At 72.6% G+C, this 57,671-nt stretch carries 45 protein-coding genes and 1 pseudogene (1 of these 46 cut by a window edge); 28 read left to right on the forward strand and 18 right to left on the reverse strand.

Annotated elements, in window-relative coordinates:
- The first annotated feature begins 215 nt into the window (after positions 1-215).
- Positions 216-1,220 carry a hypothetical protein gene (locus DVR05_RS26665; RefSeq protein ID WP_157982476.1) on the forward strand — a complete coding sequence of 335 codons (1,005 nt, stop codon included), beginning with the start codon at positions 216-218 and terminating at the stop codon, positions 1,218-1,220.
- A 103-nt stretch (positions 1,221-1,323) separates the two neighbouring features.
- Here DVR05_RS26665 and DVR05_RS18315 read toward each other — a convergent pair whose 3' ends face one another.
- Positions 1,324-2,622 carry a D-arabinono-1,4-lactone oxidase gene (locus tag DVR05_RS18315; protein WP_116247133.1) on the reverse strand — a complete coding sequence of 433 codons (1,299 nt, stop codon included), beginning with the start codon at positions 2,620-2,622 and terminating at the stop codon, positions 1,324-1,326.
- Positions 2,623-2,751: 129 nt separating this feature from the next.
- Between DVR05_RS18315 and DVR05_RS18320 the strand changes: the two genes are divergently transcribed.
- The 3 genes from DVR05_RS18320 (at position 2,752) to DVR05_RS18330 (ending at position 6,941) form a co-directional block, all read left to right on the forward strand.
- Positions 2,752-3,783: a ferrochelatase gene (locus DVR05_RS18320; protein WP_116247134.1), complete on the forward strand. Its 1,032-nt coding sequence runs from the start codon at positions 2,752-2,754 to the stop codon at positions 3,781-3,783.
- 262 nt (positions 3,784-4,045) lie between these two features.
- The gene (locus DVR05_RS18325; RefSeq protein WP_116247135.1) at positions 4,046-6,082 is read left to right on the forward strand and encodes a S9 family peptidase; all 2,037 of its coding nucleotides are present in this window, start codon (positions 4,046-4,048) and stop codon (positions 6,080-6,082) included.
- Between the two features lie 46 nt (positions 6,083-6,128).
- The gene (locus tag DVR05_RS18330; protein ID WP_116247136.1) at positions 6,129-6,941 is read left to right on the forward strand and encodes an inositol monophosphatase family protein; all 813 of its coding nucleotides are present in this window, start codon (positions 6,129-6,131) and stop codon (positions 6,939-6,941) included.
- Between the two features lie 137 nt (positions 6,942-7,078).
- On the opposite strand, the gene DVR05_RS27095 is transcribed toward DVR05_RS18330, so the two are convergent.
- Positions 7,079-7,243 (reverse strand): hypothetical protein, encoded by a 165-nt coding sequence (locus tag DVR05_RS27095; RefSeq protein WP_017598337.1) that lies wholly within the window; start codon positions 7,241-7,243, stop codon positions 7,079-7,081.
- Between the two features lie 613 nt (positions 7,244-7,856).
- Here DVR05_RS27095 and DVR05_RS18335 point away from each other — a divergent pair.
- The 3 genes from DVR05_RS18335 to DVR05_RS18345 all read left to right on the forward strand — a co-directional run bounded on the left by DVR05_RS18335 (position 7,857) and on the right by DVR05_RS18345 (position 10,507).
- On the forward strand, positions 7,857-8,510 hold the full coding sequence (locus tag DVR05_RS18335) for a response regulator transcription factor (protein ID WP_116247193.1): 654 nt from the start codon (positions 7,857-7,859) through the stop codon (positions 8,508-8,510).
- Positions 8,507-9,757, forward strand: coding sequence for a cell wall metabolism sensor histidine kinase WalK (locus tag DVR05_RS18340; RefSeq protein ID WP_116247137.1), 1,251 nt, complete (start codon positions 8,507-8,509; stop codon positions 9,755-9,757). Before DVR05_RS18335 ends, DVR05_RS18340 begins: the two co-directional genes overlap by 4 nt.
- 453 nt (positions 9,758-10,210) lie before the next feature.
- Positions 10,211-10,507: a DUF4193 domain-containing protein gene (locus DVR05_RS18345; protein ID WP_116247138.1), complete on the forward strand. Its 297-nt coding sequence runs from the start codon at positions 10,211-10,213 to the stop codon at positions 10,505-10,507.
- 247 nt (positions 10,508-10,754) lie between these two features.
- Here DVR05_RS18345 and DVR05_RS18350 read toward each other — a convergent pair whose 3' ends face one another.
- The gene (locus tag DVR05_RS18350) at positions 10,755-11,033 is read right to left on the reverse strand and encodes a DUF4235 domain-containing protein (RefSeq protein WP_116247139.1); all 279 of its coding nucleotides are present in this window, start codon (positions 11,031-11,033) and stop codon (positions 10,755-10,757) included.
- A gap of 182 nt (positions 11,034-11,215) precedes the next feature.
- Here DVR05_RS18350 and valS point away from each other — a divergent pair, with 182 nt between their 5' ends.
- The 4 genes from valS to DVR05_RS18370 all read left to right on the forward strand — a co-directional run bounded on the left by valS (position 11,216) and on the right by DVR05_RS18370 (position 16,184).
- Positions 11,216-13,795 carry a valine--tRNA ligase gene (valS, locus tag DVR05_RS18355; protein ID WP_116247140.1) on the forward strand — a complete coding sequence of 860 codons (2,580 nt, stop codon included), beginning with the start codon at positions 11,216-11,218 and terminating at the stop codon, positions 13,793-13,795.
- 215 nt (positions 13,796-14,010) lie between these two features.
- Positions 14,011-14,487, forward strand: coding sequence for a dUTP diphosphatase (dut, locus tag DVR05_RS18360; RefSeq protein ID WP_116247141.1), 477 nt, complete (start codon positions 14,011-14,013; stop codon positions 14,485-14,487).
- A gap of 56 nt (positions 14,488-14,543) precedes the next feature.
- Complete coding sequence (locus DVR05_RS18365; protein ID WP_116247142.1) at positions 14,544-15,395, forward strand: DUF3710 domain-containing protein; 852 nt, start codon at positions 14,544-14,546, stop codon at positions 15,393-15,395.
- Between the two features lie 48 nt (positions 15,396-15,443).
- Entirely contained in the window at positions 15,444-16,184 is a 741-nt protein-coding gene (locus tag DVR05_RS18370) for a PIG-L deacetylase family protein (protein WP_116247143.1), read from the forward strand.
- Between the two features lie 13 nt (positions 16,185-16,197).
- Here DVR05_RS18370 and DVR05_RS18375 read toward each other — a convergent pair whose 3' ends face one another.
- Together DVR05_RS18375 and DVR05_RS18380 are read right to left on the reverse strand one after the other, a co-directional pair.
- Positions 16,198-17,346 carry a serpin family protein gene (locus DVR05_RS18375; RefSeq protein WP_232832209.1) on the reverse strand — a complete coding sequence of 383 codons (1,149 nt, stop codon included), beginning with the start codon at positions 17,344-17,346 and terminating at the stop codon, positions 16,198-16,200.
- A 39-nt stretch (positions 17,347-17,385) separates the two neighbouring features.
- Positions 17,386-18,492: a serpin family protein gene (locus tag DVR05_RS18380; RefSeq protein WP_116247144.1), complete on the reverse strand. Its 1,107-nt coding sequence runs from the start codon at positions 18,490-18,492 to the stop codon at positions 17,386-17,388.
- A 253-nt stretch (positions 18,493-18,745) separates the two neighbouring features.
- Between DVR05_RS18380 and DVR05_RS18385 the strand changes: the two genes are divergently transcribed.
- Complete coding sequence (locus DVR05_RS18385; protein WP_116247145.1) at positions 18,746-19,540, forward strand: DUF3159 domain-containing protein; 795 nt, start codon at positions 18,746-18,748, stop codon at positions 19,538-19,540.
- Between the two features lie 18 nt (positions 19,541-19,558).
- Here the strand turns inward: DVR05_RS18385 and DVR05_RS18390 are convergent, their stop codons facing one another.
- Positions 19,559-20,251 (reverse strand): TrkA family potassium uptake protein, encoded by a 693-nt coding sequence (locus DVR05_RS18390; RefSeq protein ID WP_116247146.1) that lies wholly within the window; start codon positions 20,249-20,251, stop codon positions 19,559-19,561.
- A 1-nt stretch (position 20,252) separates the two neighbouring features.
- On the reverse strand, positions 20,253-20,927 hold the full coding sequence (locus DVR05_RS18395; protein WP_116247147.1) for a TrkA family potassium uptake protein: 675 nt from the start codon (positions 20,925-20,927) through the stop codon (positions 20,253-20,255).
- 223 nt (positions 20,928-21,150) lie between these two features.
- On the opposite strand from DVR05_RS18395, the gene DVR05_RS18400 reads away from it, so the two are divergent.
- The gene (locus DVR05_RS18400) at positions 21,151-22,440 is read left to right on the forward strand and encodes a class I SAM-dependent RNA methyltransferase (protein ID WP_116247148.1); all 1,290 of its coding nucleotides are present in this window, start codon (positions 21,151-21,153) and stop codon (positions 22,438-22,440) included.
- A 130-nt stretch (positions 22,441-22,570) separates the two neighbouring features.
- Here the strand turns inward: DVR05_RS18400 and DVR05_RS18405 are convergent, their stop codons facing one another.
- Together DVR05_RS18405 and DVR05_RS18410 are read right to left on the reverse strand one after the other, a co-directional pair.
- Entirely contained in the window at positions 22,571-24,568 is a 1,998-nt protein-coding gene (locus DVR05_RS18405) for a HEAT repeat domain-containing protein (RefSeq protein WP_116247149.1), read from the reverse strand.
- Between the two features lie 85 nt (positions 24,569-24,653).
- Entirely contained in the window at positions 24,654-25,562 is a 909-nt protein-coding gene (locus tag DVR05_RS18410) for a DMT family transporter (protein WP_116247150.1), read from the reverse strand.
- A 413-nt stretch (positions 25,563-25,975) separates the two neighbouring features.
- On the opposite strand from DVR05_RS18410, the pseudogene DVR05_RS27480 reads away from it, so the two are divergent.
- A pseudogene (locus DVR05_RS27480) lies at positions 25,976-26,311 on the forward strand (MFS transporter); the annotation flags it as partial.
- A 70-nt stretch (positions 26,312-26,381) separates the two neighbouring features.
- Positions 26,382-26,741, forward strand: a complete 360-nt coding sequence (locus DVR05_RS27485) for a hypothetical protein (protein WP_232832210.1) — start codon at positions 26,382-26,384, stop codon at positions 26,739-26,741.
- Here DVR05_RS27485 and DVR05_RS18420 read toward each other — a convergent pair.
- From DVR05_RS18420 to DVR05_RS18435, 4 genes are read right to left on the reverse strand one after another with little or no spacing between them, the layout of a single operon-like run.
- Positions 26,675-28,186 (reverse strand): hypothetical protein, encoded by a 1,512-nt coding sequence (locus DVR05_RS18420; RefSeq protein ID WP_116247151.1) that lies wholly within the window; start codon positions 28,184-28,186, stop codon positions 26,675-26,677. The genes DVR05_RS27485 and DVR05_RS18420 overlap by 67 nt on opposite strands.
- Positions 28,183-29,070 (reverse strand): ATP-binding cassette domain-containing protein, encoded by an 888-nt coding sequence (locus tag DVR05_RS18425; protein WP_116247152.1) that lies wholly within the window; start codon positions 29,068-29,070, stop codon positions 28,183-28,185. Before DVR05_RS18425 ends, DVR05_RS18420 begins: the two co-directional genes overlap by 4 nt.
- Positions 29,067-29,873, reverse strand: coding sequence for a zf-HC2 domain-containing protein (locus DVR05_RS18430; RefSeq protein WP_116247153.1), 807 nt, complete (start codon positions 29,871-29,873; stop codon positions 29,067-29,069). Before DVR05_RS18430 ends, DVR05_RS18425 begins: the two co-directional genes overlap by 4 nt.
- Positions 29,870-30,457 (reverse strand): RNA polymerase sigma factor, encoded by a 588-nt coding sequence (locus tag DVR05_RS18435; protein WP_116247154.1) that lies wholly within the window; start codon positions 30,455-30,457, stop codon positions 29,870-29,872. The genes DVR05_RS18430 and DVR05_RS18435 overlap by 4 nt, the downstream gene beginning before the upstream one ends.
- A gap of 206 nt (positions 30,458-30,663) precedes the next feature.
- Between DVR05_RS18435 and DVR05_RS18440 the strand changes: the two genes are divergently transcribed.
- From DVR05_RS18440 to DVR05_RS18455, 4 genes are all read left to right on the forward strand, one after another.
- Positions 30,664-31,599: an LLM class F420-dependent oxidoreductase gene (locus tag DVR05_RS18440; RefSeq protein WP_116247155.1), complete on the forward strand. Its 936-nt coding sequence runs from the start codon at positions 30,664-30,666 to the stop codon at positions 31,597-31,599.
- A gap of 384 nt (positions 31,600-31,983) precedes the next feature.
- Entirely contained in the window at positions 31,984-34,698 is a 2,715-nt protein-coding gene (gene acnA / locus DVR05_RS18445; RefSeq protein WP_116247156.1) for an aconitate hydratase AcnA, read from the forward strand.
- A gap of 305 nt (positions 34,699-35,003) precedes the next feature.
- Positions 35,004-37,241, forward strand: coding sequence for a serine/threonine-protein kinase (locus tag DVR05_RS18450; RefSeq protein ID WP_116247157.1), 2,238 nt, complete (start codon positions 35,004-35,006; stop codon positions 37,239-37,241).
- A gap of 180 nt (positions 37,242-37,421) precedes the next feature.
- Positions 37,422-38,102, forward strand: a complete 681-nt coding sequence (locus DVR05_RS18455) for a potassium channel family protein (RefSeq protein WP_232832211.1) — start codon at positions 37,422-37,424, stop codon at positions 38,100-38,102.
- A gap of 79 nt (positions 38,103-38,181) precedes the next feature.
- On the opposite strand, the gene DVR05_RS18460 is transcribed toward DVR05_RS18455, so the two are convergent.
- The gene (locus tag DVR05_RS18460) at positions 38,182-38,802 is read right to left on the reverse strand and encodes a uridine kinase (protein WP_116247196.1); all 621 of its coding nucleotides are present in this window, start codon (positions 38,800-38,802) and stop codon (positions 38,182-38,184) included.
- 109 nt (positions 38,803-38,911) lie between these two features.
- Here DVR05_RS18460 and DVR05_RS18465 point away from each other — a divergent pair, with 109 nt between their 5' ends.
- The 8 genes from DVR05_RS18465 to DVR05_RS18500 all read left to right on the forward strand — a co-directional run bounded on the left by DVR05_RS18465 (position 38,912) and on the right by DVR05_RS18500 (position 50,222).
- Positions 38,912-40,087 carry an ROK family transcriptional regulator gene (locus tag DVR05_RS18465; protein WP_116247158.1) on the forward strand — a complete coding sequence of 392 codons (1,176 nt, stop codon included), beginning with the start codon at positions 38,912-38,914 and terminating at the stop codon, positions 40,085-40,087.
- A 371-nt stretch (positions 40,088-40,458) separates the two neighbouring features.
- Complete coding sequence (locus DVR05_RS18470) at positions 40,459-41,604, forward strand: sugar ABC transporter substrate-binding protein (protein WP_232832212.1); 1,146 nt, start codon at positions 40,459-40,461, stop codon at positions 41,602-41,604.
- Between the two features lie 85 nt (positions 41,605-41,689).
- On the forward strand, positions 41,690-42,487 hold the full coding sequence (locus tag DVR05_RS18475) for an ATP-binding cassette domain-containing protein (RefSeq protein WP_116247159.1): 798 nt from the start codon (positions 41,690-41,692) through the stop codon (positions 42,485-42,487).
- Complete coding sequence (locus DVR05_RS18480; RefSeq protein ID WP_116247160.1) at positions 42,487-43,767, forward strand: sugar ABC transporter permease; 1,281 nt, start codon at positions 42,487-42,489, stop codon at positions 43,765-43,767. The genes DVR05_RS18475 and DVR05_RS18480 overlap by 1 nt, the downstream gene beginning before the upstream one ends.
- A 550-nt stretch (positions 43,768-44,317) precedes the next feature.
- A complete protein-coding gene (locus tag DVR05_RS18485) occupies positions 44,318-45,559 on the forward strand; it encodes a styrene monooxygenase/indole monooxygenase family protein (protein ID WP_116247161.1) in 1,242 nt (413 codons plus the stop codon).
- A gap of 63 nt (positions 45,560-45,622) precedes the next feature.
- A complete protein-coding gene (locus DVR05_RS18490) occupies positions 45,623-46,393 on the forward strand; it encodes a sulfite exporter TauE/SafE family protein (RefSeq protein ID WP_116247162.1) in 771 nt (256 codons plus the stop codon).
- Positions 46,394-46,669: 276 nt separating this feature from the next.
- The gene (dxs, locus tag DVR05_RS18495) at positions 46,670-48,604 is read left to right on the forward strand and encodes a 1-deoxy-D-xylulose-5-phosphate synthase (protein ID WP_116247163.1); all 1,935 of its coding nucleotides are present in this window, start codon (positions 46,670-46,672) and stop codon (positions 48,602-48,604) included.
- Between the two features lie 214 nt (positions 48,605-48,818).
- The gene (locus DVR05_RS18500) at positions 48,819-50,222 is read left to right on the forward strand and encodes an FAD-dependent oxidoreductase (RefSeq protein ID WP_116247164.1); all 1,404 of its coding nucleotides are present in this window, start codon (positions 48,819-48,821) and stop codon (positions 50,220-50,222) included.
- Between the two features lie 36 nt (positions 50,223-50,258).
- On the opposite strand, the gene DVR05_RS18505 is transcribed toward DVR05_RS18500, so the two are convergent.
- Positions 50,259-51,104, reverse strand: a complete 846-nt coding sequence (locus tag DVR05_RS18505; protein ID WP_198659239.1) for a neutral zinc metallopeptidase — start codon at positions 51,102-51,104, stop codon at positions 50,259-50,261.
- A 543-nt stretch (positions 51,105-51,647) separates the two neighbouring features.
- Positions 51,648-52,439, reverse strand: coding sequence for a TetR/AcrR family transcriptional regulator (locus DVR05_RS18510; protein ID WP_116247198.1), 792 nt, complete (start codon positions 52,437-52,439; stop codon positions 51,648-51,650).
- Positions 52,440-52,590: 151 nt separating this feature from the next.
- Between DVR05_RS18510 and DVR05_RS18515 the strand changes: the two genes are divergently transcribed.
- Positions 52,591-54,816, forward strand: coding sequence for an MMPL family transporter (locus DVR05_RS18515; protein WP_116247166.1), 2,226 nt, complete (start codon positions 52,591-52,593; stop codon positions 54,814-54,816).
- Between the two features lie 30 nt (positions 54,817-54,846).
- Here DVR05_RS18515 and DVR05_RS18520 read toward each other — a convergent pair whose 3' ends face one another.
- Together DVR05_RS18520 and DVR05_RS18525 are read right to left on the reverse strand one after the other, a co-directional pair.
- Complete coding sequence (locus tag DVR05_RS18520; protein ID WP_198659240.1) at positions 54,847-55,707, reverse strand: hypothetical protein; 861 nt, start codon at positions 55,705-55,707, stop codon at positions 54,847-54,849.
- Positions 55,708-55,858: 151 nt separating this feature from the next.
- A protein-coding gene (locus DVR05_RS18525; RefSeq protein WP_116247168.1) for a 3-hydroxyacyl-CoA dehydrogenase NAD-binding domain-containing protein crosses the window boundary here: on the reverse strand, positions 55,859-57,671 show its 3' portion. The gene runs 281 nt beyond the window's last position; 1,813 of the gene's 2,094 nt are visible here — the last part of the coding sequence; the start codon falls outside the window, past its right edge; its stop codon occupies positions 55,859-55,861.

The raw sequence follows: 57,671 nt of genomic DNA on the forward strand, positions 1-57,671 counted from the left end.
CATGTGTCATCGGTGCGCAACTCGACACGCCGATGTCTACTGGTAAGTGACCCTTCTTGATTCTTGGCGTTATCAGGCACTCGGCGCGCTTAGCCTGAGTTCTTCACTTATGGGCGGTTTGTGGCGGATTGCAAGGTTTGGTCCGCTGTCCGCCCCGCGATCACCATCGAGTTCCCGCCGCGCCCCCGCGCGGCCAGAGAAGGGGGGATGACCGGATGGGTCGGACCGAACACCACGAGTCGCACGACGAGGGGGAGGAGGGCGGCGTTCCGCGGGTGTCGGAGAAGGGAACGGCGAGGAAGCGGATCGACCTGAGCGTGTCCCAGGTCGCCGGGGCCGGTGCCGCGACCCTCACCGCGGCCACCGCGGCCTCCTACCTGAACGTGTACGGCACCGTCATCGGCGCCGCGGTCATCGCCGTCCTGAGCACGGTCGCCAGCCCCCTGCTCCAGCACTGGTTCTCCCGGAGCGGCGAACAGGCCAGGCAGCTGGCGGAGAAGGCGGTCTCCGCCACGGCGAAGGGCACCCCAGCCGACGGCCGGTCCGGCCCCGACGCCACCCGCACGACGGCGCTGCCCCGCCTCATGGCGGAGGACGGCGGACCGCACACGGGTGATCTCGGCGCGACCCGCGCGATGGCGGCGCCCCCGTCGGCCGAGGAGGGGGAGGACGCGGCCGGGAACCGCCCGGCACGGCTCGGCTGGCGTGCCGTCCTCATCCCGGCCATCGTGGTGTTCACCCTGGTCATGCTGGTGATCCTGGCGTTCGAACTGCTCACCGGGCGGTCCATGACCGCGTGGATGCACGGCTACGACGAACCCACCGCCCCCTCGATCCTCGGCGGCGGGACGACCTCGGCCCCGCCCGCGCAGGAGGAGGAGCCCGAGACCCCCGAGACCCCCGAGACCCCCGAGACCTCCGTGGACGTGCCCGAGGGCACCGGCGGGAGCACGGAGGGGAGCACCGGCGCCCCGGAGGAGACCGGGACCACGGAGGGGACCGACGGGACCGGGGAGACCGGGGACGGTCAGACCCCCGTCACCCCCACGCCCGATCCCGGTGACACCGGAGACGGAGGCGCCGGCGAGGGAGGGGAGACCACCGAACCCACCCCGCCCGCGGAGGGCGACGGCGGTGGCGCCCCGGAGGGGACCGCCCCGGACGGGGAGGCGCCCACCGCCGACGACTCCCTGAGCGCGGACACCCGGAACGGAACCTGACCCGGCCCCTCCCCGCCTGTTCTCGGAGCAGCCGCCTCAGGGGGGCGTCGTTCCGGCGCCCGAACCCGGTCCGGAGCGCGGCGCAGGACCCGAGAGGCGCCACCTAGCCGAAGACCCGGTCCAGGTAGGCGTTGCCGAACCGTCGGTGCGGGTCCACCCGGTCGCGCACGGCCAGCGCCTCGCCCAGCCTCGGGTACACCTTCTCCAGGTAGGCGCGGTCACGGGTGTGCATCTTGCCCCAGTGCGGACGGCCGCCCACGGACGTGAACACCGCCTCCAGATCGGCGAAGTAGGACTCGTACGGCATCCCCTGGTACATGTGCACCGCCACGTAGGCCGTCTCCCGTTCGTGGGCGGTGGAGAGCCACACGTCGTCGGCCGGGGCGAACCGCACCTCCACGGGGAAGCTCACCCGGTGGTCGCCCCGGTCGACGATCGACCGCGCCTCACGCAGCACGTCCACCACGTGTTCGGCCGGGATCGCGTACTCCATCTCCACGAAGCGCACGTCGCGCACCGACGCGAACACCTTGTACGAGGCGTCCGTGTAGGCACGCGCGGACAGGGCGCGCGAGCTGATCCGGTTCACCCCGGGCACCAGGGCGGGGAAGCGTCTGCACAGCCGGTTGACCCGGTCGAAGACCGTGTTGGACAGGAAGTCGTCGTCCAGCCAGGCCTTGAAGTCCGACAGCGGCCGAGCGGGACCCTCGGTGATGTTGTTGCGCTTGGTGTTGGTGTTGTTCGTGTGCGGGAACCAGAAGAACTCGAAGTGGTCGTTGTCCGCGCGCAGCTGCGGCAACCGCTCCAGGACCTCGTCCAGCGGCATCGGTTCCTCCCGGGCGTGCAGCAGGAACGCGGGGCGCACCGCCAGGGTCAGCGCGGTGACCACACCGAACGCGCCCAGCCCCACCCGAGCCGCGTGGAACAGCTCGGGCTCCCGGTCGGCCGAACACTCCACGACCGACCCGTCGGCCAGGACCATCTCCAACCCGACCACCTGGCTGGCCAGGCCGCCCGCGTCGCGTCCGGTCCCGTGCGTGCCGGTCTGCACGGCGCCCGCCACGGTCTGCACGGCGATGTCGCCCATGTTGGCCAGGGCCACCCCGTGCTCCGCCAGGGCGTCGTTCAGGTCGCACAGGGGCAGCCCCGCCTCGACCGTGACCGTTCCCGCGGCCGGGTCGACCGAGCGCACCGCGGTCAGTGAGGTGGGGGAGAGGAGGAGTCCGTCGGTGACGGCCACGTCGGTGAAGGAGTGACCGGACCCGACCATCCGGACCGGCAGGCCCTCCGCGGCGGCGGAGGACACGGCCGCGGCGACCTCCTCGGTACTGTTCGGGGCCGCCGTCCGCCGGGGGCGGGCCTGATGGGTGCCCGCCCATGTGGTCCACAACACGTCAGTCATGCGACGTGACATTACCCACCAGTCACTTGTGTGGCCAGAGGGGGCCCGGCGTGAAGCGGGCCGAAGAACACGGGACGTCGCGGCGGGGATGGTCCAGGGGCCGCCCCAAGGGCTGGTTTGATAGGTCCCATGAGGCCTTACGACGCGTTTTTGCTGATCTCCTTCGGTGGACCGGAGGGCGAGGACGAGGTCATCCCCTTCCTGGAGAACGTCACCCGCGGACGCAACATCCCCCGCGAGCGGTTGGCCGAGGTCGGTGAGCACTACTTCCTGTTCGGTGGCGTGAGCCCGATCAACCAGCAGTGCCGGGACCTGATCGCCGCGATCACCGACGACTTCGCCGCCAACGGGGTGGACCTGCCCGTCTACTGGGGCAACCGGTTCTGGGAACCGATGCTCACCGACACCCTCGCCACGATGCGGGACGACGGCGTGCGCCGGGTGCTGGCCCTGCCCACCTCCGCGTACTGCAACTGGTCCAGTCGCACCGCCTACCGCGAGGACATCGACCGGGCCAGGGCCGCGCTGGGCGACGACGCGCCCGAGGTCGACCTGATCCGCCCCTTCTACGACCACCCGGGCTTCGTCGAACCGCTGGTCGAACACACCGCCGCCGCCCTGGCCGCCCTCCCCGCCGACCAGCGCGCGGGCGCGCACCTGCTGTTCTCGGCGCACTCCATCCCCACCGCGATGGCCGAGGCCAGCGGCGGCCCGGGCCAGGAGTTCGGCCCCGAGGGGGCCTACGGCGCCCAGCTCGCCGAGGTGGCGCGGATGGTGGCGGAGCGGCTCGACGGCGACCACCCCTACGAGGTCGTCTACCAGAGCCGCAGCGGCCCGCCCAGCCAGCCCTGGCTGGAACCGGACGTCAACGACCGCATCGACGAGCTGGCCAAGGAGGGCACGCCCGCGGTCGTGGTCGTCCCGCACGGGTTCGTCTCCGACCACATGGAGGTCAAGTTCGACCTCGATGTGGAGGCCCGCGAGACCGCGCGGAAGCTGGGCATCGGCTACGAGCGCGCGCTCAGCCCCGGGACCCACCCGCGCTTCGTCTCCATGGTGACCGAACTCGTCCGCGAGTACACCGACCGGACCGGACCGGTGCGCCTGAGCGACCTGCCGAAGTGCGCCGAGGGCGACCAGCCCTGCTGCCGGCAGCGCTGACCCCGGGCGGGAGGAGGTCCACGGCTGTGCCTGTCGTGGGCCTCCGCCGCCCGTCGCCCCCCACCACCCTCGACCGACGCCCACGGCGCAGCCCTGCTCCTGGCTCGTTCCCCGCTCGCGGCTCGACTCGTCCCGCGGAACCCTGGCGGCACCCGAACCGAACCCCCTGGCGACCGGGTCCGACGGCGCCCCAGCCGTCGGCGGGGAGGCGCCCGATAGGGTCGGCTCCAGACCACAAGTCGACGGTTCAGGAGGATTCGCCTTGGTTCGTTCCTGGTACGAACTACCGGAATACGTCCGTCTCCGCCGGGTCAACGGGCTGCGCCTGTCCCCGGACGGCACCCGCCTCGTGGCGCCCGTCAGCGGGCTCGCCCCCGACGGCACGTCCTTCCACAGCGCCCTGTGGGAGATCGACGTCGCCCCCGAGTCCGAGGGCGGGAGCGCTCCCCGGCGGCTGACCCGCTCCGCCGAGGGCGAGAGCGCCGCCGACTTCCTCCCCGACGGATCCGTCCTGTTCACCTCCGGCCGCCCCGATCCCGACGCCGCCTCCGACGACACCCCCGGCGCCGCGCTGTGGCTGCTTCCCGCCGGGGGCGGCGAGGCCCGCCAGGTCGCCTCCCACCCCGGAGGCGTCTCCTCCTTCACCGTCGCGCGCGACTCCGGCCTGGTGGCCTTCACCTGCGACGTCCATCCCGGCAGCGAGACCGCCGAGGCCGACCGACAGGCGCGCAAGGCCCGCGAGGAGGCGGGGGTCACCGCGATCCTCCACGAGGCCCTGCCCATCCGCTACTGGGACGGCGACGTCGGTCCGGACCACCCCCGCTACCTGGTCGCCGAACCGCCCGCCGACGACGAGTCGGGCCTGGGCGAGCACCGGGACCTGACCCCCGACGCCGGAATGGCCCTGGTGGCCTCCTCCGGCGAACTCACCCCCGACGGGTCGGCGCTGATCACCGAGTGGCAGGTCCCCACCGGACGGGGCACCACACGCGCCGACGTCGTGTCCGTCGACACGGCCACCGGCCGGCGACGCACCCTGGCCAGCGCCCCCGACCGCGACTTCGGCGGCCCCCGGGTCTCCCCCGACGGCCGCCGGGCCCTCCTCACGTGCGGTTCGGCGGGCACCTACGACGGCGAGCCCCGCGACCTCACCCTCTGGCTGGTCGACCTCGACACCGGCGAGGGCCGCGACCTGCTGCCCGACCACGAGCTCTGGCCGCGCGACTACGCGTGGGCGGCCGACTCCCGGGCCGTCTTCCTCGTCGCCGACCAGAACGGCCGCAGACCGGTCTTCCGCGTCGACCTGGACACCGGCGCGCTGACCCGCCTCACGGGCGACCACGGCGCCTACAGCGCGCTCAACCCCTCGCCCGACGGCCGCCACGTGTTCGCGCTGCGCGACGCCTGGGACGCCCCGCCCTCGCCCGTGCGCCTGGACGCCGCCGCCACCGACGGCGCGCCCACGCCGCTGCGCACGCCCGGCTCCGAGCTGACCATGCCCGGCACCCTGACCGAGGTCGAGACCACGGCCGACGACGGCGAGCGGATCCGCGCCTGGCTCGTGCTGCCGGAGGAGGCCTCGGCCGACTCACCCGCCCCGCTGATGCTCTGGGTGCACGGCGGCCCCTACATGAGCTTCAACGGCTGGTCCTGGCGCTGGAACCCGTGGCTGCTCGCCGCGCGCGGCTACGCCGTCCTGCTGCCGGACCCCGCGCTGTCCACCGGGTACGGACAGCGGATGCTGCGCCGCGCCTGGGGAACGTGGGGGCCGCGCACCCACGCCGACGTCATGGCCATCACCGACGCCGCCGAGGCGCGCGAGGACGTCGACGCCGGCCGCACCGCCATGATGGGCGGCTCCTTCGGCGGGTACATGGCCAACTGGATCGCCGGGCACACCGACCGGTTCCGGGCCATCGTCTCGCACGCCTCCCTGTGGGCGCTGGACGGCTTCAGCGGCACCACCGACCACCCGGCGGTGTGGGAGCGGGAGTTCGGGACCCCGCTCGCCCAACCCGAGCGCTACACGCTGAACTCGCCGCACCTGCACGCCGACCGGATCCGCACGCCCATGCTCGTCATCCACGGGGACAAGGACTACCGCGTCCCCATCGGGGAGGGCATGCGGTTGTGGCGCGACCTGCTCCTGCACGAGGTGGACGCCAAGTTCCTCTACTTCCCGGACGAGAACCACTGGATCCTCAAGCCCGGCAACGCCCGGATCTGGTACGAGACGATCTTCGCCTTCCTGGACCACCACGTCCACGGCAAGGAGTGGACCAGGCCGGAACTGCTCTAGCCAGCCGACCCGTACCACCCGCGACCCACGAACGGGGGACCCACACGTGAGTACCAGCCATCACCCGCCCGACCCCGAGGAGCTGCGCGCGCTCGCCGTGCACGTGGCGGCCGAGGCGGGAGAGCTCGCCGCCGAGGGGCAGAGGGGGGTCACCGTACTCGACACCAAGTCCAGCCCCACCGACGTCGTCACCAAGATGGACCGGGCCGCCGAGGAGCTCATCCGCACGCGCCTGCTCCAGGCCCGTCCCGACGACGCGATCCTGGGGGAGGAGGGCGGCGGCGAGAGCGGCACCAGCGGTGTGCGGTGGATCGTCGACCCGATCGACGGAACGGTCAACTACCTGTACGGGAGCCCCGACTGGGCGGTGGCGGTCGCGGCGGAGGTCGACGGCCGGGTCGTGGCGGCGGCCGTGAACGTGCCCTCGCGCGGGGAGATGTTCGAGGCGGTCCTCGGGGGCGGCGCGCGCCTCGACGGGGTGGTCCTGCGCGCCCCGGACGCGGTTCCGCTCGACCGGGCCCTGGTGGCCACCGGCTTCGGGTACTTCCCCGAGCGCCGGGCGCAGCAGGCCAGGGTCCTGTTGGAGGTGCTTCCCCGGGTCCGCGACATCCGGCGCCGCGGCTCGGCGGCCGTGGATCTGACCGGCCTGGCGACCGGCCGCTGCGACGCCTACTACGAGCGCGGCCTCCACCCCTGGGACTGGGCCGCGCCCGGCCTGGTCGCCAGTGAGGCGGGCGTGCGCGTCGGCGGAGCCGGCGGCGGGCCGCCCAGCGGCGACCTGGTGATCGCGGCGCGTCCCGAGCTGTACGAGGCCCTCGACCGTCTGCTGGCGCCGCTGGGGGCCGACACGGACGGCTGAGGGGCCCGGAGCCGGGGGCGCGTCGGTCCCACGGCGCCGGGGCGGCGCACGAGGGGCGGGGCGGACCCGTGGTCCACCCCGCCCCGAGTGCTCGGCGCCTGACCCGGGGGATCCGGTTCAGGGCCGTCGGTCCCGCGTCAGCAGCGGGTGTCGATGCCGTTGCGAGCCGCGATTCGGTACAGGTCCTCCAGCTCCGACGCGTGTGTGTCGGCGAGGAAGTCGTCCCCGGCGGCCTGAGCCGAGCGGAGCGACCGGGAGGTCTCGTTGATCCGGACCTTGATCTCTGCGAGGAACTCGCCCATGACACCTCTTTCAGGGGTCGGCACCAGGGCATACGGATGCCCTGGTGGAAAGCGGTCAGCGCACGACAGCGTGTCCGCGCGATGCGGTGGCGCCACCTCGGTGTGGCGTGGTGCCCGTCGCGGTCCGGCGCCGGGGCCGGTGTCCACGCGTGCGTCTACTACCCCTACCGCATGGTGCGCCAAACCAAACCACCACCCCCGCTTTCGCGCTCCCGGGGATCGTCCCCGCGAGCGCGGTCCGGCGGCGGCCCCGGGTGGGTGTCGCATGACACATTTCCCCTGTGGGCCCGCGGCTTACTTGTTTCTTATTCTTGATGTGTCAGATTCGAGATGTGCGGGGTTGGGCCGCCGCCGACGGTTGGGGGATTCGTCGGCGGCGGCTCCCCGTGCGAAGCAGGGAAGCAATGTCCCCGGCCCAGCGCCCGTGTCCCCACGGGGCGAGGAGGGCGGACCCCCGCGGCGGAGTCCGCGGCGGGTTTACCGCCTCCTTACCCCGGGTGTGGGAGAACGGATGACGCGGCCGGGGCCACGAACGCCGCTGCCGGTGTGTTGGGGGATGCGCCGGCAGCGGCCCCTCTTCTTTTCCCACGCAACAGAGGTCGAGAAGGTCAACGTGCGCGTACTCGTGGTCGAAGACGAACGGGTCCTGGCCGACACCGTGGCGGTCGGGCTCCGACGCGAGTCGATGGCGGTCGACGTGGTCTACGACGGCGACACCGCCCTGGAGTACGTCGCGGTCAACGACTACGACGTGGTCGTCCTCGACCGCGACCTGCCCGGGACCCACGGCGACGACGTCGCCCGCTCGCTGGTCGGCGACAGCTACACCGGACGCATCCTCATGCTCACCGCCTCCGACGGCGTGCAGGACAAGGTGGACGGGCTGACCCTCGGCGCCGACGACTACCTGGCCAAGCCCTTCGCCTTCGCCGAGCTCGTCGCCCGCGTGCACGCCCTGGGCCGCCGCGCGGTTCCGCCGCTGCCCCCCGTCCTGGAACGGCACGGCATCACGCTCGACCCCGCCAACCACCGGGTCTACCGCGACGGCCGCGAACTGCCGCTCACGCCCAAGGAGTTCGCCGTCCTCCACGTGCTCATGCGCGCCCGGGGCACCGTGGTCAGCGCCGAGGGGCTGCTGGAGAAGGCCTGGGACGAGAACGCCGACCCGTTCACCAACGTCGTCAGGGTCACGGTCATGACCCTGCGCAAGAAGCTCGGTGACCCACCGGTCATCCAGACCGTCCCCGGCGCGGGGTACCGGCTGTGAGACCGGCGGAGCGGCCGGAGCCGGGGCAGGTCGAGCCCACCCGTCCGGGCGACACCGGTACGTGGCGCAGGCTCAACGCCGTCGCCCCCTCCGGGGAGGGGGCGGAGCGCTCCGCCGCCGCCGAGCGGGTGCACCGCTTCACGGACAACCTCAGCCTGCGCTCGCGGCTCACCCTCATCTACGGGATGCTGTTCTTCGCCGCGGGCTCGGTGCTGGTCCTGGTCAACTACCTCATCGTCACCGTCCTGCTCAACGCCCTCCTGGCCGAGGACGGCGCCCCGGAGCTGGCCACGCAGAGCTACCACATCGAGGAGGTGCTCACCCACGTCACGCGGTTCTCCCTGCTCGCCCTGTTCCTGGTGGGGCTGCTCGCGGTCGGGTTGGGGTACGCGGTGGCCGGGCGGGCGCTCTCTCCGCTCCAGAAGATCACCCGCATCGCCCGGCGGCTGTCCGAACGCTCACTGCACGAACGGATCGCCCTCTCCGGCCCCGACGACGAGATCCGCGAACTCGCCGACACCTTCGACGGCATGCTGGAGCGGCTCGACCGCGCCTTCGACGGCCAGCGCCGGTTCGTCGCCAACGCCTCGCACGAGCTGCGCACCCCCCTGGCGATCAACCGGACACTCCTGGAGGTGGCGCTCAGCGCACCGGACGTCTCCGCCGACCTCAAGACCGTCGGGCAGACCCTGCTGGAGACCAACGCACGGCACGAACGCCTCATCGACGGCCTCCTCTTCCTGGCCAAGAGCGACCGGGAGCTGGAGTCGCGCACCCGCGTCGACCTCGGCGAGGTCGCCGAGACGGTGCTCAGCCAGCTGGCGGGCGACCTGTCCGAGTCCGGCCTCCAGCTGCGTCTGGACCTGCGCCCCGCGCTGGTGGAGGGCGACCCCGTCCTCCTGGAGCGGCTCGTGGGCAACCTGGTGGAGAACGCCCTCAAGTACAACGTCGCCGAGGGTGAGATCACCGTCCGCAGCGGCATGTACGAGGGTCGGCCCGCCGTCCAGGTGGAGAACTCGGGCAAGGTGATCCCCGCCTACGAGATCGAGGGCCTCTTCGAACCGTTCCGTCGCGGCTCCGGCGACCGCGTCGGGTCGGGGCGCAGCGCCGGTCTCGGACTGTCCATCGTCCGGTCCGTGGTGCGCGCGCACGACGGCGTCGTGACCGCCTGGCCGCGCGCGGGCGGCGGGCTCGTCGTCACCGTGTGCCTGCCGGTCCCTCCCGGTGAGGCGGACGACCGCCGCTGAGGCCCGTCCGCGAGCTGCGCACCGCCACGCTTCGTGGTATCTATACGTGTCCGAAGACACGCCCACCCATGTCACGAGCGTCGACTCCGGGTGGGTATGCTTCCCCGGGCGTGGACACGGAGGGAATCCCTCCTGACGTGGGCATGTCTTGGTTCTTGCCCACCTGTGGGGGAGTGTTCCGCGCTCGTCCGTGATGGGCGGAAGCAGGGTTTTCAGGTCTATCGGGAACCCCGACGCTGGGTAGTACACGGGAACGGGCCGGCGCGCGGTCGCTGTGGCCGCCTTCGGCCACGATCCCACGGAAGTGCTGCTGACCTGTGGACGGTGACCCGGGAGGGGGCACGGTTCGCCGGGGTCGGAGAAACTCATCGGCCGAACCGGGCACAACGAAGGTCTCTCAAGCGTTACACCCGCGCGACGAGGCACTGAACGAGGGGGATGGAGTTAGCACAGATGGCCACCGACTACGACAGCCCGCGCAAGACTGACGAGGAAATCAACGAGGACAGTCTCCAGGAGTTGCAGGCGCGGCGCGCGGACAAGAGCGCAGGGCCGATCGACGCCGACCCCGACGAGGTCGCCGAGGGGCTGGAGCTGCCCGGCGCGGACCTGTCCGGCGAGGAGCTCGCGGTCCGCGTCCTCCCACGCCAGGCCGACGAGTTCACCTGCGCGCGGTGCTTCCTGGTGCACCACCGCAGCCAGCTCGCCGAACAGCGCGACAAGCAGCTGATCTGCAAGGAATGCGTCTGATCGGACGGGGCGGGCCACCGTTCCCGTCCGCTGCGGCGCCGCCGTTCCCCGTCCCGGGGACCGCACGGCGGTGTTGACCGACGTGCACGGCGGTGGACGGCCGACCACACGCGTCACGCGTGCGGTGGGCCGTCCACCGCGTGCTTCTTCAGGGGTGCCCGCTCAGGGCCTCCGCCCGGCTTCGGCCCGCGCCCGTTCCGGATGCCCCGTTCGGCTTCGGGCCGTGTGACGAACCCCGAGGGTGCGGTCAGGCCTCGATCTCGTCACGGTCGGGCCGGACCAGCCCCTTGCGCGCGGTGCGCACGGCCAGCACCCGGGCGACCTCCACGCCGACACCGGCCACCACGGCCCACCCCAGCGCGCGGCCGAGGCCGACCTCGGGCGACTCCAGGTCCGTCGGGGGCTCCTCTCCGGTGGCGCGTGTCCAGGCGAAGGTCAGGGCTTTGCGGGTGACGTACTCCGCGGCGAACCCCGCCACGAATCCCAGCACCGCGGGGGCGAGTTCACCGCCGTCCTTCTTGGCCATATCGTCTCGTTCACCGTTTCCGTTGGGCTTCGACGGCGCACGACCGGCGCGCGCCGTATCCGTACGGGGATCCTTTCACGGACTCCCCCTGCGCGTATGATACCCCGGTGGGGTATTGACGCCATCGTGGGAGGCTCGGGAAAGCGGAACGATCACGGTCGTCGGCGGACTACCATTGCCCCATGACCAACCGCTCTCATTCCTTCCGCATGCCCGACAAGCCTTCGCTGGACGGTATCGAGGCGAAGTGGGTCGACGTATGGGATGAGTCCGGCGTCTACCACTTCGACCGCACCCGCAGCCGCGAGGACGTCTACTCCATCGACACCCCGCCGCCCACCGTCTCGGGTTCGCTGCACATCGGCCACGTGTTCTCCTACACGCACACCGACACCGTCGCCCGCTTCCAGCGGATGAACGGCAAGTCCGTCTTCTACCCGATGGGCTGGGACGACAACGGTCTGCCCACCGAGCGCCGCGTCCAGAACTACTACGGCGTGCGCTGCGACCCGTCGATCCCCTACGACCCGGACTTCCAACCGCCGGCCAAGCCCAACCCCAAGCGGCAGGTCCCCATCTCCCGCCGCAACTTCATCGAGCTGTGCGACCGGCTCACCGAAGAGGACGAGAAGGTCTTCGAGTCGATCTGGCGCCGCCTCGGGCTCAGCGTCGACTGGCGGTACACCTACGCCACCATCGACGACAACTCCCGAGCCGCCGCCCAGCGCGCCTTCCTGCGCAACCTGGCCCGCGGCGAGGCCTACATGGCCGAGGCGCCCACCCTGTGGGACGTCACCTTCCGCACCGCCGTCGCCCAGGCCGAGTTGGAGGACCGGGAGCGCCCCAGCGCCTACCACAAGATCGCCTTCCACAAGCCCGATGGCGAACCGGTCCACATCGAGACCACCCGTCCCGAGCTGCTCGCGGCCTGCGTCGCCCTGGTCGCCCACCCCGACGACGAGCGTTACCAGGACCTGTTCGGAACCACCGTGCGCACCCCGGTCTTCGGCGTCGAGGTTCCGGTTCGCCCGCACCGCCTCGCCGACCCCGAGAAGGGGTCCGGCATCGCGATGATCTGCACCTTCGGTGACATCACCGACGTCACCTGGTGGCGAGAGCTCCAGCTGGAGACCCGCCCCATCATCGGCTGGGACGGCCGCATCATGGCCGACCCGCCCAAGGGCCTGGACTCCCCCGAGGGGCGCGAGGCCTACGCCACGCTCGTCGGCGCCACCGTGCACACCGCGCGCGAGCGCATGGTCGAACTCCTGCGGGCCAGCGGCGACCTGATCGGCGAGCCCAGCCCGATCACCCACCCGGTGAAGTTCTACGAGAAGGGCGACAAGCCCCTGGAGATCGTCACCACCCGTCAGTGGTACATCCGCAACGGCGGCCGTGACGAGGACCTGCGCGAGCAGCTCATCCAGCGCGGACGCGAGCTCGTCTGGCACCCCGAGCACATGCGCTCGCGGTACGAGAACTGGGTCGGCGGCCTCAACGGCGACTGGCTGATCAGCCGCCAGCGCTTCTTCGGCGTGCCGTTCCCGGTCTGGTATCCGCTCGACGCCGAGGGCAACCCGCGCTACGACGAGCCGATCCTGCCGAGCGAGGACCAGCTTCCGGTCGACCCCAGCTCGCAGGCGCCCGAGGGCTACACCGAGGAGCAGCGCGGTCAGGCGGGCGGCTTCATCGGCGACCCCGACGTCATGGACACCTGGGCGACCTCCTCCCTGTCGCCGCAGATCGCCTCCGGCTGGGAACGCGACCCCGACCTGTTCGAGCGCGTCTTCCCGATGGACTTCCGCCCCCAGGGCCAGGACATCATCCGGACCTGGCTGTTCTCCACGGTCGTGCGCGCCCACTTCGAGCACGGCACCCTGCCCTGGAGCACCACCGGCATCTCCGGCTGGATCCTGGACCCGGACCGCAAGAAGATGTCCAAGTCCAAGGGCAACGTGGTCACCCCGATCGCCCTGCTGGAGAAGTACAGCTCCGACGCGGTCCGGTACTGGGCGGCCAGCGGCCGGCTGGGCACCGACACCGCGATGGACGAGGGTCAGATGAAGGTCGGCCGACGGCTGTCCATCAAGATCCTCAACGCCAGCAAGTTCGTCATGTCGGTCGCGGGCGAGGGCGCCACCACCGACCCGGCCGCGGTCACCGAGCCGCTGGACCGGGCGATGCTGGCCACCCTGGCGGACGTGGTGGAGGACGCCACCGCCGCCTTCACCGGCTACGACCACACCCGGGCCCTGGAGCGCACCGAGCGTTTCTTCTGGGACTTCTGTGACGACTACCTGGAGCTGGTCAAGGCCCGCGCCTACGACACCGAGTCGCCCGAGGGCGCCTCGGCGCGCGCCGCCCTGCTCATCGCCCTGGGAGCCCTGCACCGGTTGTTCGCGCCCTTCGTCCCCTTCGTCACCGAAGAGGTCTGGAGCTGGTGGCAGGAGGGGTCCGTGCACGCCCAGCCCTGGCCGGACGCCGCCGAGTACCGCGCCGCGGCCGCCGACGGCGACCCGGCCGTGCTCGCCGCCACCGCCGAGGTCCTGCGCGCGGTGCGCAAGGCCAAGTCCGAGGCCAAGCTGTCCATGCGCGCCGAGGTCGAGCGGGTCCGGGTGTCGGGCAAGCAGGCCGAGTCGGCCCGGGCCGCCAGCGGTGACCTCGCCGCCGCCGGACGTGCCTCGGGGATCGACTTCGAGGCCACCGACGAGGCCGAGCTCACCGTCGAGGTGACGCTGCCGGAGCCGACCGAGGACCGGTGAGCCGACTCTCCGGCGGCGCCCGAGGGTTCCTCGGGCGCCGCCGGAGTGCTGCGCGGGGAGGCGAGCCGCCGACGGGGAACGGACGTCAGGCGCCGCCGAAGGAGGCGGTGCGCCGCCCGGCGCCCGTTGAGGATGGCGGAGGGCGACGAAGAGGGGCACCGCGTCGGTGCCGTCGGACACCGGACCCGACTCTCGGGGCGATAGGCTCAACGGTTGTGAGTACCTCATCCCTGGACGGCGGTCGGACCCCGATCACGGTCCGCCGCCTGGACCCCGACCTTCCCCTGCCCGAGTACGCGCATCCCGGTGACGCGGGTGCCGACCTGTACACCGCCGTCGACGTCGATCTGGCGCCGGGGGAGCGGGCCACGGTCCCCACCGGCCTGGCGATCGCCCTGCCCGACGGGTTCGCCGCCTTCGTGCACCCGCGCTCGGGGTTGGCGGCGCGCTGCGGGGTGACGATCGTCAACGCGCCGGGCACCGTCGACGCGGGGTACCGCGGTGAGATCAGGGTGACACTCATCAACACCGACCGGGACACCCCCGTGCGGTTGTCCCGCGGCGACCGCATCGCGCAGCTGGTCGTCCAGCGCGTGGAACGGGTCGAGTTCGTCGAGGCGGACTCCCTGCCCGGGTCGGTGCGCGGTGCGGGCGGTTTCGGTTCGACCGGGGGCCACGCCGCGCTGCGGTGACGGTGCCCCGAAACCCCGGTGCGACCCGGGATCAACGGAAGCGGAGAGGTGAGGGCGTGTTTGGACGCCGCCGTAAGAAGCGGGACGACAAGGCCGGGAGAGGCCCGGAGACCGGGGCCGCCTCCCGGAGGACGGGCGCCGCGGGCGAGGTCTCCTTCGACAACGAGGTCGAGCCCGCCGCACCGGCCGAGCGGATCGTCAAGGACGCTGACCGGTACCGTGCCACCGGACCGTGGGACTCCACCGAGGAGGTCCCCGAGGCCCGGCGGATGGACCTGGGCAGCATCCGCGTGCCGATGGAACAGGGCACCGAGATCCAGGTGAACGTCGCCCAGGACGCTCAGGGCAAGCAGAAGATCATCGGAGTGACGCTGGTCCGGGGCAAGACCGCGCTCCAGGTGCAGCCCTTCGCCGCCCCCAAGTCCTCCGGGCTGTGGGACGAGATGCGCGCGGAGCTGCGCGAACAGGTCACCAGGCAGGGCGGCAAGGCCGAGGAGCACGACGGCACCTTCGGTCCCGAGCTCCAGGCGGTCATCCCGGTCAAGGGCAGGACCACCGAGGACGGCAGGCAGCTGGGCCAGCGCGTGCGGTTCATCGGCGTGGACGGCCCGCGCTGGGTGCTGCGCGGTGTGATCCGCGGCGAGGGCGCCGCCAAGCCCGAGATGATGGCCGAGGCCGAGCAGCTGTTCGCCAACATCGTGGTGGTCCGCGGAGACCAGCCGGTACCGCCCAGTGAGCTGCTGGAGATCACCGTGCCCAAGCAGCTCCAGGAACAGATGGCCGCCGCCGTCAAGGCGCGCGCGGCCCAGCAGCGGGCGGCCCGCAACGGCGACGCCGGGGGTTCCCCGAACGGCTCGGCGCCCGGCGGCCAGGCCGGACCGACGCGGGGCGACGCCACCGGCTCCTGAGGCCGCCTCGTGGTGTGCCGGGGAGGCGCGCGTTCTAGGGTGAGTGCCATGACGGACATGAACGAAAGCAGCGCCCCCCGGCCCCTCCCCGAGGACTGGAACCGTGCCCTGGCGGTGGTCGCCCACCCCGACGACCTGGAGTTCGGGGTGTCGTCGGCGCTCGCCCGCTGGACGAGTCAGGGCAAGAGCGTGGTCGAGCTCATGGTGACCCGGGGCGAGGCGGGCATCGACAGCCTCCCGCCGGAGGAGTGCGGGCCCCTGCGCATGGCCGAACAGCGCGCCTCGGCGGCCGCCGTGGGCGCCGAGACGGTGGAGTTCCTCGACTTCGCCGACGGCGCCCTGGAGTACGGCCTGCCACTGCGGCGTGCGCTCGCCCAGGCGATCCGGAGGCACCGCCCGGACGTCATCGTCTCCATCAACTTCCGCGAGGCATTCCCGGGCGGGACGTCCTTCAACCACGCCGACCACCGGGTGCTCGGCCCCGCCCTGCTGGACGCGGTGCGCGACGCCGCCAACCGGTGGGTGTTCACCGACCAGCTCGGCGACGGCGTCGAACCGTGGTCCGGGGTGCGGTTCGTGGCCTTCGGCGCCTCGCCGAGGCCGACGCACTACGTGGAGCTGGGCGAGGCCGACCTGGCGTCGGGGATCGCCTCCCTGAACGCGCACGAGGTCTACCTGGCCAACCTCGACGGCTTCGACCAGAAGTCCTTCCTGTCCACGGCCGCCGCCGAGGCGGGCGGCCGGGTGGGGACGGCGCTGGCCACCGAGTTCGAGGTCTTCGACGCCTGACCGGGGCCGCCGCTCAGGTCGCGGCGGGTCCGGGGTCCACGGGGTCGGCCACACGGCCCAGGAAGAGGATCGCCTCACCGCGCCGCAGGACGAACACGAACGGCCGGTCCACGGTGAACTCCACCGGCGGGGGCGGTGCGGGCGGGATGGCCGAGGCAGCCGCCACGGCCGTCGCGGCGGCTGCCTCGGCCCCGACCTCGTCCACCCTGATCACGGACCGGTGCAGGATCCGATCCAGCCGTACCGCCTGGTCACTCATCCCGGGCAGGTCGGGGCGGGAGCCGGTCAACTCGTCGAGGTCCAGCTCGCGGAGGGCGTCGAACACGTCGACGGTGTGCTCCAACCGGAACCGCGGCAGGGCGAGGTCGACGTGTCGGCGGACGGCACGGTCATCCAGCTCGGCCAGGGTGTCCGGGGTCAGGGCGGGCGGGTCCCCGGCGTCGTCGTCGGGCAGGAGCACGTCGAGGGTCAGATCCCCACCGCCCTCCAGACACACCATGCTCCACCCCGCGGCGCGGGCGTGCACTCGCTGCTCGCCCGAGCGCATCATCGGTACCTCCCGCTCTCCGTCGGGTGCGCGGAAGAGGCGGGGGCGCGTCGCCTCCGGCGCGAAGGGATCGAGCCAGCTCAGACGGACCCACAGCGTGGTGGTCAGCACCGCGAGGGTCTCCGGGGTGACCGACCCCGGAGGCAGGAGGTCGCGGACCAGCCCCCGGGTGGCGTCGGTGATCGCGGCGTTGATCGCGACCCGTGTCCCCTCGGGGTCGCGGGCGAAGTCGGCCGTGCCCACCGCCGAGCCGACCAGCCCGAGCAACCGGTCCTCGAACTCCGGCCGCAGCCGCATTCCCTCGGCCGTGTACAGGGTGGTGGTGGCCACGAGGTCCGCCGCGTCCCCCGCCCGCACGGCCGTGTCCAGGAGGTCCAGATGGGCGGCCACGGCGGTGTCGGCCTCGGGCGGTGCGGGGAACGCGTTGGCGGCCAGGAGCACGTGGCACAGCTGGTCGCGTGTCTGCTTCTCCGCCGCCAGGGCGAGGAGGGCCAGCGCGGTGCCGACAGACTGGGGCGACCACACGTGCGAGCGTCCCGGGGCCGTCATCGCCCAGTCCAACAGGGCGGCGAGGAACGCGTGGTCGCGGTGGGCGGTGGAGGGTGGAACGGTCACTCTCGTCCTTCACTGGTCGGGCGGGGCGGCCGGGGGCGGTCAGGTCGCGGCGGGTCCGGGGTCCACGGGGTCGGCCACACGGCCCAGGAAGAGGATCGCCTCACCGCGCCGCAGGACGAACACGAACGGCCGGTCCACGGTGAACGGAACCGGCTCGGGGGCGACCACCGTCGACATCAGCATCATCACGGCGGTGGCCGCGGCGCCCTCGGCCCCCCTCTCGTCGACCCGCAGCACCGACTGGTGCAGGATCCGGTCCACCTTGAGCGGGTCCGGGCTGATCCCGTCGAACCGGGCGCCGGCGGTGGCGAGTTCGGTGACGCCCAGTTCCGCCAGGGGGTCGAGGAGAGGGATGTCGGCCTCCACGGAGAAGCGCGGCAGGGCCAGCCTCACCTCGCGGAGGCGGCGCGCCCGGTACAGGTCGGCCAGCGCCGCCGCGTCCGGCCCCGGCGGTGCGGCCGCAGGGTCGTCGGGCAGCAGCACGTCCAGGGTCAGGCCGTGCTCACCCGTCAACCCGACCATCCGCCACCCGGACGCCTCGGCGTAGGGCATGTCCCTTCGGCAGTGCATCGTGGGGACCTCGCGGTCGTCGTCCGGGGCGTGGAAGGGGCGGGGGCGCGTGGCGCGCGTCTCGAAGGGCTCCGTCCACACCATCCGCACCCACAGGGCGTTGACCAGGAGCATCCGCACACCGGCCGAGACCGAACCCGGGGCCAGCAGCTCGGGGATCAAGCCCCGGGTCACCTCCGCCACGCGACCGTTGACCCGCTGGCGCACCGCCTCGGGGGCGCGGGCGAAGTCGGCCTCCTCCATCTCGGCGCCGGGACGTTCGCGTGCGCGGGCCATGAACTCCGGGCGTATCCGCAGGTCGGAGGGTACGTACAGGCCGTTGAGGGTGGCCAGGTCCAGGCCGGTCGCACTCGCCACGGCCTCGTCCAGGGCGTCCAGGTGGGCGGCCACCTCCGTGCCGAGCAACCGCTCCAACTCCTCCCGGGTCCGGCCCGCGGCGGCGGTGGCCAGCAGACCGAGCGCCGTCCCCACCGAGTGGGGCGACCACACGTGGGAGGCGTCCGGGGCGGCCAGGATCCGGTCCAGGACGGAGGCGAACTCCAGATGGTCGGTTCTCGGCGGGGCGGACAACCGCATGGGGGTCTCCTCACGACATGGGCGACGGCGCCAGCGTACGGACTCGGACCGTCGGCCGCCAGGTGTGACACCGGGCACACGCCAAGGGCGGGCGAACCGGGACGTGAGGGGGCATCGGGAGCGCCCCGTTCCGACCGGGGCCGCCGTTCGTCCGGGGGCGGAGGCGACAGGTGGACTACGCTGGACGGGTGGCGCCCGAACCGAGCGCGGGCGGCTCCGACCGGACACGACGAGCACCGACCCCGGGAGCGGGATGACTGAGCAGCAGCGGGCCTCCGAGGGAGGCGCCCGGGCGACCGGGAACGGCGACGGAGCCAACGTGCCCAGGGTCACCGAGGACACCGTCGAGGCGCTCGTGCGCTCGCAGCTGGCCAAGGCACTGGGCGGCAAGCGCGGCATGGTCGAGGCGGCCGTGCCCACCCTGACCTTCACCGTGTCCTACATCGTGCTGTCCGACCTGCGGCAGTCGATCATCGCGGGTGTGGTCGCCGCCCTGGTGCTGGGCGCGGTCCGGCTGTTCCAGCGCTCGTCCGTGCAGTACGTGGTCACGAGTCTGTTCGGGATCGGCGTCGCGGCGATCTTCGCCATGCGCAGCGGAGAGGCCGCCGACGCCTTCCTGCCGGGCATCATCTACAACGCCGTCTACGCGGTGGTGCTGACCCTGTCGGTGCTGGTGCGCTGGCCCGCGATCGGCCTGATGATCGGGCCGTTCATCGGCAACAGGGAGGACTTCACCTCCTGGCGGGCCAACCCGGCCGTGGTCCGGCTCGCCTCCAGACTCACGTGGCTGCTGGTGCTGCCCTGCGTCATCCGGGTGCTCGTGCAGTACCCGCTGTGGCTGCTGAACGACCTCGACGTGGCCGACACCTTCGCCCTGCTCGGCCTGTCCAAGGTCGCGATGGGCTGGCCGCTCCAGGTCGCCGCCTTCGCGGCCATGGTGTGGCTGCTCGCGCGCGGCCGCACACCCCTGGAGGACGCTCCGGCACGGTCCGGCGAGGGCGGGTCCGGGGACACGGCCGAGGGCGGTACGGGCGACGACGAGCGCTGAGCCGTACCGCGCGCGACGTCAGGCGTCGTCGCCGGAGTCCGCGCCCCCGACGCGGCCGAGCAGCTCCTCCAGCGGCCCCAGCGCCTCCGGTTCGGCCAGGAAGACCACGGTGTTGCCCACCGACAGCGTTCGCCCGGCGTCCGGCGGGCGCACCCCGCCGGGGCCGACGACCGCCACCAGGGCCACCCCCTCGGGGAGGTTGTCGCTGAGGGCGCTCTCGGGGCCGCCCACGAACGGACTCTCGGCGTGCAGCACCGACTCGGCGATCTCCGCGCCGGGCAGCGGCGGAAGCGCCCCCTCCTCGGCCAGCTCCTCGTCGGTGACGCCCTCGACCAGGTCGGCGATGAGCCGGGGCGGGGAGACCGCCAGGTCCACCCCCCAGGACTCGTTGAACAACCACTCGTTGTCGGGCTCGTTGATCCGGGCGATCGTCCGCTCCACCCCGAACTCGGTCTTGGCCAGCAACGACACCACGAGGTTGACCTTGTCGTCACTGCTGGCCGCGATCACCACGTCGGCGTCGCCCAGCCGGGCGTCCTCCAGGCTGGCCAGCTCGCAGGCGTCGGCGAGCAGCCACTCCACCTGGGGAAGGTCGTCGACGCCGATCGCCCGGGTGTCCCGGTCGATCAGCAGCACGTCGTGGCCGCTGGCGGCCAGTTCGGTGGCGATGGAGCGGCCCACGCTGCCCGCCCCCGCGATGGCGATCCGCATCTCACTCGTGTCCCGTCTCGTCGCCGGTGTCGAAGCGCAGCGCGTCCAGGTCGCGGCCGTGGGCGACCACGTGCAGGACGTCGCCCTCGGCCAGGATCTCGTCGGAGCGTGCGAGCAGGATGCCGCCGTCCCGGGTCAGGTACACGACCCGCACCGGGGCCCGCGACTCCAGATCGGCCACCCGCCGTCCGGCCCAGCCCCGGGGGAGCGTCATCTCGTTCATGGCCAGGGTGCCGGAGGCGTCGTGCCACTCGGGACCGGCCGCCAGCCGCTCGTCGCCGGGGACCATCCGGCGCAGGATGGTGTCGGCGGTCCACCGCACCGTCCCCACGGTCGGGATGCCCAGGCGCTGGTAGACCTCGGCGCGGCGCGGGTCGTAGATCCGCGCCACCACGTGCTCGACGCCGTAGGTCTCCCGCGCCACCCGGGCGGCGATGATGTTGGAGTTGTCACCGTTGCTGACGGCGGCGAACGCCCCGGCGTGGTCGATCCCCGCCGCGAGCAGGACCTCGCGGTCGTGTCCGACACCGCGGACGGCGTGCTTGGCCACCGCGCCGCGCAGCCGCCGGAACGCCTCGGGGTCCTGGTCGATCACCGCGACCGTGTGCCCCAGGTCCACCAGTGTGTGCGCGAGGGTGGAACCCACGCGTCCACACCCCATGATCACGATGTGCACCTCGCCCGTACTCCCGTCGAGATCGCCGTTCGACCCGGTGGACGCGCCGCGCCCACGGTCACACCTTGGCACAGATCGCCCCGACACGCGCGCCCGGACCGGCCCCCGGAACGCGAGGTCGGAGCCGTCGGCCCCCAGGGTCGGTTAGATTGGGTGCGGTTGGTGGCTGTGCGCGCAGGGTCACCCGCGACCCGAACCCCAGACACTCTCCGAGGACACCCTGATGACCCGAGTGGGTACCGAGCTCGAACTCACCGTCGACGACGTCGCGCACGGTGGCTGGTGCGTGGGGCGCCACCACGACCAGGTGGTGTTCGTCCGCCACGCCCTGCCCGGTGAGCGCGTCCGGGTACGCGTCACCGAACAGACCTCGCGGTTCCTGCGCGGCGAGGCCGTCGAGGTCCTGACCGCCTCCCCGGACCGGGTCGAGGCGCCGTGCCCGTTCGCCGGACCCGGCAGGTGCGGCGGCTGCGACTGGCAGCACGCCTCGCTGGAGGCCCAGCGCCGGATCAAGGCCGAGGTCGTCGCGGACCAGCTGCACCGCATCGCCGGGATCGACCGGGAGATCACGGTCGAGGAGCTGCCCGGACACCCCGACGGCCTGGGCTGGCGCACCCGTGTCCGGTTCGCCGTCGACCGGGACGGTCGCCCCGGGTTGCGCCGCCACCGCTCCCACGACATCGAGCCGGTGGACGAGTGCCTGATCGCCCACCCCGGTGTGACCGAACTGGGGGTGATCGACGCGGTCTGGAAGGACGTCCGGGACGTGGCGGCGGTGGCCTCCGCGACCTGCGCCGACCGGGCCGTCGTCGTGACACCGACCCGCTCGAAACTGGGCCCCCTGCCCGAACTCGGGACCTCCAGCGCCGTCCTGCGGCGGTTCAAGGGGGGCAGGGTCCAGTCGGTGCGCGGGCGTCGCGGGGTGCGGGAGACCGTGGCCGGACACGAGTACCGGGTCAGCGCGGGCGGCTTCTGGCAGGTGCACCCGGCGGCGGGGGAGGTGCTGACCGAGGCGGTCATGGACGCCCTGGCGCCCAAACCGGGCGAGACCGCTCTGGACCTGTACTGCGGCGCCGGGCTGTTCACCCGGCCGCTCGCCGAGGCCGTGGGCCCGCAGGGCCGGGCGATGGGCGTGGAGAACGGCGCCGAGGCCGTGCGCGACGCGCAGTACAACCTGCGGGACCTGGAGCAGGCCCGGATCGAGCGGGGCGACGTGGCCGCCCAGCTGCGGGAGTGGGCGGACGTGCGGGCGGACGTGGTCGTCCTGGACCCGCCGCGCACCGGAGCCGGTGCCGAGGTCGTGCGCCTGCTCGCGGGCACCCGGCCGCGCGCGGTCGCGTACGTGTCGTGCGACCCGGCCACGCTCGCGCGCGACCTGGCCGAGTTCGACCGCGCCGGGTACACGCTGGTCGACCTGCGCGCCTTCGACGCCTTTCCGATGACCCACCACGTGGAGTGCCTGGCGGTCCTGGAGCCGGTGCGCAAGGCGCGCCGCCACCGCGAGGCGGAGTAGCAGCAAGCCCCTCGCGGACACCTGCTCCGCCGCGCACCGTCGCGGAGCGGGCATAACGGGGCTCCCCGCTTCGCCGCCTGACGGCGCGGTGCCTCCACCGCCCGCGCTCGCGGTCGGCCCGACCGGGGCCTCAACCGGCCGGCACCTCGCCGTCGACGGCGGCGCACAGGTCCCGCACGGCCGCGCGGACGTCCTCGTCCTGGGTGAAACCGCGCCAGGCGCCATCGCTGCGCAGGCGCCGGTCGAGATCCGGGAGACGGCGCAGGAGATCGGCGGCCGGGCGGGCCACCGGGCCCATCCGGGTCAGGTACCGCACGGCCGAGAGGTGGACCGGGAGGTACCGGCCGCGCGGCAGCTCCTCGACGGCTCCGAGGAGCACGGGCAGGGCGCGCTCGGGGTCGCCGGTGATCCGCCACAGGGCGTGTGCCGCCTCCACCCGGGTCCAGTCCGACGGCGGCACCCCGGACACGGCGAGGGCCGCGCAGACGTCGGCGGCCTCGGCGGCCCGGGGACCGAGTTCGGCCAGGAGGCGCAGATCCGTGTGGGGATAGTCGCCGGACACGGCGGGGACCAGTGCCCGCAGCGCGGGTCCGGGGTCGCCGGTGACCCGCCAGTACGCCCAGGCGGTGTGCCTCCCGCCGTGGTCCTCGCCGGAGGCCCGGGCCAGCAGCGCTTCGGCGGCGTCGGCGGCCACCGGTCCGATGGCGGCCACGGCCGACGCCGCCTCCCGCACGGTCCACGCGTCGTCGTCGGCCAGCAGGTCGAGGAGCTCCGGAAGGGCCGGGGCGGCCTCCGCTCCCCAGGCCGCGAGTGTCGTGCACAGCATCCGGCGCGCGAGGGGGTCGGTGTGCGTGCGCATTCGCTCGCGTACGGCGGGCAGCAGTGTGTCGACGTGCTCGGGGAGCCGGACCAGCACCTCGGCGAGGGAGGGCAGGACGGCCATGTGGGGCGAGGCGGGGTAGTGGGCGAAGCCCAGGGCGAAGCCCGACCGCTCGGTGCGCAGTGCGTCGACGAGCCCGGGCAGGCAGCGCGGGTCGTTCAGTCGGGCCAGCGCCCACAGGGCCGCCTCGCCCACGGTCGGTCCCGTCCGTGTGCCCCGGGCGGCGCGGTCGTCGAGCAGAGCGGCGATCCGGTCGGCGTAGGGGGCGGCGGCCGTGCCCAGACAGGCCAGGAGCTCGGCGGCCTGGTACCGGACCTCCGGGGCCGGGTCGTCCAACCGCGCGGCGACTGCGGGCAGCAGGTCGGGCACCGGGGAGCGCCACTCCCCGAGGACGTCGGCGGCATGGTTCAGGCCGCCGACCCGCTGCTCCTCGTCGGGGTGGTCGGCGAGCAGCCCCAGCGCGTAGGCGGTGGACGGCGGGGGCAGCAGGCTCGCCGTCCAGCGCTGGAGACCGCGCGCACCGCAGCCGAGCGTGGTGTGCCGCCACATCCCGACGCTGGAATCCCGCAGCGCCGCCAGGACCTGCTCCAGTCTCCTAACGGGCAGATCGGGTTCCCCGGGCGTGAGCGCGTGGACGGCCGCCAGTCGGGGCTGGGGGGCCGGTGCGTCGAGCAACCCGTTCAACAGGTCCAGCACCCGCCCGCCGTGCCCACCGGCCGGTTCCCGGTGCGCCGCCGCACCCAGGGCGAGGATCAGGTCGAGGCGGGTGACGGGGTCGGTCTCCGCCTCCCAACAGCGCAGCAGCGGACCCAGCACGGCCTCGCCGGGGTCGGCGCACCCCCTGATCACCTCGGCCGCCGCCCGCCGGGCGCTCGGTTCCGGGTGCTGGAGCAGGGCCAGCACCTCCGGGAGGGCCTTCTCCCACGCCGCGGGCCAGGCGGGATCCAGGAACCCCTCCTCCACCGCGTGTGACTCCGACACCAACCGGGCGACGAGTTCCATCAGGGTGTCCCTCGCCGGAGCGTCCGGCTCGGATGCCAGGCGCACCACGAACGGCAGCGCGGCAGAGGCGGCGGGGCAGATCCACCCGCCCTGGTGGAACAGGTGGTTGAGCAGGTCGAACGCCGCGTCGTCGGCGTCGTCCGGGTCCGGTCCCGCGCACCGCCGCAGCAGGTCCGGCACGTCCTCCGCGGACCCGTGGTTGTGCTCCAGTTCCGACCACGCGACCGCGTCCCACGCCTCACCCATGCGCGCGAGCCTACCGACCCGGCACACCGCCACCGTGCCCGGCCACCCGTGGGGCCGGGGGAGCGCGTCCCCCGGCCCCGACGCCCTAGCGTCGCCGTTCGGGCGTCCGTAGGACCGCCAGACCCAGCGCCAGCACCGCCATCCCCGCCCAGGAGACCGCGGACAGGCGCTCACCGACCACGACCACGCCCAACAGGGCGGCGACGGCGGGCTCGGCCAGGGTCAGGGTCGTGGCCACCGACGCCGGGGTGTGCCGCAGCCCCGTCCCGAACAGCCGGTAGGCGACGAACACGGTGAGCACCGCCAGGTGCAGGGCGACCAGTGCTCCGCTGATCGTGGCCAGCCACGCGGTGTCGGCGGACAGCAGGACCGGGAGCGTGACCAGCCCGCCCCCGGCGAACAGCGCGCCCATCACCGCGCCGGACGCATGGCCCCGCCGGATCAGCGCCCCGGCGATGACCGCATACAGCGCGTAGGACGCCCCCGCGATCAGGGACAGGAGCACACCCGCGGCGTTCCCGTCACCGCCCGCGGCCCCGGCCCCGAACACCAGGACCGCGCATCCGGTGACGGCGGCCACGGTGGCCGCCGCCCAGCGGCGGGTGGGACGCACCCGCTCGGTCCACCAGACCAGCAGCCCGGAGAACACCGGCGCGCTGCCCAGCGTGATCACGGTCGCGACCGCGACCCCGGCCCGGTCGACCGCCGGGTAGAAGGACAACGGGTACCCGGCGACCGCCAGGGCGCCCAGGACGAGCACCCACCGGGTGCGGGTGTCGGCGGAGCGGACCAGGACCGGTGCCCCGCGTCCGGTCAGGAACAGCAGCAGACCGCCGAGGGTCAGCCCCGCCGCGCCGACGGCCGCGGCGTGGGCGCCGGGCGGGGCCAGGGAACTGGCGGTGCCGGTGGTGCCCCACAGGACGGCGGCGCCGAGGACGGGCAGGGGGCCGCGGGCCAGTCGGCACCGCGCGGGCAGGGTGGTGTGGTTCGACACAGTCGTGGACTCTCCGTCGTCGATGGATCGAGGGATCGGCGACGGGCGCACGACGGGAGGACGTCCCGGCCCTCGGGCGGGGACGCCGTGTGGATCAGACTCGGTCCGTGCGCCCGTTCAGGCGCACGGAGGGGGCAGCACGCGGTGCCAGTGGGTGTTCACGGGCGTCATCCTAACCCACCCCGTGCCGACCGGAATGTCCCGGGCAGCGGCGCCTGTCCGAACTCACCAGGGGCCCGGCCGCGGGTGAGTGGCCCGTAGCGGGGGCGTCACCGACGGGCAGTCTCCGGGCAACGGCGCCTTCCTAACGTCGGTGGCGTCCGCGCACCCCCGCGAGAGGAACCCCCGTGAACCGCGAAGCACGCGACTTCCTGCCGCCGCTGCTCCTGGGGGTCTGGGTGGCCCACCGGTTCATGGACAACCTCACCCCCGCGCGCACCCGGATCCGGGACCAGGTGCGCGCGCTGCGGGAACGCCACTTCTGGATCCTGTCGCTGCTCTACGTCGGCACCTTCGGGTCGTTCATCGGGTTCGGTTTCGCGTTCGGGGTCCTGCTCCAGAGCGAGTTCGGCCGGGAACCCCTGGAGGCCGCCTCGATCGCCTTCCTCGGCCCGGCCGTGGGCTCCCTGGTCCGTCCGTTCGGCGGGTGGCTCGCGGACCGGCTCGGCGGGGCCCGTGTCACGATCCTCGCCTTCCTCGGGATGGCCCTGGCCGGTGCCCTGGTCGTGCCGACCCTGGTCTGGTCCAGCGCGGGGCTGTTCACCGCCGTGTTCGCCGTACTGTTCGCCCTCACCGGGCTCTGCAACGGTTCGACGTACAATGATCCCCGCCGTCTACGCCGCCCGGGCCCAGGATCTGGTGGCCGCGGGCCGTTCCCCGCAACGGGCACGCGCCGAGACCAACCGGACGTCGGCGACCCTGCTCGGGCTGATCGGCGCGGTCGGCGCCCTGGGCGGGGTGGCCGTCAACCTCACCCTGCGGGAGTCCTTCGGACGGATGGACTCGGCCGTCCCGGCCTTCGCCCTCTTCTCCGCCTTCTACCTGCTGTGCGCCGCCGTCACCTGGGCCGCCTACCGGCGGCGCCCCGGGGAGCGGCTCGACGGGGGACGCCGTCACCCGCAGGTGGGCGCCGACTCCTCCGGGAGGTCGTACTCCGGCTCGAAGACGTATTCAGGGTAGTGCTCACGCCACTCGGCCTCGGTGGCCACCCCGGCCGCCTCGGCGGTGACCGGGAGGCCGAGCAGCGACGCGAGCTCGGTCGTCGGCGTCCCGGGCGCGTTGAGCTCCTCCCAGTGTCCGGCCAGGACCTCCGCGACGCGCTCGGCGGGTGTCTCCTCCAGGGCGCGCGCCACCTCCAGGTCTGCCGCCGAGGGGCCGAAGGAGGCGAGGTGGTAGCCGATGAACGGGTCCGGCTCACCGTCATCGGCGCCGACCGTCGCCAGCCAGTACGTGAGGGGGAGGCGGGCCTGCCCCGTGGCCCAGCACCACCCCTCGAAGTCCGAATGCAGTCCGAAGACCGTCCGGGCCGCCTGGTTGCGCAGGTCGGACCGGAAGAAGGGGTCGTCGGGGGAGGCGCCCGTGAACACGACGACGCCGCGCCCCGGGGGCAGGTTCAGCATCCGGGAGAAACCGGGACCGTCCTGCCAGACCACGGGGAACCGGTCCTGCGCCTGTTCGGGCAGGAACCCCAGGGGTTCGCTGAGCGTGGCGTGCCAGGTGTCCACCCACGGTTCGAACCCCGGCAGCGGACAGTACGTGATCGCCTCCCTGACCTCGCATCGCGTGGAGTCGCCGCCGTAGAGCGCGCTGTCGGGGAAACGGCGGTCCCAACCGTAGGTCGTGTTGGCGTACGCGGGGGTGGCCACCGCTCCGGCGAGGAGTACGGCGGCGGCCCCGAACGCGGCGCCCCGGGCCGCGCCCCGCCGTGGGCGTGCCGCCAGGGCCACCGCCACGAACACCCCCAGCACGAGCAGGACGTAGCCGAGGTAGTAGGCGGAGAGCACCGTGATCTGGGGCGACATGACCTGGAACGGATTCACGGCCCGGGTGGCCATGCTCTCCACCCGCGAGACCATCTGGGGGCCCACGGAGACCAGGGCCGTGTTCACGTACAGGTAGTAGGCGGGGGCGAGGATCACGGGGACGATCAGTTGGACGTACGAGCGGGTCCACCCGGCCACCGCGACCCCGGCGGCGGGGCCGACCAGGGCGAGGGCGAAGGGGGTGGCGCGGGCGTAGGGGCTGACCATCCCGGGCAGGCCGCCCCCCGCGGCCCAGTGGCAGACCGCGGTCATCGCCGCCTGGCACACCACGGTGACCAGAGCGGCGGCGGCCAGGAGGGACAGCAGCCGCCCCGTCCGCCCCAGGGGTGCGACGAACACCCCCGAGTAGCGGACCTCGCGCAGCGCGGGGAAGGTCGTCACCGCGAACATGGTGGCGGCGACGACCACCGCGACGGTCTCGGTCGTGTTGTGCACGTCCAGGGCGTGGGGCCAGGGGTAGTAGCCCAGGGTGACGTACACCAACGTCGTGCTGAGCCCCAGCCCCAGGTACAGGAGCGGGTTGGCCGCGAGCCGCACGGCGTTGAAGGCGGTCAGCCGGGTCGCGGCGGCGGCACGGCTCACCGGGCGTTCCGTTCCACACCGGTGAGCAGGAGGTAGGCGTCCTCCAGGGTGGGTTCGACCCCGACGCGCCCGCCCTCCGCCGCCGACGAACCGGTCTCCCCAGGAGTGAGCACGCGGTAGCGGCCGTCCGCCAGCCGCCAGGTGGTCACCCCCTCCCGGGGGCGCTCGCGCTGTACCCAGACCCTGCCCTTCGCCCGTTCCACCAGGTCGCCGGGGGTGCCGTCGAAGACCACCCGTCCCCGGTCCAGGCAGACGACGCGGCGGCACAGCGCCGCCACGTCCTCGATCTGGTGGGTGGACAGCACGACGGTGCTGCGGGTGGCCATCTCCGAGACCAGGCTGCGGAAGCGGATCCGCTGTTCGGGGTCCAGGCCGATGGTCGGCTCGTCCAGCAGCAGCAGTTCGGGGTCGCCGAGGAGGGCGCAGGCCAACCCCAGCCGTTGGCGCATCCCCCCGGACAGGCGGCGCACCCGGCTGTGGCGGCGGTCGTACAGGCCCACCCGGTCGAGGCTGCGACGCACCTCGTCGTGACGCTCACGGCGCCCGCCCATCTCCTTGAGCACCGCCACGTAGTCCACCAGGCCGAAGGCGGTGAAGTGGGGGTAGAACTCGGGGTTCTGCGGCAGGTAGCCCAGACGGCGCCGGATCTCGGTGCGTTCGGGCGCGCGCCGGGGGTCCCGCCCCAGGAGCCGCAGCTCACCCCGGCTGGCCTCCAGATCGGTGGCCAGGCACCGCAGCAGGGTGGTCTTCCCGGCGCCGTTGCGACCCAGCAGGCCGGTCACCCCCGGTCCCAGATCGAGGTCCACGGCGTCGAGCGCCGTGCGGGTGCCGTAGCTGCGCGTCACCCCGCGCGCATGGACGGCGGGAGCGTTCGGGTCGGTCACGTGGTCCTCACACGGAGACGGAGCAGGAGCATACCGGTCAGGGCGGCCAGTGCCGTCGCCCACCAGGGCTGGGTGTGCGGCGCGACCACGGACAGCGGGGTGGTGTGGTCGGCGGAACCGAGCACGGCCAGTGACACCAGCCACAGGAGCCCCACGGCGCCGCTGGCCAGGCTCAGGTGGACCCATCGGCACAGCACGAGCGAACCGGCGACCAGGGTCAGGGAGGGCAGGAGCCAGAACACCGCCGTCCACGGCGTGGTGGGGCTGGGCATCATCAGCGCGGCCAGGGTGCACAGGGCCACGGCGGGGACCAGCACCGCGCACGTGCGCAGGAACAGCAGCCGCTGCCCGGCCATCGGTGTGATCGAGGTCAGGGTGTGCGCCGGGTCCACACCGCGTCCGTAGGCGAGCGCGACCCCCGCCAACGGGACGACCGGCGCGGTGAGGAAGAACACCAGTGAGCCCTTCGGCAGCGCGTGCGCGGCGAACAGGGCGCAGACCAGGACGAACACCGTGGACACCAGCCACGCGCGGTACAGCCGGGGTGTGGCGGCCAGCAGTTTGACCGTTCCGTCGCGCAGACCGAGGGCGCGCAGCAGGCGTTCGACCGGGTGCGGCCGTGGCCGGTCGACGACGTCGCGCAGGTCGGCCCAGCTGCGGTCGATCCACTCCTGGTCGGCGGGGACGAGGGTGCGGCAGGGCGCGCAGTGCATCAGGTGGGCCTCCACGGACATCGCCGTGACGTCGTCGACGGCGTGGGACGCGTACGCGTGTACTTGGGCAGGGGTCAGGTGCCAGGTCATGTCAGGGCCTCCCGCAGACGCGCCTTGGCGCGCATCACCCGTGTCTTCACGGTTCCTTCGGGGATCTGGAGTATCTGCGCCGCCTCCCGGACGGTGAGCCCGTCCAGCACGGTGGCCTGGATGGCGGCGCGCAGTTCCGGGGAGAGCGAGTGCAGGGCGGCGCCCAGGGGGCCGTGCTCGATGTTGAGCAGGACCATGTCCTCAGCGGAGGCGTCGCCGATGGTCTCGTAGGGCTCGGGGGCGCTGTCGGCGATCCAGCGGTTGGCCCGTTTGCGCAGCTGGGAGATCAACTGGCGGATCGCGATGGTCCACAGCCACGCCCCGGCGTCGGTGTCGCCCGGGCGCGGGGTGAAGGATCCGGCGTTGCGCCACACCGCCAGGAAGGTCTCCTGGAGGGCGGCGTCGAGCTGGTCCGGGTCCGAGCAGCGGTAGCGCAGGCGGGCGCGCAGCCAGGGCGCGTGCCTGCGGTGCAGGATCTCCAGGGCGCCGGACTCCCCGGCGGCGACGGCGGCGAGCAACTCCGGGTCGGGGCTCTCGGGACCATAGGGGGGTACGCGGCGACGCGTGCGGCGGAACAGCTTCACGTGCGGGCTATCGGGGTGTCGACGGTGATCGGTTCACGGGGGCGGGGCGCCGGGCGGGCCCTTCCGACGGTACCGTCCCCGCGGGTGCTGGCCGGGATCGGCCACGTCACCCGGGCCCGGTCATGGCGGCCGGCGGGACGGGGAAGAACCCCCAACCGGCGCGCCGGTTGTCCGCGCGGCGGCGGCCGTGGGAGAAAATGGGGCGTATGCGCCTGAGGATCTTCCTTGAGCCCCAGCAGGGGGCCACCTACGAGGACCAGCTCGCCGTCGCCCGCGCGGCGGAGGAGCTGGGCTTCGACGCCGTCTATCGCTCCGACCACTATCTGCACATGGGGGACCACGTCAGCGGGCTGCCCGGGCCGACCGACGCCTGGATCACGCTGGCGGGGCTGGCGCGGGAGACCTCCCGTATCCGACTCGGCACGCTGATGACCGCCGCGACCTTCCGCTACCCGGGCCCGCTGGCCATCTCCGTGGCGCAGGTCGACCGGATGAGCGGGGGCCGGGTCGACTTCGGCTTCGGCGCGGGCTGGTACGAGGAGGAGCACGCGGCCTACGGGATCCCCTTCCCCGCCGCAGCCCGTGAGCGCTTCGACCGCTACGAGGAGCAGCTCGACATCGTCACCGGCCTGTGGTCCACCCCCGTGGGGGAGACCTTCCGGTACGAGGGCAAGTACTACCGTCTGGCGGAGGGCCCCGCCCTGCCCAAACCGGAGCAGGAGCCGTACCCGCCCGTACTGATCGGAGGGACCGGTCCCAAGCGCACCCCGCGCCTGGCCGCCAAGTTCGCCGACGAGTACAACGTGCCGTTCGCCTCGTTGGAGGACACCGCCGCGGCCTTCGAGCGCACCCGGACGGCGGTGCGCGCCTCCGGCCGGAGCGCCCCCATGATCTACTCGGCCGCGCAGGTGCTGTGCGTGGGCCGCGACGAGGCGGAGATCGCCCGGCGCGCCGAGCGGATCGGCCGTGAGGTCGACGAGCTGCGCCGCAACGGTCTGGCGGGCACACCGGACGAGCTCGTGGACCGCCTCGGCGCCTTCGGGGAGGCCGGGGCCGAGCGTGTCTACCTCCAGGTGCTGGACATGTCCGACCTGGACCACCTGGAGCTGGTGGCCAGCAAGGTCGTCCCGCAGCTCGACTGAGGGCGGACGGCGGCTTGTCGGGGGGCGGCCGCGAGGGCCGGGCCGCCGCCCGATAACTTGATATCGAGATACAAGTTGGATACCTTGACATCAAGATAACAGCGGGACTCCCCCCGGCCCGCTTCGGTTCGGGCGCGTGAACGTGACCGCTTGTCGGCGCCCGGCCCCGAACATCGTGGACGCCCGCGGTCAATGGACTGCCTGGTCGGCGGCGAGTGGTGTCGCCGCGGGTCAGCGTGGACCTGGGAGGCCGGTGGTGGCGGAGGGCAGCCCCGTGGCTCTCCAAGACCCCGGAATCCGGTGAGGGCGGCCTCAGTAGGCCCCGCGCCCGCTCATCGGGCAGGATGCCGGGGACATCAGTGGCGAGATCAGGAGGCAGACACCGTGTCCGCGAACAGCTTCGGCGCCCGTGACACGTTGCGTGTTGGCGACGAGTCGTACGAGATCTTCCGGTTGGACGCCGTCCAGGGCGCCAACCGGCTTCCCTACAGCCTGAAGGTGCTGCTGGAGAACCTCCTGCGCACCGAGGACGGTGCCAACGTCACCGCCGACCACATCCGCGCGCTGGGCGGGTGGGACGCCAAGGCCCAGCCCAGCCAGGAGATCCAGTTCACCCCCGCGCGGGTGATCATGCAGGACTTCACCGGCGTCCCCTGTGTCGTCGACCTCGCCACCATGCGCGAGGCCGTGCGCGACCTGGGCGGCGACCCGGACAAGATCAACCCGCTCGCCCCGGCCGAGCTGGTCATCGACCACTCCGTCGTGGTCGACCTCTTCGGCCGTCCGGACGCCTTCGAGCGCAACGTCGAGATCGAGTACGAGCGCAACTACGAGCGCTACAAGTTCCTGCGCTGGGGCCAGACCGCCTTCGACGAGTTCAAGGTCGTCCCGCCCGGCACCGGCATCGTGCACCAGGCCAACATCGAGCACCTGGCGCGCGTCACCATGAGCCGCAACGGCCAGGCCTACCCCGACACCTGCGTCGGCACCGACTCGCACACCACCATGCAGAACGGCCTGGGCATCCTGGGCTGGGGCGTCGGCGGCATCGAGGCCGAGGCCGCCATGCTCGGCCAGCCGATCTCCATGCTCATCCCGCGCGTGGTCGGCTTCAAGCTCTCCGGTCAGCTCAAGCCCGGCACCACCGCGACCGACCTGGTCCTGACCATCACCGAGAAGCTCCGCGAGCACGGTGTGGTCGGCAAGTTCGTCGAGTTCTACGGCGAGGGCGTGGCCTCGGTGCCGCTGGCCAACCGCGCCACCATCGGCAACATGAGCCCGGAGTTCGGTTCCACCGCCGCGATCTTCCCGATCGACGACGAGACCATCCGCTACATGCGCCTGACCGGCCGCTCCGAGCAGCAGGTCGCCCTGACCGAGGCCTACGCCAAGGCCAACGGCTTCTGGCACGACCCGTCCGTGGAGCCCGAGTACTCCGAGTACCTGGAGCTCGACCTGGCCGAGGTCGTCCCGTCCATCGCCGGCCCCAAGCGCCCGCAGGACCGCATCGCCCTGTCGGAGGCCAAGCCGACCTGGCGCCACGACGTCCACAACTACGTCTCCGACGACGAGGCGGGCGAGGAGTCCTTCCCGGCCTCCGACGCCCCGGCCACGAGCGCCAACGGCCGTCCGCACCGCCCGGTCAAGGTCACCCTGGCCGACGGCACGGAGACCGAGATCGACCACGGCGCCGTCGTCATCGCCGCGATCACCTCCTGCACCAACACCTCCAACCCCTCGGTCATGCTGGGCGCCGCCCTGCTGGCCAAGAAGGCGGTGGAGAAGGGCCTGTCCCGCAAGCCGTGGGTCAAGACCTCCATGGCCCCGGGCTCCAAGGTCGTCACCGACTACTACGAGCGCTCCGGCCTGACCCCGTACCTGGACAAGCTGGGCTTCAACCTGGTCGGCTACGGCTGCACCACCTGCATCGGCAACTCCGGCCCGCTGCCGGAGGAGATCTCCAAGGCGGTCCAGGACAACGACCTGGCGGTCACCGCGGTCCTGTCCGGCAACCGCAACTTCGAGGGCCGGATCAACCCGGACGTGAAGATGAACTACCTGGCCTCGCCGCCGCTGGTGGTCGCCTACGCCCTGGCCGGGTCCCTCGACGTGGACATCACCACCGAGCCGCTGGGCGTCGGCAAGGACGGCAAGCCGGTCTACCTGGCCGACATCTGGCCCTCCGCCGAGGAGATCCAGGAGGTCATGGACTCCGCGATCGCCTCGGACATGTACGAGAGCGCCTACTCGGACGTGTTCGCCGGTGACGAGCGCTGGCGCTCGCTGCCCACGCCGACCGGCAACACCTTCGAGTGGGAGGACGAGTCCACCTACGTCCGCAAGCCCCCGTACTTCGAGGGCATGGCCACCACTCCGGCGCCGGTCACCGACATCACCGGCGCCCGCGTCCTGGCCAAGCTGGGCGACTCGGTCACCACCGACCACATCTCCCCGGCCGGCGCCATCAAGCCGGGCACCCCGGCCGCCGAGTACCTCAAGTCCCACGGCGTGGAGCGCCGCGACTTCAACTCCTACGGTTCCCGCCGCGGCAACCACGAGGTGATGATCCGGGGCACGTTCGCCAACATCCGCCTGCGCAACCAGATCGCGCCGGGCACCGAGGGCGGCTACACCCGCGACTTCACCCAGCCCGAGGCGCCGGTCTCGTTCATCTACGACGCCGCGCAGAACTACGCGGCGCAGGACATCCCGCTGGTCGTCCTGGGCGGCAAGGAGTACGGCTCCGGCTCCTCGCGTGACTGGGCGGCCAAGGGCACCCGCCTGCTGGGCGTGCGCGCGGTCATCACCGAGTCCTACGAGCGCATCCACCGCTCCAACCTGATCGGCATGGGCGTCCTGCCGCTCCAGTTCCCGGAGGGCCAGTCCGCCGACTCCCTCGGCCTGACCGGCGAGGAGACCTTCTCCATCACCGGTGTGACCGAGCTCAACGAGGGCCGCATCCCGAGCACGGTGAAGGTCAGCACCGACACCGGCGTCGAGTTCGACGCCGTGGTGCGCATCGACACCCCGGGTGAGGCCGACTACTACCGCAACGGCGGCATCCTGCAGTACGTCCTGCGCCAGCTCATCGCGGAGTAGTCCCACGACCCCGCCCGCGCCCACACGGCGCGCCGCGCGGTTCACCGGGGGCCGCCACCGTCCGAACGACGGTGGCGGCCCCCGCCCTCGTACGGGGAGGGAGCCGGGGCGGATCGGTGCGCCCACCGCATACCCGACGCCCTCCTCCACCGGGTTCGGTACCCTGACCGACGACCTGGTCGAGCGGATCCGGCGCGGTGACCACCGCCGGTGAGCGAGCCGACGGTGACGTGGCTATAGTTCGCTGGGGCCCGTCGGGGGAGAGACCGGGGCCGTGTGACCACCAACCAAGGAACGGGGCGGATGTGAACGACCCCCAGCATCGGGCCGGGCCGGGAGCGGAACGGGACCCGGACGGACGCGTGGTCGGAGACTTCCGGCTGGTGCGCTCGTTGGGGCGCGGCGGGTTCGGCGAGGTGTTCCTGGGCGAGGCCCCGGACGGGACCCGCGCGGCGGTGAAGGTGCTGCACGCCAGTTGGGCCGGGGACGCCGAGATGCGCCGCCGCTTCACCGCGGAGGTGGAGCAGGCGCGGCGGGTGAGCGGTTTCTGCATCGCCGCGATCCTGGACGCCGACCCCGAGGCCGAGGAGCCGTGGATCGCCACGGAGTTCATCGACGGCCCCACCCTGCACGACGCGGTGGCCCAGGACGGCCCGAGGAGCGGTGCGGAGCTGCACCGCCTGGCGGTCTCCACGGCCACGGCGCTGGCGGCCATCCACGCCGCCGGAGTGGTGCACCGCGACCTGAAGCCGGAGAACATCATGCTGGCCCCGGACGGGCCCCGGGTGATCGACTTCGGGATCGCCAAGGCCGTGGAGTCCACGTCGGTCACGGCCAGCGGGGTGATCGGAACCATCGGGTACATGGCCCCCGAACAGCTGGAGGGGGCCCGGCTCACCTCCGCCGTGGACATCTTCGCGTGGGGGTCGGTGATGGTCTACGCGGCCACCGGGCGCGAGGCCTTCCCCGGTCCGACCCAGGCCGCCCGCATCGCCCGCATCCTCAGCGCCGAACCCGAGCTCGGCACGCTCCCCGGGGCGCTGCGCGACATCGTCCGCACCTGCCTGGACAAGGACGCCACCCGTCGCCCGGACGCCACCACCCTGCTCAACCGGCTGATCGCGGCGCCCCCCGACGGACCACGGACAGCGCCGCCTCCCCCGGTCGCCGGGACCGCGCCCGTCCAGGCGGACGCCCGCACCCGTGTGGAGCGGCCCGTCCCCGTCGACCCCACCCGTGTCGAACGCCCGGTGGAGGAGACCCGCGTCGAGACCGCCGGGGGGACCGACTCCACCCGGGTGCGACCGCCCGCGACGGTCGGCCCCACCCGCGCCTACACCCGGGTCGCCCCCGCCGCCCCGCCGCCCGGGACGGGACCGGCGACCGGGACGCCGTACCCGCCGTCCGCTCCCCTCCGCGACGGGGTGCCCCCCTACCACTTCGTCGGCGTCCGGTTCACCGACGCCCGATCCCTGGCCACCGCCATGCAGCAGAACTGGAACGCCGCCGTCCGGGTGTTCAGCGACCCCCAGGAGCGCGCGGCGCTGGGCGCGTGGATCATGGACGACCTCGGTGACACCTCGGTGGACCGGTCCCTGTTCCGCCGCCGGGTCGACGACGCCAATCTGGCCATCGCCTCCTTCATCGCCCAGCTGTGCCCCGAACTGCCCCCGGTCTTCCGAGGCCGCGGCGCCACCCCGGCCGAACTCGGCGACCTGTTCAACGACCCCCGGCCGCTGTTCACCGGTGCTCCGCTGGCCAACGAGATGGCGCTGCTGGCCCGACCCGAGGTCCTGCGTGTCATGGACGCCCACCGCACCGACGAACCCGGGCGGCTCCGCCAGCTCGCCGACCACCTGGAGGAGGCCGAGCGCGCGGGCATCGCCTTCCACCGCCAGCTCGTCGACCAGCTGGCCGGATGGAAGGCGTCCCGGGCCGAGGCCAACCCCGCGCTCATCCTCACCTTCCTGCTCCACCCGGAGCGGATGGTGCGCCCCGCCACCGGTGACGACAGCGAACTGTCGGCCTGGGTCGAGGTCCTGTGGACCCGGGTCGAGGGGAGCCCGCTCCCCCTCAACGCCGGGTGCGCGGCCGTGGTCTACGGCACCCTGCCGACGATGCGGGCCCTGGCGGCGCAGCGGCGCGACTGGGAGGGGCGTTTCCACGACGCACGAGCGAAGCACGACGCGTTGGCCGACAGGGTCGGGTTCCAGCTACGCCTGTACAACACCATGCGGTACTGCCGGTACGCCGCCTTCGGCTTTCCGATCGGGCTCGGGATCGCCTTCGTCGAGAGCCGGATCACCACCGACTTCATCATCCCGCTCTTCGTCATCAACCTCATGATCTGGGTCGGTCTCCTCGGCCTGATCGGCGCGGCGGTCTCCGGCAGCGTGCTGCGGGTGGCGTGCGGCGGCCCTCCGCACCGGGCGCGTCGGGCCTGGGAACTCCAACAGTCCGGCGCCCAACTGCCGCAGCTGTCCGCCGGGGTCGAACGCATCCGGGACGACCTGCGCAGAGCGCGGGAGATCTGCGGCGCCTGAGGCGCGTGGCCGACGCGCCCCCGCGCGCGGGGGCGCGGCACCGGTCCGCCCCGCCACGGGGCACGGATCCTCCCGCGGGCGGCCCGGAGTGTCGCACTGACGCGACCGGCCCTGCTACCGCATCATCGTGGTGCGGCGACGGGGCCAGCCGCGAGTGCAGGCACGGTGGGGGAGGGGCGTGTGCGCGACCGCGGTCCCAACCTCGGCCTGTTCCTGCTCTTCGTGGTGATGCTCCAGTTCGGGTACCCGATGACCCTGCAGGGACAGGGCTGGACCCTGCTGTACACGCTGCTCTACGTCGGGATGATCGGCTTCGGTCTGCTCGTCGTGCGGGATCAGCGCGACCGCGTGCTGCCGGTCCTGCTCGTCGGTGTGGCACTGGTGTTCTTCGCCCTGTGGGTCGCCCTCGACCCCCTGCGCAGCGTGGCGCTGCTCGGATTGTTGGCCACGCTCTTCGCCTTCCAGGTCGGTGTCGTCTACTCGCTGCTCAAGTTCGTCTACCGGCGCAGCCCGGCGCACAGCCTGAACGTGATCGTCGCCGCCATCAGCGTCTACCTCCTCATCGGGGGCGTGTTCGCGACGTGGTTCAGCGCGACCGAGATCCTCGTCCCCGGGAGTTTCACCGACAGCGCGCACCCCGACGAACCGATGACTTGGCAGGGTTTCGTGTACTTCTCCTACGTCACCCTGGCCACGTTGGGTTATGGGGACATCGTCGCCGTCTCCCCGTGGACGCGCTCCATGGCCGCCGCCGAGGCCGTGACCGGAACCCTCTTCCTGACCACCGTGATCGCCCGGCTCGTCGGCATGTACGTGGGGGTCACCCCCGGGGAGCACAAGGACGGCGGCGCCGCGGACTGATCCCGGGAGCCCGGTCGCCACGGTGTCGGCCCGGCCGCCGTCCCGCCGTCACGGGAACTCCGGTGCCCGACCGGCGCGGTCAGGGCGCGGTGGCGCCGCTCCCCGAGTTGTCCACCACCAGGTCGGCGTGCTCTCGGGGGCGGTGCGCGGCGTGGAACTCGTCCTCCTGCCGGGCCCACCGGTTCCGGTAGGGGGCGTACAGGGCGGCGTCCCCGCGCAGGTCCAGTCTCCGGGCCCGTTCGGTGTCGGTCGCTGCCACCCACACCAGCAGGTCGAGGTGCGCGCGCACCGGCGAGGCCCCGCATCCGCAGCCCTCGACGATGAGGGTGCCGCCGCCGTCCACCTCGGGCGGGAGCGCCGTCCAGTCCTCCGCGAAGCCGCCGCGCTCCCAGTCGTAGCGCCGCCAGGCCGCGCGCTCCCCGCGTGCGAGCGGCTCCAGGACCCATTCCCGCAGGAACGTGTGGGCGAGCGAGAGGCCGTCCCACCCCGGGTACAGGTCCTCCATGCTCAGCACCGCCGACGGCTCGCCCCGCAGGGCCAGCGCGGTGCTCAGCCGCTCCGCGACGGTGCTCTTGCCCGACCCCGAGCGCCCCTCGACCGCGACCACGCGCAGCGGCCCCCCACGGCTTCGGCCCAGCACGGCCTCGGCCAGGCGGTCGGCCCACCGGTCGTCGCCGGTCCGCACCTGTTCCACTGACACATCCCGCACCCTAGCCGCCGCCCCGTGTTCCCGGTTGCGTTCACTCCTTGTAGCATGCCTCACAGCAGCGCGGGGCGCTGACCGACCATCGACCACGAGGGGGAGCCGGGTGACCGACGCCACCGTGACGCCCGGATCCCAGTCCGCCCTGCGGCAGGCCAACGAACGGCGTGTCGTGGACGTCCTGCGCCGGGACGGCACGCGTACCCAGGCGGAACTGGCCCGGGCGACCGGCCTGTCCGCCGCGAGCGTGTCCAACATCGTGCGCGGGCTGCGCGCGGCGGGCACGGTCTCGGTCCGTGACACGGCCTCCAACGGCCGTCGCGCCAGGGCGGTCACCCTCCTGCGCCCGCCGGGCGCGGTCCTGGCGGTCGACTTCGCCGTGGACCGCGTCACGGTCGGGGTCGGGGACAGCGACGGGAACCTCCTGGCGCGCGAGGAGATCGGTTACGACGTCGCCGCCGACCCCGGGCGCGGGGTGCGTCGTGCCGCGTGGCTGGCCGAGACCACCCTCCAGCGGGCGCGGATCGACCTGCGGACGGTGTCCTCGGCCGTGGTCTCCGTGCCGGGTCCGATCGACCCGGGCACGGGGGAGGTGGGTCGGATCTCGTGTGTGCCCCGCTGGACGGGCTTCCGCCCGGCCGAGGCCCTCGGTGAGCGCCTCGGCGTCCCCGCGGTGGCGGAGAACGACGCCAACCTCGCCGCCCTGGCCGAACGGCGGATCGGCGCCGGTGAGGGCGCCGAACACCTCATCCACCTGGTCATCGGCGAGGGTGTCGGCGCGGGCATCGTCCTGTCCGGGGAGCTGTTCCGGGGCGCGGGCGGCACGGCGGGCGAGATCGGGCACATCGCTCTCGACCCGCGTGGCCCGGTGTGCCGCTGCGGTAACCGGGGCTGCCTGGAGACCTTCGTCGGGGCGCGCTACCTGCTGGACATGCTGCCGCAGAACTCCGAGGTCGCGCGGGGCCCGGGCGGGCCGAGGGTGGCCGACGTCGTCGCCGCGGCGCGCTCCGGGGACCTGGGCAGCAGACGTGTCATCGCGGAGGCGGGCACGGCGCTCGGACAGGGGCTGGCCATCGCCGCCAACCTGTTCAACCCCGACCGGGTGACCGTCGGCGGCGACCTGGCCGAGGCGGGGGAGCTGCTCCTCGATCCGATGACGCGCGCGATGGAGCTCGGCGCCCTGGGCGGGGCGCGGGAGGACCTGACCCTGGTGTCGGGTGCGCTCGGCCGGGACGCGGCCCTGTACGGGGCGCTGTGGACCGCGGCGCGCATCGCCCGCTGAACCGTCTTCGGGTCCTTGCGGCATCCGCTTCCCGTCTTCGGCGCGCCGACCGCGTCCGCCCGACCCGTCCCACCACCGTCCCCGCCGCCTTCACGCGGTGCCGGCGCCGCGTCTGGCATACGGTGAAGCACGAGGTCAGGGCCGCTTCCGCCGGGTGAACGCGGGAGCGTTCCGGATATCCTTCACATGACATCACACGCACCTGTCTCCGCTTTGACCTGGGCTTTTGCTGTCTTCAGCGGGTGAACACAGCACTCGTGATGTTTCAGTTATGTGTTCATCAGTTGACGACAAGCAGTCGGTGGGGTTTGACTTCACACCATCACTCGCGAGTTCCCACACCGATCCCCCGTCCAGAGAGGCACCCCGCGTTGAGTACACGACGCCCCTTCACCCGACGAGCGGCCACCCTGGCCCTCCCCGCGGCCGCCACGGCCCTCGCGCTCCTCGTCTCCGGCTGCGGCTCCCTCACCACCTCCGGTGACGAGGCCGAGCGGGAGATCCACAGCCTGGAGGAGGGCTTCCACGTCGGCCTCCTCCTGCCCGAGCTCCAGACGGCGCGCTACGAGGCCTTCGACCGGCCCTACTTCGAGGAGGCGCTCACCGAGCTGTGCCCCAACTGTGAGCTCTCCTACGCCAACGCCGACCAGGACGTCGACGAGCAGCAGACGCAGGCCCAGGCCATGCTCACCGACGGTGTCGACGTGCTCGTCCTGGGCGCGGTCGACTCCGAGGCCGCCGCGGGAACGATCAACGAGGCCCAGGCCCAGGGCGTGCCCGTGGTCGCCTACGACCGCCTCGCCCAGGGCGGCGCCGACATGTACGTCTCCTTCGACAACGTCCGCGTCGGCCAGGTCCAGGCCCAGGCCCTCCTGGAGGCCATCGAGCAGGACGGCACCTCCGGGGACGGGCAGATCGTCATGATCAACGGCTCGCCCACCGACCCCAACGCCGCCGACTTCAAGGCGGGCGCCCACGAGATCCTCGACGGCCAGATCGAGATCGGCCAGGAGTTCGACACCCCGGACTGGTCGCCCGACCAGGCCAACAGCCAGATGGAGGGCGCCATCACCGCCCTGGGCGTGGACGAGATCATCGGCGTCTACTCCGCCAACGACGGCATGGCCTCGGGTATCATCTCCGCCCTGCGCAGCGCGGGTGTGGAGACCGAGGACCTGCCCCCCGTCACCGGGCAGGACGCCGAGCTGCACGGGATCCAGCGCATCATCGCCGGTGAGCAGTACATGACGGTGTACAAGGCGATCCGCCCCGAGGCCGAGATCGCCGCGGCCATGGCCGTCTCCCTGGCCACCGGCGAGGAGCTCGACGCGGGCGAGTACACCCTCACCGAGGTCGAGGACGCCGACGGCGAGACCGTTCCGGCGATCCTGCTCGACCCGATCGCGGTCACCGAGGAGAACATCGGCGACACGGTCGTCTCCGACGGTTTCTACACCATCGAGGAGATCTGCACCGACGACTACGCCGACACCGAGTTCTGCGAAGAAGCCCTGTAGGCCCACCGGTGCGACGCCACGGGGCCCGGGGCGGGCCGATCGGGTCCGCCCCGCTCCCCGGGGCGAGGAAAGAGACACGAGCACGATGAGCACACCCGTCCTGGAACTGTCCGGGATCTCCAAGACCTTCGGGGCCGTGCGCGCCCTCAGCGAGGTCGACTTCCACGTCGGCGCCGGAGAGGTCGTCGCCCTGCTCGGCGACAACGGGGCCGGTAAGTCCACCCTGGTCAAGGTCATCGCCGGGGCCCACCCCGCCGACAGCGGCGGGACCATCGCGTGGGACGGGCAGCCGGTCACCATCGGTTCGCCCTCCGACGCCCAGCGGCTCGGCATCGCGACCATCTACCAGGACCTCGCCCTGTGCGACAACCTGGACATCGTCGGCAACCTGTTCCTCGGCAACGAACGGCTGCACTTCCCGGGCACCCTCGACGAGGTGGCCATGGAGAGCCGGGCCCGGGAACTCCTGGACTCCCTCTCGGTGCGCATCCCCGACCTGCGCGTCCCCGTCTCCGGCCTGTCCGGCGGCCAGCGCCAGATCATCGCCATCGCCCGCTCCCTGCTGGGCCAGCCCCGCGTCGTCATGCTCGACGAGCCGACCGCCGCGCTGGGCGTCGCGCAGACCGCGCAGGTCCTCGACCTCATCGAGCGCCTGCGCGACCAGGGCCTGGGAGTGGTGCTGATCAGCCACAACATGGCCGACGTGCGCGCGGTCGCCGACCGCGCCGTGGTGCTGCGGCTGGGCCGCAACGCCGGAGACTTCCCCATCGCGGAGACCAGCTACGAGGAGATCGTGGCCGCCATCACCGGCGCCGCGGACAACCCGGTCACCCGCCGCTCCGAACGCACCGGCGCCTCCGCCGTGGCCACGAAGGACCACTGATGACCCAGCAGACACACCTCACGCAAGAGGACACCGCCACCGAAGGGGTCTCCGCCGAGGCCGCGCGCGACCCCCGACTGCTCGTCACCGCGGCCTCGCCGCGCGGCTGGCTCCAAGTCCTCCGACGCAACATGCGCGGCGGTGAGCTCGGGCCGATCCCGGTCGTCGTCGGGCTGATCCTGATCGGCGTCGTCTTCCAGTCGATGAACGACCGGTTCCTGTCCCCGCAGAACCTGTCCAACCTCACCGTGCAGATCGCCGCCATCGGCCTGATGACCACCGGCGTGATCATGGTCCTGCTGCTGGGTGAGATCGACCTGTCCATCGGATCGGTGGCCGGTCTGGCCGCGGCCGTGCTGGCGGTGCTCGCCGTGCGGCACGGACTCCCGGAATGGCTGGCGATCTTCGCGGCCCTCGGCGTGGGCCTCGTGATCGGCCTCATCCACGGGGTGATCTTCGCCAAGGTCGGCGTGCCCGCCTTCGTCGTCACCCTCGCCGGTCTGCTCGGCTGGCAGGGCGTGCACCTGTACCTCATGGGCAACGACGGCACCATCAACACCAGCTCGACCGGTCCGATCGCGCTCCTGACCCAGACCTACTTCGTTCCGGTCGTCGGCTGGGCCGTCGTGCTGGTGGTCCTGGCCCTGTACCTGCTCTCCGTCCTGACCGTGGAGCGCAAGCGACGCGGGGCGGGTCTGCCCAACCGGGCGCCGGTCGAGATCCTGGCCCGGACCGCGCTGCTGGCGCTCCCGCTGGTGGGCGGGGTGTGGACGCTCAACCAGTACAAGGGCGTCCCCCTGGCCTTCCTCATCTTCGTCGGCTTCGTGGCGGTGCTCGACCTGGTCCTGCGCAAGACCCGCTACGGGCGCATGGTCTACGCGGTGGGCGGCAACGCCGAGGCGGCCCGCCGCGCGGGCATCAACGTGGACCTCATCCGCGTGTCGGTGTTCGGCATCGCCTCCATGCTGGCCGCGCTCGGCGGGATCATGCTGGCCTCGCGCAACTTCGCGGCGAGCGTGTCCACCGGCGGTGGCGCGGAGCTGATGATGGCCATCGCCGCGGCGGTGATCGGCGGCACCAGCCTCTTCGGCGGGCGCGGCAACGCCTACTCCGCCCTCCTCGGCGGGCTGGTCCTGGGCGCGATCACCTCCGGTCTGCTGCTGCTCCAGATGGACACCTCGGTCCGGTTCATGATCACCGCGGCGGTGCTGCTCGTCGCGGTCATCCTGGACGCGGTCTCCCGGCGCGGCCGCAAGACCCACGCCCGCGGCGGCGCCTAGCCTCCTCGGTCGGGCGCGCCCGCCGGCGCCCGACCGGCACATCCCTCGGGGGAGCCTCGTCTCCTCCCCTCCCAGGGGCGGCTCACTCCACTCCCGGCCGCCCCCGCCCCGGCCCGGCCGCTCCCGCCGGGCCGGGGCCCCGTCCTTCCCGTGTGAACTCCGTCTCCCCCTACGGGGGCGGTGAACGCCGAGCGGACGCGGCCTCACGCGTCGGGGGCCGACCCGTGAGGCCGCGGTGTCCGCCGTCCGCCGCGAACCGCGGTGCGCCGCCGCACGGACGCCGTGAACTGGGCGGACGGCCCACCGGCGCGAGTGGGCGAGACCACCCGCGCCGAACACCCCGTCGAAGCGTGGGGATCCCGCTCCGAAGGGGCGGGGTCCCGTTCCACGGGGCGGATCGGACCCCCGGGAAGCCGCTGCTAGGTTCGTCGCGATCGACCGCCCGCGTGCCGGGGCCCTCCGGCCGCGGGCGGCCTCCAGTCGTGCCCGGATCGTGCCCGCTTCCGCTTTCCGGAGCACCTGGTGGGGGCGCACACCAGGAAGGAAGAGCATGCGAAGGATCCTCATCGTCGGCGCCGGCCAGTCCGGTCTCCAGCTCGCCATCGGCCTGTTGGCGGAGGACTACGAGGTCACCCTGGTCAGTCCCGGCGGCCCGGAGGAACTGCGTGCCGGACCCGTGCTGTCCACCCAGTGCCTGTTCGGCCCCGCCCTGCGCCGAGAGCGCCGGCACGGGCTCTCCCTCTGGCACGACCGAGCCCCCCTCGTCGAGGGCGTCGGCGTCCGCGTGGCGGAGACGGCCGGACAGCGGGAGCCCGACATCTCCTGGGTGGGCCGGCTGGACGAGCCCGCCCAGTCGGTCGACCAGCGGCTCAAGCTGTCCGCCTGGCTGGAACGGTTCGTCCGGGACGGCGGCCGTTTCGTCCGCCACCGGGTCGGCGCCGGGGAACTGGAGGACATCGCCCGTGGACACGACCTCACCGTCGTCGCCGTCGGCCGGGGCGAGCTGGGGCGGATCTTCCCACGGGACGCCGCACGCCGCTCTCACGACGCGCCCCAGCGCACCCTGACGGTCGCCTACGTCACCGGGGCCGAACCCCACCCGGAGGGCGGGATCCTCAGCCGCAGCGCCGTCAGGGGGGCGGGGGAGGTGATCAGCCTGCCCGCGTACTCGCTCACCGGAGCCTGCCAGGCGGTGATGGTCGAGGCCGTGCCGGGCGGCCCCCTGGACCGGGCCCTGCCCGCCGACGCCTCGGCCGGGACCGTGTTCGCCGGCCTGCTGGACGTCCTGCGCCGCCACGCGCCCTGGGAGTACGAGCGCTTCGCCGACGCCGACCCCGTCGACCCCCGAGCCGCCCTGCACGGCTCCTACACCCCCGTCGTGCGGGAACCGGTCGCCCGGCTGCCCCACGGGACGGCGGTCCTGGGCATGGCCGACACGGTGGTCGCCAACGACCCCGTCACCGCGCAGGGCGCCAACATGGCCTCCCTGTGCGCCGACGTCTACCGCCGGGCGATCGTCGACCACGGAACGCGGCCGTTCGACGAGGCGTTCATGCGCGGCGCGTTCGCCGCCTACTGGCGCCAGGCGCGCCACGTGACCGCGTGGAGCGGGGTCATGCTCTCCGGCCCCCGCCACGTGTGGGAGCTGTTCCGCCTCGCGGAGGAGGACCAGGCGACCGCCGACCGGTTCGCCAACTCCTTCGCCGACCCCAGCGGCCTCATCGAGTGGTTCCTGCACCCGGAGCGGGCCGTGGAGTACGCCGACGGGGTCCGCCGCCTCAGCCGGACCTGATCATCCCATCAACCGACCTCGCAATTCCGACCTGGTGGGTGGAGATGTAGCGTCATCCCCCTCATGTACACAGATCTCCTGGAACCCGTGTCCGCCGGACCCCTCGGGGCGGCGGACACCTGGGTCTTCGTCGTCCTGGCCGGCACCGCCGTCCTCGCGGGCGCGGCCGTGCAGAGCACCGTCGGTCTCGGCCTGGGACTGGTCGCGGCTCCGGTCATCTCCTTCCTGGACCCCACCCTCATGCCGGGGGCGATGCTCATCGCCGCGGTCCTGCTCCCGGTGCTCACGCTGGTGCAGGAGTGGAAGCACGTGGACTGGAGGGGGGTGGCCTGGGGGCTGCCCGCCCGCCTGCCCGGAACGCTGGCGGGCGTGTGGGTCGTCGCCACCCTCCAGCCCCGGGCCCTGGCCGGGCTCGTCGGCGTCATGGTGCTCACCGCGGTCGTGCTGTCGGTGTGGTCCTTCCGGGTGCGCCTCACCCCGGGCTCCCTCGTGGTCGCGGGGTGCCTGTCCGGGTTCGCGGGCACGGCGACCTCCGTGGGCGGGCCTCCGATGGCACTGCTCTACCAGTACGAGCCACCCTCGCGGGTCCGGGCCACCCTGGCGGCCTTCTTCCTGTTCGGTGCGAGCGTCTCCCTGGCCGCGCTCGGCGCGGGCGGCCAGTTGGACGCCCGCACGGTCGTCGTGGGCGTGGCCGCCCTCCCGTTCGTCGGCGCCGGCTTCGCCCTCGGCAACGTCGTGCGCCGTCGGATCGACGGCGCGAGGCTGCGTGTGGCGATGCTGTGCGTGGTCACGGTCTCGGCGATCGGCCTGCTCGGACAGGCGTTTCTCGGTTGACGCCGTGGAGAAGGGCAATACCGCGCTCGGGAGCGAGTAATGTACGCCGAAACCCGTGTGGGGCCGATGTCCCGTACACACCGTCCGCCCGGAGACCTCCGGGGGCGAATCCGGCCCCGACGAGGGGCTCGCCCCACCGGCATCCCGGGTACGACCCGTGGACACGGACTCATAAACTCGGGTATGTATACCTGCCGGTAGCCAATTCCTGACCAGGTCAGTGGCCGGGGATGGCAAACTCAGGCGAACACGTTGGACGAGGGGACTGACGAGACAGTGGCACTGTTCGAGTCGATACACAATCCGGAAGCTCTCAAGAGGCTCCCGGCCGACCAGCTCCCGGTGCTGGCGCGGGAGATCAGAGACTTCCTGGTCGACTCCTGTGCCCAGACCGGCGGCCACCTGGGCCCCAGTCTCGGCGTCGTCGAACTGACCATCGCCCTGCACCGGGTCTTCGACTCACCCAAGGACCCCATCCTCTTCGACACCGGCCACCAGGCCTACGCGCACAAGGTCCTCACCGGCCGCCACGACTTCTCCAACCTCAAGTCCGAGGGCGGTCTGTCCGGGTACCCCTCCCGCGCCGAGTCCGAGCACGACTTCATCGAGAACTCGCACGCCTCCACCGCCCTGTCCTACGCCGACGGCATGGCCCGCGCCAACGAGGTCCGGGGCCGCGACGACCGCACCGTGGTCGCGGTGATCGGGGACGGCGCCCTCACCGGCGGCATGGCCTGGGAGGCGCTCAACAACATCGCGGAGAAGAAGAACCGGCGCCTGGTCGTGGTGGTCAACGACAACGGCCGCTCCTACTCGCCCACCCGGGGCGGGATCGCCGACCACCTGGCCTCCCTGCGCCTGACGCCCGGATACGAGCAGGCGCTCGACCTGGCCAAGTCCACGCTGAACCGGACCCCCGTGGTCGGTCAACCGCTCTACGAGGCCCTCCACGGCCTCAAGAAGGGCGTCAAGGACGCCATCCAGCCGCAGATGATGTTCGAAGACCTCGGGCTCAAGTACCTCGGCCCGATCGACGGCCACGACGAGCCGGCCCTGGAGAAGGCGCTGCGTCGCGCCCGCGACTTCGGGGGCCCCGTGATCGTCCACTGCATCACCCAGAAGGGCAAGGGCTACGCCCCCGCCGAGAACCACGACGAGGACCAGTTCCACGCCCCCGGCCCCTTCGACGTCAGCACCGGCCAGGCCAAGCCCGGCCCCAAGGTCGAGAAGTGGACCTCGGTCTTCGGTGAGACCATGGTGGAGATCGGCGCCGAGCGCGAGGACGTCGTCGCCATCACCGCGGCCATGCTCTACCCCACCGGCCTGAACAAGTTCGCCGCGGCCTACCCCGACCGCTGCTTCGACGTCGGCATCGCCGAACAGCACGCCGCCACCGCCGCCACCGGCATGGCCATGAACGGCCTGCACCCCGTGGTCGCGGTCTACGCCACGTTCCTCAACCGGTGTTTCGACCAGGTCCTCATGGACGCCGCCCTGCACCGTCAGGGCGTCACCTTCTGCCTGGACCGGGCCGGTGTGACCGGCAACGACGGCGCCAGCCACAACGGCATGTGGGACATGTCGATCCTCCAGGTCGTGCCCGGGCTGCGCCTGGCCGCCCCGCGTGACGCCGAGCGCCTGCGCCGCCTGCTGCGCGAGGCCGTCGCGGTCGAGGACGCGCCCACGGTCGTGCGCTACCCCAAGGGCGCGGTCGCCGAGCACCTGGACGCGATCGGCCACGTCGGCTCCATGGACCTGCTCCGCCGGGCCGCCGAGGGGGGCCGGTCCAAGGACCTGCTCATCGTCGGCGTCGGCAGCATGGCCCAGGTCGCCTGCGAGGTCGCCGACCGGATGGCCGACCAGGGCATCGGTGTCACCGTCGTCGACCCGATGTGGGTCAAACCCCTGGACGAGGCCCTGGTCGCCGAGGCCGCCGAGCACAGCGTCGTCGCGGTCATCGAGGACAACGGACGCACCGGCGCCGTCGGTGACGCCGTCGCCCGCCTCCTGCGCGACAACGACCTGGACGTTCCGGTGCGCACGTTCGGTATCGAGCAGGAGTTCCTCGACCACGCCAAGCGCGACCGCATCCTCCAGCAGCAGGGCCTGACCCCCCAGGAGCTGTCCCGCAAGCTCACCGAGACCGTCTCCCGTTACACCGAGTCCGCCGAGGACCCCGGTGGCCGCGCGTTGACCGGAGGCAAGGCCTAGGCGGCGCTCGCCGCGCTTCGGCCCGCCCGTCGCCCGCCACCGCCCCCACCCGACGCCTTCGGCGCGGTCCCGCTCTCCGAGAGCCCCGCCGGCGCCCGAACGTCGGCCCCCTCGGGCGGTCGGTCCACCGCGGCCAGACCCACGAGGGCGCCCCCGCACCGGGGCGCCCTTCGCATGTGCCGACCACGGGTCCCGGAACTGCAAGAATGGGCACATGACCGCTCCCGAACCCGATCAGCAGCGCACCATGGACACCGAGCCGCTCCGGGTGGCGGTGATCGGCTCCGGCCCGGCGGGCATCTACGCGGCCGACGCGCTCACCCGACAACACCGGGTCCCCGTCCGGGTGGACGTCATGGACCGGCTGCCCACCCCCTACGGTCTGGTCCGCTACGGTGTGGCCCCCGACCACACCAGGATCAAGGGCGTGGCCCGCGCGCTGAGCAAGGTCCTGGAGCACCCGCACGTGCGGTTCGTCGGCGGGGTCGAGTTCGGGGCCACCCTCACCCGCGCCCACCTCGCCCGCACCCACCACGCCGTGGTCTACGCGACCGGCGCCAGCGTCGACCGCCGCCTGGGCGTGCCCGGTGAGGACCTGCCCGGCAGCGTCGCCGCCACCGACTTCGTCAACTGGTACTGCGGCCACCCCGACAGCGAACTGGAGCGGTTCGTCCTGGGCGCGGAGGAGGTCGCCGTGGTCGGGGCGGGCAACGTGGCCCTCGACGTGGCGCGCATCCTCGTCAAGACCGCCGACGAACTCCGGCACACCGACATCCCCCAGCCGGTCCTGGAGGCCCTGGCCGCCAGCCGCGTCCGCACCGTCCACCTGCTCGCCCGGCGCGGCCCCCTCCAGGCGAAGTTCACCGCGCCCGAACTGCGTGACCTGCTCGCCCTGCCGGACGTCGACGTGGTGGTCCCCGCCGACCAGGTCGCCATCGACCCCGCCGACGTGGGGGGTCCCGCCCCCGAGCTGCACCAGGTGGCCCGCGCGGCCCGCACCAACCTGCGGCTGCTCTCGGAACAGGCGCGGCGCGCCCCCCGAGGCTGCCGGCGCCGTGTCCGGCTGCACTTCTGGGTGCGTCCGGAGGAGATCCTGGGCACCGACCGGGTCACCGGCGTCCGTCTGGAGCGCACCCGTCTGGAGCCCGACGGGCATCTGGTGGGGACGGGGGAGACCGAGGTCCTGGACGCCGGGATGGTGCTGCGTTCGGTGGGCTACGCGGGGGTCCCCCTGCCCGGGGTGCCCTTCGACCCGGTCGAGCGAACCGTCCCGCAGGAGGAGGGCCGCGTACTGGACCCGAGCGGTCGGCCGGTCCGCGGCGACTACGTGGCCGGGTGGCTCAAGCGCGGCGCCACCGGGGTGATCGGGACCAACAAGTCCGACGCGGCCGGGACGGTTCGCTCCCTGCTCGACGACGCGCCCGCCCTGCGGTCGGCCGTGCCCGCGCCCGTCCCCCTGGAGACCGTGCTGGACGAGCTCGGGATCGCCCACAGCGGGTACGGCGACTGGCTGCGCATCGACAGCGCCGAGGCCGAGCAGGCCGAGGAGCTGGACCGCGGGGAACGGGTCAAGCTGCACGGCTGGCGGGCCTACCGCGACGTCATCGAGGGCGACTGAGCGCCCGCCCCGGTCGCGGGCGGGACGGGGTCGGGCTCAGGAGACCCGGTCCTCCTCCGCGCCGTAGGTGTTGCAGCCCGCCACGGTCCCGCGCGACCAGCCCTCCTCCAGCCAGAACGACCGGTTGGCCGCGCTGCCGTGCGTGTCCAGGTCGCCGCCGTCGTTGAAGTGCTCGTCGACCACGTCCAGGGCGTCGGCGTCCCCGTCCGTGATCGCCCGCAGGCCGATCCCGGCCAGGCACTCGGCCTGGAGTTCCGTGCGACGCAGCGCGTCCAGCTCCTCGTCCTCGTCCGAGGCCTCGCCCCGCAGTCGGTAGGAGAGTTCCAGGATGCCGGTCGCGAACTGGACGTGGTGACCGTACTCGTGCCCCATCAGCGCGACCCAGACCTCCTCCTGGTCCTCCGCGGGGATGAACGCGCCGACTTCGCGGACGTTCGGCAGGACGACGGTGATGCGCGTGTAGTCGCCCTCGTAGTAGGCGAGCGTGTACCCCTCCTCGTTGTCGGAGTCGGGTGACTCCCGGGTGACGGTGATCTCCGGCGTCTGGGGGGAGAGGCCGAGTTCGTCCATGACCGGGCGCCACAGCGCGTCCAGGCACGTTCCGGTCGCGTTGGCGAACTCCTCCCACGACTCGTCCGAGTCCATGTCCAACTCGGGGGTCTCGCACTCGACCGTGGTCGGTGCCGCGACCGCGTACAGGGGGTGGTCGACGAGGTCGACCTCCACCGGGTTCGGCGCCGTGACCAGTGCCGCGTCGTAGTACAGCCCCAGGTCGGCGCCGCCCGCCGACGGAGCCTCCCGCGGGGTGTTGACCACGGTCACGACGCTGGCGGCCACGGCCGCGAGCGCGACCACGGCCGCCACGCAGGTTCCGAAGAGCACGCTCGCGCCGCCGCGGCGCCCGGGGGGAGGCTGCGGCGCGGTCCACGCGTGCGGCGGAGCCCAGGTCTGTGACGGTGCCCACCCGACCCCGGAGGGCGCGCCGTTCGGGGTCGGGGCGCCGAAGTCCCGGTGCGCGTCCGGGTGGGGCGCCGGGCCCGGCCACGGGCCCGGGGCTCCCGGGTGGGGTGCCGGTGGGAAGGTCCGGGGCGCACCGTATGGATGGCCGGTCGGGGGGTGCGGGCCGGGGGCGCCCGACTGCGGTGTCGGAGGTCCGGGGGGTGTCGGGACGCCGGGGGCGGTCGGTGCGCTGTGGGGCGGGGGAGCGGGGCGGGAGGGGGAGATGGGGGTCGGGGCGGGTATGGGGTCGGTGGGGGCGGTGCCTCCGGGGCCGGGCCGTTCTGCCAGGGGTTCCTCGTTTCCCGGCCCGTCGCCACCGGGTTGGTTCTCCACGGGTCCGTCCTCCCTCTCGTGCCGACGCGCGCTGGAGACAGCCGGACCCGCCCAGGCGAATCCGGCAAGTACGGCGAACCTCCAGTATGGGGCCTAATCGGGTGTACCGATGGTAGAGGGTGAGGTATCCCCCGGCGGTTCGTACCGCACACCCAGGTCCGTCAACACGGCGCGAAGCTCGGCCTCGAAGAGTGGTTCCAGGTCGCCCATGACGATGCTCATGTGGTCGAACACCTCCATGCACACCACGCCGTAGAGCCGGACCCAGCACGAGGTGAGCACCATGACCGCCTCCACCGGGATGTGCGGCGCGGAGAACCCGCAGCGCTCGGCGAAGGAGCGCAGCTCGCGGTCGAGGTCGGGGGTGACCTGAGCCCGGTCGGGCAGGGCGAAGCGGCGCTCGACCAGCAACCGGTCGAAGAGCGTGTAGAAGGTGGCGGCGAAGCGCCTCGCGGCCGCCAACCCCGGGGTGATGTCCGCGTTCGGGTCCAACCTGGCCCTCGGCCCGAACATGACCGCAAACTCGCTCCGGTGGTCGATCGCCCAGGTGCGGAAGGCGCGCAGCGACGTGAGGATGCGCCGGTCGGTGTCCTCCTCGGGGACGCTGGCGTCGGCCGCGGCGACGGCGTCGGCCAGTTCGTCGAACATGTCGGCCGTGATGGCGATGAGCAGGGCGTCGATCCCCGACACGTAGCGGTACAGCCCGGGCGCGGTCATCCCCATCTCGCGGGCGACGGCGCGCAGGGAGACCCCGGAGGGGCCGTGTTCGACGAGGTGGCGTCGGGCGATCGCCTTGATCTCGGCGAGTGTGGCTTCGCGCACACGTTCGCGGCGGCTCAGTGTGCCCTGGTCCGCGCGGCCCCGGGCGACCTGCGGTTTCGTCATGTGCTGCACTACACCCCGTCTCAGGGCGCCAGATCGGTGGCGCTGTGGTTCTCGTCGGCGATATTGACATCGTAATGGGCGCACGCTTTAGTGAACACCGTTAGCAAACACTGTTCACCGCCATGAAGCATGTTCACTGAGAGGGCGTCGCATGCCGACACAGCCGGGCCTCTTCGGCCGACTGGGCCTGTCCGTACACCGGCGGCGATGGTGGGTGCTGGTGGCCACCGGCCTCTTCGCCGCGTTCGCCGCCGTCTGGGGCTCGGGGGTCTTCTCCGACGTCAGCGAGAGCGGGTTCGAGGACCCGGGCGCCGAGTCCTCGCGCGCCACCGAACTGCTCCAGGAGGAGCTCGGCCACGATGACATCGACATCGTGGCCGTCTTCCGCAGCGACGAGATGCGGGTGACCAACCCCACCTTCGCCGCCGCGGTCGAGCGCGTCACCGACGACCTTCCCGAGGACCTGGTCGCCTCCTACGACGTCTACCTGGACGAGAGCCTCAGCGACGTCGAGCGCGGCATGCTCGTCTCCGAGGACCAGCACGCCACCTACGTGCCGGTGACCCTGAGCGGGCGGACCCACGCCGAACGGCTCCACCAGTACGCCGAGGTCGCCGAGGTCCTGGAGTCCGGACCGCTGGAGACCCACCTCGGCGGTCCCGTCGGCGTCGAGAACGAGCTGTCGGCCACGGCTGAGAGCGACATCGTCCGCGCCGAACTGCTCACCCTGCCGGTCCTGCTGTTCCTGCTCGTGCTCATCTTCGGCGGACTCGTCGCGGGCCTGGTGCCGCTCAGCGTCGGCGGCCTGGCCATCCTCGGCTCCCTCACCCTGCTGCGCGCCCTGACTCACGTCACCGAGGTGTCGGTGTTCGCGGTCAACGTCGCCACCATCCTCGGCCTGGGGCTGGCGATCGACTACGGCCTGTTCCTGGTCAGCCGTTTCCGGGAGGAGCTGGACCGGGGCGCGTCCATCCCCCACGCGGTCGGCCGCACCGTGGACACCGCCGGGCGCACGGTGGCCTTCTCCGGCGTCACCGTGGGCATCGCCTTCGCCGGACTCCTGTTCTTCCCCCAACCGATCCTGAAGTCGATCGGCTGGGGCGGCATCGCCGTCGTCGTGTTCGACCTCCTCGCGGCCCTGGTGTTCCTGCCCGCGCTGCTGTCCGTGGTCGGACGGCGGATCGACCGGCTGCGGCTGCCCCTGCCGACCCGGACCGTCACCGGGGCGGTCCACGACGGGGCCGGCGCGTGGGCGCGGCTGGCCCGCACGGTGATGCGCGGCCCGGCGGTGTCCCTGGTCGCGGTCGGCGGTGTGCTGCTGGTCCTCAGCTCGGGCCTGTGGGCCACCGAGCTGGGCGCCACGGACCAGCGCTACCTGCCCGAGGAGGCGGCCAGCCGGATCGCCACCGAGACGGTGGAGGAGGACTTCCCGGCCGGCGGGCTGGGGCGGTTGCACGTGGCGGTCGTCGGCCGGGTCGCCCAGGAGGACCTGACCGCGTACGCCGAGCGGCTGGAGGAACTGTCGTCGCGGGTCGCGCTCTCCCGCGTCGAGCGCACCGGCGATGACGTCGCGCACGTCCTGGTCGCCTACCGGGGTGCGATCGACGATCCCGAGACCGGTCGGCTGGTGCGTGAGATCCGGGCCGAGCCGCTGCCCGAGGGCGCCGAGGAGGCCCTGGTGGGCGGGGTGGCCGCCCGGCAACTGGACAACGTCACGGCGATCGTCGACGCTGCCCCCACGACCGTCGTCTTCGTCGCCACGGCCACCCTGGTCCTGCTCTTCCTGGCCTTCGGCTCCGTCGTGCTGCCGGTCAAGGCCGTGCTCATGGGGGCGCTGTCGCTCGGCGCCTCCCTGGGGGCGGTGGTCCTGGGGTTCCAGGAGGGCGCCTTCGCCGGGCCGCTGGGCTTCGACGCCGTGGGCACCATCGACCCGACCTACCTGGTGCTGATCACCATCGTCTCCTTCGGCCTGGCGATGGACTACGAGCTGTTCCTGCTCAGCCGGGTGCGCGAGGAGTACCTCAGGACCGGGGACAACACGCACGCGGTCGCGACGGGCCTGCAGCGGACGGCGCGCATCATCACGAGCGCCGCGCTCCTGCTCGTGGTCGTCCTGCTGGCCATGGGCACCTCCGGCCTGCTCTTCCTGAAGATCATCGGTGTCGGCCTGGCCATCGCCGTGGTGGTGGACGCCACCCTGGTCCGGGCGGTGATGGTGCCCGCGACCATGCGGCTGCTCGGCGACCTCAACTGGTGGCTGCCGCGTCCGCTGCGCTGGCTGCACGACCGGGTGGGCATCTCCGAGGGCGGAGCCGAGGACGACACGGAGGCGGCGGCCGTCCCGACCGGGCCGCCGCGGGTGCCCGAGCGCGTGTAGGAGCGCGAGAGCGGAGCCGACGGGTCCGTGCTAGGCGTCGAAGAGCTGGTCGATGGTGGTGATGTCCGGGGCGCGGTCGGCCCACGCTTCGAGCTGCGAGAGGTCGTGGCAGCCGGTGATGCGCTCGCGTGCGTCCTCGGTCACCTCGACGCCGAGGGCGGTCAGGACGCGCAGGAGCATCTTCGCCTCCCCCTCGGCCCTGAGGCTGTCCACCCAGGGGCTGTGGTAGTCGAACGTGTTCGCCATCATGAGCGCCTCCAGGGCTTGCTGTCCGTCGGTGTCGGCGAGCAGGTGCAGCGAATAACTAATGTACTTCGCCGCCTTCTCCGGGTCGATCTTGTCGAGGCCGCTGTTCAGGGCGTCCAGGACGCCTGCCTTTCTGGCCCCGTGGGCCGCCGCCGACAGCACCCCCAGAGTGGGGGAGGCCGCGACGGTGGCCGGGTCGGTGATCACCGGGATGTCCTTCGGCCCGACCACGAGCGGGTGCAGGACGAACCCGGGGTGACCGAGCGGTATCGCGTCGGCGTACCAGTCGGCCACCGGCTGACGAGGGCAGATCACCAACAGGGTGACCGGGCACTCGTGCCGGGACCGCAGGCACGCCACGTACTCCGGCCAGGTGAAACGCTTACGTTCCTTCTCGTCTCGCTGGACCTCCACGATGACGCCCATGAGTGAGTCGGAGGGGCCGTTGGGACCCTCGCCGCGCAGCATGATCGCGACGTCGGAACGGCGTTCGACCGGGTCGACGTGCCCGAGGTCGCAGGACGTGATCTCGCTGCTTTCGTAGTCCGGGATGCGGACGCCGCGCTTGCGCAGGAACTCCACGGCCATGTCGGGGGAGTCGGAGAACAACTCCGTGTAGATCTGGTGTTCTGGGGAGATTGCCACACATCAGATATTACACAGGGTTACTTACAAGTATGAATGGGTTACCGAATTCTTCAGTAATTCGGTTCCGTGCGGAAATAGACCGAAAAGAACGGGCCCGGCCACCTGTCGGCGACCGGGCCCGCGGGGTCCGTCCAGGGTCTCTGAAGCGTCAGAGCGCCTTGAGGGCGCCCTCGTGGAACGGCTTGCCGTTCACGGCCTCGGACACGCCCGAGCGGTCCAGGTAGGGCGTGATGCCACCGGTGTGGAACGGCCACCCCGCGCCCGTGATCAGGCACAGGTCGATGTCGGCGGGCTCGGCCACGACACCCTCGTCCAGCATGATCCGGACCTCCCGGGCCAGCGCGCGCAGCGCGCGGTCCAGGATGGCGCTCTCCTCGGACGGGTTGGTCCCGCCGCTGAGCAGCTCCTTCACCTCCGGGTCGATGGTGAGGTCCGGCGCGAAGATCTGGGTCTTGCCGGCCTTGACCACCTCGGCCAGCTGCTGGGACACCGCGAAGCGGTCCGGGAAGGCCCCGTGCAGCGTCTCGGACACGTGCAGCGCCACCGCCGGGCCCACCAGCTGCAGGAGCATCAGCGGGGACATCGGCAGGCCCAGGGGCGCGACCGCGCGGTCGGCGACCTCGGGCTCGGTGCCCTCCTCCACCGCCGCCAGGACCTCGCCCATGAACAGGGTGAGCAGGCGGTTGACGACGAACGCCGGGGCGTCCTTGCACAGCACCGCGGTCTTCTTGAGCTGCTTGGCCGTGGCGAAGGCCGTGGCCAGCGCGGCGTCGTCGGTCTTCTCGCCGCGGACGATCTCCAGCAGCGGCAGGACGGCGACCGGGTTGAAGAAGTGGAAGCCCACGACCCGCTCGGGGTGCTGGAGCTTGGACGCCATCTCGGTGACCGACAGCGAGGAGGTGTTGGTGGCCAGGATCGCCTCCGGGGAGACCACGGCCTCCACCTCGCCGAACACCTGCTGCTTGACCTCCATCTTCTCGAAGACGGCCTCGATCACGAAGTCGGCGTCGGAGAAGGCGTCCTTGGTCAGCGAACCGGTCACCAGGCCCTTGAGGCGGTTGGCCTTGTCCTGGCTGACCCGACCCTTCTTCAGGAGCTTGTCGACCTCGCCGTGGACGTAGGCCACGCCCTTGTCCAGACGCTCCTGGTCCAGGTCGGTCATGACGACCGGCACGTCCAGGCGGCGGGCGAACAGCAGCGCCAGCTGTCCGGCCATCAGACCGGCGCCCACGACGCCGACCTTGGTGACCTTGCGGGCCAGCGACTTGTCCGGCGCGCCCGCGGGCCGCTTGGCGCGCTTCTGCACCAGGTCGAACGCGTACAGGCCGGACTTGAGCTCGTCGCTCATGATGAGGTCGGCGAGCGCGTCGTCCTCGGCGGCGAAGCCCTCGTCACGCGTGCGGTTCTTGGCCTCGGCGACCAGCTCGATCGCGCGGACCGGGGCCGGGGCGGCGCCGTGCAGCTTGCCCTCGACGGTGAACCGGGCCATGTTGACCGCGTTGTCCCAGGCCTCACCCTTGTCGACCTCGGGGCGCTCGACCTTGATGTCGCCCTTGACGACCTTGGCCGCCCAGCGCAGCGACTCCTCGACGAAGTCCGCGGGCTCGAAGATGGCGTCGGCGATGCCCATCTCGAAGACCTGCTTGCCCTTGATCATCTTGTTCTGGGCGAGCGGGTTGTCGACGATCAGCTTCAGGGCCTTCTCGGCGCCGATCAGGTGGGGCAGCAGGTAGGTGCCGCCCCAGCCCGGGACGAGGCCCAGGAAGGTCTCGGGCAGCGCGAACGCCGGGACGCCCGAGGAGACGGTGCGGTAGGTGCAGTGCAGCGCGACCTCGACACCGCCACCCATGGCGGCACCGTTGACCAGCGCGAACGTCGGTACGTCCAGCTCACCGAGCTTGCGGAACACGTCGTGCCCGAGCTTGCCGATGGCGTGCGCCTGCTCGCGGTTCTGCAGCGCG

The organism is Nocardiopsis sp. FIRDI 009 (assembly GCF_003386285.1).
Lineage (GTDB): Bacteria > Actinomycetota > Actinomycetes > Streptosporangiales > Streptosporangiaceae > Nocardiopsis.

Coding starts and splice junctions, on each gene's coding strand:
- DVR05_RS27095 (WP_017598337.1), bottom strand. CDS start 7,243: ATGGGCGAGTTCCTCGCAGAGATCAAGGTCCGGATCAACGAGACCTCC.
- DVR05_RS18370 (WP_116247143.1), top strand. CDS start 15,444: ATGACGGACATGAACGAAAGCAGCGCCCCCCGGCCCCTCCCCGAGGAC.
- DVR05_RS18380 (WP_116247144.1), bottom strand. CDS start 18,492: ATGCGGTTGTCCGCCCCGCCGAGAACCGACCATCTGGAGTTCGCCTCC.
- DVR05_RS18440 (WP_116247155.1), top strand. CDS start 30,664: ATGCGCCTGAGGATCTTCCTTGAGCCCCAGCAGGGGGCCACCTACGAG.
- DVR05_RS18480 (WP_116247160.1), top strand. CDS start 42,487: ATGACCCAGCAGACACACCTCACGCAAGAGGACACCGCCACCGAAGGG.
- DVR05_RS18345 (WP_116247138.1), top strand. CDS start 10,211: ATGGCCACCGACTACGACAGCCCGCGCAAGACTGACGAGGAAATCAAC.
- DVR05_RS18350 (WP_116247139.1), bottom strand. CDS start 11,033: ATGGCCAAGAAGGACGGCGGTGAACTCGCCCCCGCGGTGCTGGGATTC.
- DVR05_RS18390 (WP_116247146.1), bottom strand. CDS start 20,251: ATGCGGATCGCCATCGCGGGGGCGGGCAGCGTGGGCCGCTCCATCGCC.
- DVR05_RS18400 (WP_116247148.1), top strand. CDS start 21,151: ATGACCCGAGTGGGTACCGAGCTCGAACTCACCGTCGACGACGTCGCG.
- DVR05_RS18510 (WP_116247198.1), bottom strand. CDS start 52,439: ATGACGAAACCGCAGGTCGCCCGGGGCCGCGCGGACCAGGGCACACTG.
- DVR05_RS18315 (WP_116247133.1), bottom strand. CDS start 2,622: ATGACTGACGTGTTGTGGACCACATGGGCGGGCACCCATCAGGCCCGC.
- DVR05_RS18500 (WP_116247164.1), top strand. CDS start 48,819: ATGACCGCTCCCGAACCCGATCAGCAGCGCACCATGGACACCGAGCCG.
- DVR05_RS18490 (WP_116247162.1), top strand. CDS start 45,623: ATGTACACAGATCTCCTGGAACCCGTGTCCGCCGGACCCCTCGGGGCG.
- DVR05_RS18485 (WP_116247161.1), top strand. CDS start 44,318: ATGCGAAGGATCCTCATCGTCGGCGCCGGCCAGTCCGGTCTCCAGCTC.
- DVR05_RS18405 (WP_116247149.1), bottom strand. CDS start 24,568: ATGGGTGAGGCGTGGGACGCGGTCGCGTGGTCGGAACTGGAGCACAAC.
- DVR05_RS18475 (WP_116247159.1), top strand. CDS start 41,690: ATGAGCACACCCGTCCTGGAACTGTCCGGGATCTCCAAGACCTTCGGG.
- DVR05_RS18430 (WP_116247153.1), bottom strand. CDS start 29,873: ATGACCTGGCACCTGACCCCTGCCCAAGTACACGCGTACGCGTCCCAC.
- DVR05_RS27485 (WP_232832210.1), top strand. CDS start 26,382: ATGATCCCCGCCGTCTACGCCGCCCGGGCCCAGGATCTGGTGGCCGCG.
- valS (WP_116247140.1), top strand. CDS start 11,216: ATGACCAACCGCTCTCATTCCTTCCGCATGCCCGACAAGCCTTCGCTG.
- DVR05_RS18385 (WP_116247145.1), top strand. CDS start 18,746: ATGACTGAGCAGCAGCGGGCCTCCGAGGGAGGCGCCCGGGCGACCGGG.
- DVR05_RS18320 (WP_116247134.1), top strand. CDS start 2,752: ATGAGGCCTTACGACGCGTTTTTGCTGATCTCCTTCGGTGGACCGGAG.
- DVR05_RS26665 (WP_157982476.1), top strand. CDS start 216: ATGGGTCGGACCGAACACCACGAGTCGCACGACGAGGGGGAGGAGGGC.
- DVR05_RS18515 (WP_116247166.1), top strand. CDS start 52,591: ATGCCGACACAGCCGGGCCTCTTCGGCCGACTGGGCCTGTCCGTACAC.